Origin of the sequence: Roseateles chitinivorans (assembly GCF_002761755.1) — a bacterium.
GTDB classification, from domain to species: domain Bacteria; phylum Pseudomonadota; class Gammaproteobacteria; order Burkholderiales; family Burkholderiaceae_C; genus Roseateles; species Roseateles chitinivorans.
The window spans coordinates 55,594-110,109 of the sequence record NZ_PEOG01000010.1 but is presented as its reverse complement, the minus strand read 5'-3'; the positions used below and the strand labels follow the sequence as shown (position 1 = coordinate 110,109).

The following is a 54,516-nucleotide window of genomic DNA, read 5'->3' as shown; positions in this document are numbered from 1 at the left end:
GCGATGAAGAACATCGCGCCCGTCCGCAAGGAGCTGGGCGTGCGCACGATCTTCAACATCCTGGGCCCGCTGACCAACCCGGCCAATGCGCCCAACATCCTGATGGGCGTCTTCCATCCGGACCTGGTCGGCATCCAGGTCCGCGTGATGCAGCGCCTGGGCGCGCAGCATGCGGTCGTGGTCTACGGCAAGGACAACATGGACGAGATCTCGCTGGGCGCGGCGACGCTGGTCGGCGAACTGCGCAACGGCGAGATCCGCGAATACGAGATCCATCCCGAGGACTTCGGCATGCCGATGGTCGCCAGCCGCAACCTGCGGGTGAGCGGCCCCGAGGAGAGCCGCCGCATCCTGCTGGGCGTGCTGGGCAATGAACCGGGCGCGGCGCGCGACATCGTGCTGCTGAACGCCGGCGCGACGCTGTATGCGGCCAATGTCGTCGAGTCCATCGCCGACGGCATCGTGAAGGCGCGCGCGGCGATCGAGTCCGGCGCGGCGCGCGCCAAGCTCGACCAGTTCGTCGCCGAGACGCAGCGGCAAGCCGCGGCGCAGTCCTGACCGCGGCGACGCCAGGCCCGAGCGGGCTTCGGCGTCGACCGCCCCCGGCCCTGGCGCCGGACCTGAAGTGAGAAAGCCATGTCCGACATCCTGGATCGCATCAATGCCGTCAAGCGCGACGAGGTCGCTGCCGCGCAGGCCCGCCTGCCGCTGGCCGCGCTGCGTGCCGAGGCGGAATCGCGCGCCGAGCCCACGCGCGGCTTCGCGAAAGCCCTGCGCGCCAAGATCGCCGCCGGCCGCAGCGGCGTGATCGCCGAGGTGAAGAAGGCCAGTCCCAGCAAGGGCGTGCTGCGCGCCGATTTCCGTCCCGCCGACATCGCCCGCAGCTACGAGCAGCATGGCGCGGCCTGCCTGAGCGTGCTCACCGACGCGCCGCACTTCCAGGGCTCGATCGACTACCTGCAGCAGGCGCGCGCCGCCTGCGCACTGCCGGTGCTGCGCAAGGACTTCATGGTCGACCCGTACCAGGTCTACGAGGCGCGCGCGATGGGGGCGGACTGCATCCTGCTGATCGTCGCCAGCCTGGAGGACGGGCTGATGGCGGAACTCGAGGATTGCGCGCTGGGCCTCGGCCTGGACGTGCTGGTCGAGGTCCACGACGGGGCCGAGCTCGAGCGCGCGCTGCGCCTGAAGACCCCGCTGGTGGGCATCAACAATCGCAACCTGAAGACCTTCGAGGTCACGCTGGACACGACATTGGGGCTGCTGCCGCAGGTGCCCGCGGATCGCCTGCTGGTGACCGAATCGGGCATCCTCGGTCTCGACGACGTCAAGCGCATGCGCGATGCGCAGGTGAACGCCTTCCTGGTCGGCGAGGCCTTCATGCGCGCGCCCGACCCGGGCGTGGCGCTGTCGGCGCTGTTCGGTTGAGCCCGGCGATGTCCGCGACGCTGCAAGCCGTCGACTGGCGGGCCGGCGACGGCTGGCAGCCGCTGATCGATGCCTGGCGCGCCGGCGCTGACGGCCAGCGCATCGAGGCGCTGCTGAAGGCGCGTCTGGCCGCCGGCGCGACGATCTATCCGCCCGATCCCTTGCGAGCGCTGCGGCTGACGCCGCTGACGAACACCAAGGCGGTCATCGTCGGTCAGGACCCGTACCACGGGCCCGGGCAGGCCGAGGGACTGGCGTTCTCGGTGCCCGCAGGCCAGAAGCTGCCGCCGTCGCTGCGCAACATCTTCAAGGAACTGCAGCGCGACCTGGGGCAGCAGCCGGCGATGTCGGGCCATCTCGGCGCCTGGGCCCGCCGCGGCGTGCTGCTGCTCAACACCAGCCTGACCGTCGAGGACGGGGCCGCCGCCTCGCACGCGAAGAAGGGTTGGGAGTCGCTGACCGATGCGCTCATCGCGGCGACCGCGCGGGATCCGTCGCCGAAGGTCTATCTGCTGTGGGGCGCCCATGCACAGGCCAAGGCGCCGCTGATCGAGGCGGCTGGACAGGGGCATCTGGTGCTCCAGGCCAACCATCCGTCGCCGCTCTCCGCGACGCGTGGACCGGCGCCGTTCATCGGCTGCGGTCACTTCTCGGCGGCGAGCGAATGGCTGCGCGGGAAGGGCGTCGAGCTGTCCTGGTCGCTGGACTGATCACCGCCCCCACCGCTGGCCCTCACCCCGCCCTCTCCCGCCAGCGGGCGAGTGCGATCGACTGAAGTCCGCATACTCCCTCCCCACGATCCCTCAGTGAAGCCATAACTGGTACTGTGGTGGTCATAACCTGCATTCCCGTCGCGGAGCGGCTCGCACATCAGGGTTAAGTCCAGTGCGCTACCAATTGACGCTCCGCGTTTTTTGGTACTAAACTGGTATTAATCATGAAGAGCCACCCCTTGGCGGACGCCTGGTCCGCGCCCTTGCAGCCGCGCTTCACCGCCGTCCGCTACCTCGTGGGGGTGGATGGCGGTGGTACCGGCACGCGGGTGCGGCTGAGCGATATCCATGGACGGCTGCTCGGACAGGGTTGGGCCGGCCCGTCGGCGCTCGGCCAGGGAATCGCCCAGGCCTGGCGTCACATCCAGACGGCCGTCCAGGAGGCCGCGACCAAGGCCGGCATCGAACGCCTGCCGCTCGCCGAAGCCGGCATCGGCCTCGGTCTGTCCGGCGCCGGCGTCGCCGCGCAGGCGCAGGCCTTCATCGCGCAGCAGCCCGGCTATGCCCACATCGAACTCGTGAACGACGGCACCACGTCCGTCATCGGGGCCCATGCCGGCCGGCCCGGGGGCGTCATCGCCGCCGGCACCGGCACCGTGGGCGAGGCCCTGCGCGCCGATGGCTCGCTGGTGTGCGTCAGCGGCTGGGGCTGGATCGGCGGGGACGAGGGCAGCGGCGCCTGGCTCGGCATCCAGGCGATGCGCCAGGCCCAGAAGGCCATGGACGGCCGCGCCCAACCGGGCCCGCTGGCCCAGGCGGTGTGGGGCGTCGCCGGCTGCCAGCACGAGCAGGATCGCGACGCGATCAACGCCTGGGTCGCCCAGGCCGGGCAGCATGCCTATGCGCAGCTGGCGCCGCTCGTCTTCGAGCATGCGGGATCGGATCCGGCCGCGGCCGCGCTGGTCGCGCAGGCGGTGGCGGAACTGGAGCAGCTCGCGCTCGCGCTGGACCCTTCGCAGCAGCTGCCGCTGTCGCTGGCGGGCAGCGTGGCGCAGCGGCTCGCGGGACTTTTCTCAGGCAACATTCGGGCCCGTTGCGTGTCGCCCCAGGGCGACTCGGCCGACGGTGCGCTGCGGCTGGTCCGCGGCGCTCTCTCCGAACCCCGTTGAGAAGCAGAGAAGCCCGATGAGCACCAAGCTGCCCTTCCAGTTCAAGCCCGATCCCGCCGCCGCCTCGCCGCTGTACATGCAGCTGGCCCACAAGCTGGCGCAAGCGATCCGCGAAGGGCAGTACCAGGCCGACGAGGCGCTGCCGTCCGAGCGCGTGCTGTCGGAATCCCTGGACCTGTCGCGCGTCACTGCGCGCAAGGCGATCGACCGCCTGGTCGAGCAGGGCCTGATCGTGCGCAAGCGCGGCTCCGGCAACTACATCGCGCCCAAGCTCGAGCAGCCGCTCTCGCGCCTGACCAGCTTCTCCGAGGAACTCCACCAGCGTGGCTTCAAGCCCAGCAGCCGCTGGCTGACGCGCGGCTTCGCCATGGCGGCGCCGGACGAGCAGCTGTCGCTGGGCCTGACCACCGGTCAACGGGTCGCGCGCCTGGAACGCCTGCGCCTGGCCGATGCGGTCGTCATGGCCTATGAGCTGTCGGTGCTGCCCGAGGCGGTGCTGCCGGAACCCCAGAAGGTCGAGTCCTCGCTGTACGAGCACCTCGCCCAGCACGGCGGCGCGCCGGTGCGGGCGCTGCAGCACATCCGCGCGATCAATGCGGACTCGCGTCTGGCCGGACTGCTGGAAGTGCCGGTCGGCCAGGCCGTGCTGTTCATCACCCGCGTGGGCTACCTCGACCAGGGTCAGGCCGTCGAGCTCACCCATTCCTACTGCCGCAGCGACTACTACGACTTCGTCGCGGAGATGAGGCGAGACGGATGACGACCCAGCACATCGACGGATTCGTACTGACACCTGGCGGCTTCATCCGCGGTGTGCTGGAACATGACAAGGGACGCATCGTCCGCATCGACGGCAGTGCCGTCGCCGAGCACGAGGTGCGGCACGGCGCGCAGGACCTGCCGCTGATCCTCCCTGGCTTCATCGACACCCATGTCCACGGCGGCGCCGGCCGCGACACGATGGAAGGCGGCGACGCGGCCGCGCGGCTCGCGCAGCTGCATGCGCGGCACGGCACGACCTCGCTGCTGGCCACGACGATGACCGCGCCGCTGGACGAGATCCGTCAGGCGATGCGCGCGCTCGCGCCCACCTGTGCCGAGCGGCCCGCCGGTGGCGCTCGCGTGCTGGGCGTGCACCTGGAAGGGCCCTACATCAATCCCGGCAAGCTCGGCGCGCAGCCGGACTTCGCCAAGGCCGCGTCGATCGACGAGATCCGCGCGCTGCATGCGCTGGCCCCGATCCGCCTGATCACGCTGGCGCCGGAGCTGCCCGGCAATCTCGAACTCGTGGAGCGGCTGAGCGAAGCGGGCTTCCGCATCCAGATCGGCCACACGCTGGGCACCTACGAGGACGGCGTCGCCGCGCTGGCCCGGGGCGCCGGGGGATTCACCCACCTGTTCAACGCGATGACGGGCCTGCATCACCGCGAGCCCGGCATGGTCGGCGCGGCGCTGGCCCACGCGCGCTACGCCGAGATCATTCCCGACCTGCTGCATGTGCATCCGGGCGCGATCCGCGTCGCGCTGCGCAGCATCCCGCACCTGTTCTGCGTCACCGATTCGACGGCGGCGGCCGGCATGCCCGATGGCGAGTACCGACTCGGCCGCCATCGCGTCACCAAGTGCCTGGGCGGCGTGCGCCTGCCCGACGGCACGCTGGCCGGATCGACGCTGACGATGGACCAGGCGCTGCGCAACCTGGTGCTGAAGCTGGGCCTGCCGATCGAGGACGCGTCGCGGCGCGTCTCGACGAACGCGGCCGATTACCTGGGTCTGGACGATCGGGGCCGCCTGGCCCCGGGCGCCTGGGCGGACTTTGTCGTGATGGACCGTGGCTTGCAGTTGCACAGCGTGGTCGTCGAAGGAGAAGCGATTGACCTCGCGCATGCTGGATGAGGCGCTGAGCGCGCCGCAAGTGGTGGCCCGTCAACTGGCCGCCGATCAGAACGCCTATGCGGCCTTGGGCGACGCGCTGCGCGAGCAGCCGCCGAGCGCGCTGCTGACGATCGCCCGCGGCAGTTCGGACCACGCGTCCCACTACCTGGCCTACCTGGTCATGGCGCGACTGGGTCGTCTGGTGACCTCGCTGCCGATGTCGCTGATCACGCTCTATCAAAGCAGGATCGAGAGCAAGGGCCTGGTGTCGCTGGCGTTCTCGCAGTCGGGCCAGAGCCCGGACCTGGTCTCGCCCACGCAGTACTTCCGTGCCAACGGTGCGCGCACCGTGGCCTTCGTGAATGCCGACGGCTCGCCGCTGGAGGCCGCCGCCGAGCATGTGTTCCGCCTGCATGCGGGCGTCGAGCAGAGCGTGGCCGCGACCAAGAGCTACATCGCGCAGCTGGTGGCCGGCGCCCGCGTCGTCGCCGCCTGGCAGGGCGACGAGGACCTCGCCGCCGCGCTGCAGACGCTGCCGCAGGCGATGGAGCAGGCCGCCAGGCAACGCTGGGATGTGGCGGTGGAGGCGCTCAAGGGCGCGGACAAGCTCTTCGTCATCGGCCGAGGCACCTCGCTGCCGATCGCGCTGGAGGCGGCGCTGAAGTTCAAGGAGACCTGCGGCATCCAGGCCGAGGCCTTCTCCGGCGCCGAGGTGAAGCACGGACCGATGGCGCTGGTGGACGAGGGCTATCCGCTGCTGGTGTTCGCGCCGCGCGGACCGGCGCAGGCGGGCCTGCTCGCGCTGGCCGAGGAGATGCGCGGCCGTGGCGCGCGCGTGCTGCTGGCGGCGCCCGAAGGCACGCCGGGCGCGGAACTGCCGCTGACCTGCACCGGCAACGAGGACCTCGATCCGATCGCCGCGGTGCAGAGCTTCTATCCGATGGTCGAGGCGCTGGCGCAGGCGCGGGGGCTGAACCCCGACCAGCCGCGCCATCTGGCCAAGGTCACCAAGACCCATTGATTTCCACCCCAGCCGGCGATCCGCGGGCCAGGCAGAAGAGAACGACATGAGCGAGCAAGCATTCCATCCGGGCCGGCTGGTGATGGTGGACATCCAGGGCAAGACGCTGGATGCGGCGACCGCGGCCTTCCTGCGCGACAACCGGATCCGCGCGGTCTGCCTGTTCCGCAAGAACCTGGGCACCGAGGCCGAGGTCCGCCAGCTGACCCGCGACCTGCGCGAGGCCCTGGGCCCCGACGCGCTGATCGGCCTGGACCAGGAGGGCGGCTCGGTGGTGCGGGCGACCTTCCTGCCGCAACCGCCGTCGGCGATGGCGCTGGGCGCCGCGGGCGCCGAAGCGCTGGCCGAGCAGGTCGGCGCGGCGGTGGCGCGCGGGCTGCGCGGCATCGGCATCAACTGGAACTTCGCGCCGGTCACCGACATCAACAACAACCCGGCCAATCCGGTGATCGCCGAGCGCAGCTTCGGCGAGACCGCCGACACCGTCACCCGCCTGGCCGGCGCCTGGATGAAGGGCTCGATGGACGCGGGCGTGGCCTGCTGCATCAAGCACTTCCCGGGCCATGGCGACACGCATGTCGATTCCCACCTGGACCTGCCGACGGTGGACAAGTCGCGCGCCGAACTGGACGCGCTCGAGCTCAAGCCGTTCCAGGCGCTGCGCGACCTGGCGCCGTCGATCATGACCGCGCACATCGTCTATCCGCAGATCGACCCGCACTACCCGGCGACCTTGTCCCGCACGATCCTGGGCGGCATCCTGCGCGACGAGTACGGCTACGACGGCGTCGTCATCACCGACGCGCTGATGATGAAGGCCATCGCCGAGCGCTATGGCTATGCCAAGGCGGCGGTGCTGGCGATCAACGCGGGCGCCGACATGATCCTGGCGCAGGGCTCCCTGGCCGAGCAGGCGCAGGCGATCCACGCGCTGCAGGACGCGCTGACCCGCGGCGACCTGAGCGTCGAGCGCGGCCGTCAGGCCGAGGCCCGGCTGGACCGGCTGGCGCGGGAGTTCCCGGTCCGCTTCGACGACTACCAGGGCGCGCCGCGCGAGGCCGATGACCGGCTGATGCGTCGAGCCTGGTCCGCCGGCCTGAGCGCGCTGCGCGGCGCGCTGCCGCCGGCGACCGATCGCCCGACCCGCGTGCTGGTGCAGGACGAGGTGCCGACCGATGGTGTGTCCGAGGCAGGGCCGACCGGTGCGCAGGTGCGCGCGCTGTTCGAGGGCTACAGCGACGTCGAGTTCGTCTCGCTCGCCGACATCACCGCCCTCGACTGGGCGACGGTGCCGACGGATGGCCGCTTCACCATCGTCGCCTCGACGCATCGGGCGCGGTATGGCGCGCAGGCCGGCGGCTGGCGGCCCGACCTGCACCTGGTGCTGTGGAATCCGTTCCAGGCGCTGGACGTGGCCGCGCCCACGGTGATCAGCTGGGGCTATGCCGATGGCGCGCTGGACGCGCTGGGTGCGTGGCTGCAGGGGAGGGGGCAGGCCGGCGGCCGGTCGCCGGTCACCCTGGACTGATGTCCTCCTGACGCTCCCTTCGTTCCGAAGTCTTCCGTCCGCGCCGCACGCACCGAGGTCCTCCCCATGAGCTCATCGCCCACCTCTCCCGCCGGCCCCGCCGCGGGCCAGCCCGTCCGCGCGCAGCGCAGCCCGATCCGCTGGGTGTCGAGCCTGTACTTCGTGCAGGGGATGCAGTTCTTCGTCGTCATGCTGATCGCCGGCCTGATGTTCAAGAACATGGGCGTGTCCAACGACCAGATCGCGCGCTGGACCGGCCTGCTCGGCCTGGCCTGGGCCTTCAAGCCCCTGTGGAGTCCGTTCCTGGAGCTGGCCCGCAGCAAGAAGCTGATCGTCGTGGCGGGGCAGTACACCGGCGCGGTCGGCCTGGCCCTGATGGTGATCGCGCTGCAGCTGCCGATGTGGTTCGCGGCCAGCATCGCGGTGCTGTTCCTGCTGGCCTATGCGTCCGCGACGCACGACATCGCCTGTGACGGCCTCTACATGGCCTCGCTCGACGACAAGCAGCAGGCGGCCTACGCCGGCTGGCAGGGCGCGTTCTTCAATGCCTCGAAGTTCCTGACGCTGGGCGGGCTGCTGGTGCTCGCGGGTCACCTGGAGCGCGGCATCGGCGTCATGAACGCGTGGTCGGTGATCTTCGCGCTGCTCTCGGTGCTGCTCTTCGTGCTGGCCAGCTACAACGCCTACGCGCTGCCGGGCGCGCTGAACACGGACCACGGCGACCTCACCGCCACCGGCGTCCTGAGGACGCTGCGGGAGGTCATCGCCGACTTCCTCGGCAAGCCCGGGATCTGGCTGTCGATCCTGTTCATCGTGATGTTCCGTTTTGCCGAGGGCCAGGTGCAGACGATCGGTCCGCTGTTCCTGATCGAGGCGCGCGACAAGGGCGGCCTGGGCCTGACGACCGAGCAGGTGGGCGGCATCTACGGCACGGTCGGCACGGCGGCCTTCCTGGCGGGCAGCATCGTCGGCGGCTACTTCACCAGCTGGCTGAGCCTGCGTCGCGCGATGCCTTTCCTGATCGTGGCGATGGCGGTGCCCAACGCGACCTTCTATTACCTCGCCGTCACGATGCCGGCGGACCTGTGGCATGTGGGCTTCGCGGTGGCGGTGGAGATGCTGGGCTACGGCTTCGGTTTCGTCGGGATGATCCTGTACATCATGCAGGCGGTGGCGCCGGGCCGGTACCAGACGGCGCACTACGCGCTCGGCTCGGGCGTGATGCAGCTGGGCTTCATCCTGTCCAAGACGATCAGCGGCGACATCCAGGTCGCCATGGGCTACGAGCACTTCTTCCTGTGGACGATCGCCTGTGGCGCCCCGGCGCTGATCCTGCTGCTGTTCGTGCGCATGCCCGGCAAGTCGAGCGCGCCGACCGTGGCCGCGTCGGGGGCCGCGGAACCTGTGGAGCGCACCGTATGAAGACCTGGTTCGCGGCGACGCTGGTCGTTGCCGCCATGTCCGCGCATGCCGGCCAGGAGCCGGCCTTCTTCTTCGACGACTTCAGCTACGCCGACACGGCGGCCCTGTTCAAGCAGGGGTGGACGGCGCGCAGCGCGCCCGGCCATCCGGGGCTGCCCGGCGCGCGCTGGGCGCCGGAGGCGTTGAGCCTGGTGGACGGGCAATTGCGTCTGCGCGGCACGACCGACGGCACCGGCCCCGGCACGACGCAGGTGCAGGTGTGCCACCAGCGCAAGTACCTGGCCGGCACCTACGCCGCCCGGCTCCGTTTCAGCGACCAGCCGGTGAGCGGTGCCGACGGCGATCCGGTGATCCAGACCTTCTACGCGGTCAGCCCGCTGAAGCATGACTTCGATCCCGAGTTCAGCGAGCTCGACTGGGAGTACCTGCCCAATGGCGGCTGGGGCAGCGACAAGACCCGCATCTATGGCATCACCTGGCAGACGGTGCGTCTGGAGCCGTGGCTGGCCTTCAACCAGCAGCACGAGGAGTTCGGCCCGCTCGGCGAGCGCGGCCGCGACTGGCACACGCTGGTGATGCAGGTCGCCGACGGCCGCACTTATTGGTTCATCGACGGCCGCAAGGTCGACGAACACGGCGGCCGCAACTATCCGGTGGTGCCGATGTCGATCAACTTCAACCTGTGGTTCTCGCCGGGCGGTCCGCTGCCCACGGGCGACGCAGGCGGCCCGCCGCGGGTCTACGAGCAGGACGTCGACTGGGTCTTCCATGCGAAGGACGCCGTCCTGAGCCCGGCCCAGGTGGAAGCGCAGGTGAAGCGCTGGCGCGCCGGCGGCATCGCGCGGCTCGACCAGGTCCCGCCGGCCACGCCCGCGCTCGAGAGCCGCTGCGACTTCTGAGCGTCTGTTTCCTTCCGATCCTCGTCCCATGAACGCTTCCTCGAAACGCATCGCGTCCGTCGACGCGATGCGCGGCCTGGCCGTCGCCGCGATGCTGCTGGTCAACAACCCCGGCGACTGGAGCCACGTCTACCCACCGCTGGAGCACGCGGCGTGGAACGGCTGGACGCCGACCGACCTGGTGTTCCCGTTCTTCCTGTTCATCGTGGGCGTCTCCTTGTCGCTGGCCATGGGCGCGCGCATCGAGGCCGGCGACGGTACGTCCTTGCGCGTCACCGTGGTCAAGCGTGGCCTGCGCATCGTGGCGCTGGGTCTGGTGCTGCACGCGCTGGCCTGGTGGTTGATGGACAAGCCGGCGCTGCGCATTCCCGGGGTGCTGCAGCGCATCGGCCTGTGCTTCGCGCTCGCCGGACTCATCGCGATCCAGTGGCGGGCCGCCGGTCAACGCGTCTGGCTCGCCGCCCTGCTGGTCGGGTATGGCGCCTTGCTGCTGTGGGGCGGCCCACTCGACAAGGCCGGCAACATCGCCAGCCGTGTCGATGCGTGGCTGCTCGGTCCCCATGGCTATGAGTGGGATCCGGTGACCGGCCTCGGCCATGACCCGGAAGGCCTGGTCGCGACGCTCGGCGCCCTGGCGACGGCGCTGCTGGGCTGGCGCTGCGGCGAGGCGCTGCGCGCCGGCGCCCTCAGGCAGCTCGCGGCCGTCGGCCTCATCGCGGCGGCCACGGGCTTCGCGCTCGACGCCATCGGCCTGATGCCGATCAACAAGAACCTCTGGACGCCTTCCTTCGTGCTGTGGACCGGCGGGCTGGCCGCGCTGGTGCTGCTCGCGGCGCATGCGCTGATCGACCGGCTCGGCGCGCCCGCGCTGTTCCGCAGCTTCGGCGTCAACGCGATCGCGGCCTACGCGGGGGCCTGGATCTGCAGCGTCCTGATCGCGGCCTTCGGCTGGATGCCGACGCTGTACGGCCAGGGCCTGGGCTGGCTGGGCGCCTGGCTCGGGCCGCGTGCGCAGTCGCTGGGCTTCGCGGTGGCCTTCGTGGGCGTGTGGTGGCTCATCGTGCGCGAGCTCGACCGGCGCCGCTGGTACTGGAAGATCTGAGCGGGCCGCGCCCGCACAATACCGGTCCATGAGCCCGGAGACCTTCGCCATTCGCATGCCGCCCGACATCCGCTCGGTGCGGGTCGGGGAGCATCCGGTCGTCGTCATCGACGATTTCCTCGCGCATCCGCAGGCGCTGGTCGAGGCGGCCTGCCAGGCGCGCTTCGAGCGCTGTCCCGGCGCTGACGAGCGCAAGGGCTATCCCGGGCTGCGGGCGCCGGTGCCCGCGGCCTACAGCGAAACCTTGACGGAGCTGCTGGACCCGCTGATCCGGCTGAACTTCGGCGTCCCCGAGGAACTGCCGCTGCGCAAGTCGCCGTGCGCCTTCTCGGTGACGACGGTGGCCCCCGAGGACCTGGGACCGCTGCAGCGGGTGCCGCATTTCGACGCCAGCACGCCGCACTTCATGGCCGTGATGCTCTACCTCTGCGACGAGCGCCATGGCGGCACCGCCTTCTACCGCCACAAGGCCAGCGGCCTGCAGCAGATCACCGCCGATCAGCGCGAGCGCTACGGCGACCTGATCTATGCGGAGATGGAGCGCTGCCCAGCGCCGCCGCGCTATTTCAGCGACTCGGACGACTGCTTCGAGCTGCTGGGCATGCTGCCGGCGCGATTCAACCGACTGGTGGCCTACCGGGGCAGCCTGCTGCACTCGGCCATCGTCAACCCCGCGCTGGGGCTCAGCAGCGACCCGCGCCAGGGCCGGCTGACCATCACCACCTTCTACGACTTCTAGTGCGCGAGCGCTGCTGGCCGGCGGGCAGCGGAGCCGCTGGCTCGCGCGGCTGTTCAGCCGCGCAGCGCAATAAAAAAGCCCGGCGGCTGCCGGGCTTTCGAGGTGACGCGGCGGTGCCGGTCAGAACTTGGCGCTCAGGCCCAGCTTGTAGGTGGTCTCGCCCTTGAAGCTCCAGGCCGGATAGCCGGCGCGCAGCGGATCCTTGATGGCGGTGTTGGAGGCCGCGGCGGCGCCGTACTGGACGTCGTCTTCCTTGGTCAGGTTGATCGCCTCGAACGACAGCCGCAGGTTCTTGGTGATGTTCCAGCCCACGCTGGCGTCCAGCGTGCCGTAGGCATCGTGCATGCGGTTGCCGTACCAGAACGCGCCTTCGCGGATCATGTACTTCGAGCGCCAGTTGTAGGCCAGGCGGGCGAAGTACTGCTCGTTCTCGTAATAGCCGACCAGGTTCACGTTGTGCTTGGACGACTGGGTGAACAGGTTCAGCCCATCCAGGTAGCTGCTGGCCGGCGCTGTGCCTTCGGTGAAGGTGTAGTTGCCCTGCGCGCCGAAGCCGTTGCCGAAGGCGTGGTTGGCCTGCAGTTCCACCCCGCGGATCTTGCCGCCGCCGGCGTTCTGGAAGCTCTGCACCGTCCAGTTGTCGACGCCGGTCTTGGGATCGACCAGGCCGACCTTCTGGTTCGGCGTGGCGTTGGCGACGACGAAGTTGGAGATGTCCTTGATGAAGTAGGTGGCCGACATCATGTTGCCGCGGCCGTAGTAGTACTCCAGGCCGATGTCAGCCTGGCTCGACTTCATCGGCTTGAGGCCGATGTTGCCGATCGTCCAGGTCTCGTTGCCGTTGCGGTCGTCGTTGTAGCCGGACACGGTCACGCCGAACATGTTGGCGAAGTTCGGGCGGGTGATGGCTTGCGAGGCGGTGGCCCGCAGCACCAGGTTGCTCTTCAGGTCGAAGGCCAGGTTGAGGCTGGGCAGCACGTCGTTGTAGGACGACTTGGTCGACGTGGTGGTCTTCGCCCAGTTCTGGTTGCCGGCGTACTGGTCGGCCGGCGTCACGCCGTCGAACAGGTAGCCGGTGCTGGTGGCCTTGGTGGAGATGTAGCGCAGGCCGAAGTTGCCGCGCAGGCCTTGGGTCTCGAACTCGAACATGCCGTAGACCGAACGGTTCTTCTCGTTCAGCTCGCCATAGCCGGAGCGGTCCTCGACCCAGCCGGAGATGTTCCGGTTGGTGTTGTCCAGCATCGCGCCGATGTTGGCGCGCGGCACCGTCCATCCGCCGACGTTCACCGAGCCATCGAACAGGCCGGAGGTGGCCACCGGCGTGATCGTCGCGTTCCAGATCGGGCGGTAGCTGCGCTTCTCGAAGGTGTGGTCGGCAAAGCGCACGCCGGTCTTGAAGGCGTTGATCACGCCCCAGTCCAGTTCGAAGGTGGCGTCGAGCTGGCCGAACTTTTCCTTGTCCTTGTTGGGACCGGCGGAGGTGGCCCAGGTTTCCGGCGACATCTGCGCGGGCAGGGCGCCGATGCCCCAGGACTGGTTGTTGCTCGGGTTGACCTTGATCTGCTTGCCGGTGGCGTCGATCGTGCCCTGCCAGTTCGGCCGCGTGAAGGGGCCGGCGGCGCCGTCGAAGGCGGCGGTCTGGTAGTTGGTGGTGGCCGAGGTGCCGCCATCCGCCTTGGTCGTGCCGACGACGAGGTCGAACTTGGCGCTGCCCAGGGTGTAGTGGGCGTCGGCCACGGCGCTTTCCGAGTCCATGCTGGCGCCGCGCGCCCAGACCTGGAAGAACTTGTGCGGCAGCGGGTTGGCGGCCGTGGTCGTGCTGTGCAGGCACATGCCGTTCGGGTTGAAGTCCGACTTGACCTCGGTATTGCGCTTGTCGCAATTCTGGTCATGCATCAGGTAATCGCTGGAGTTGGAGCTGTCGGCATCCAGCTTCAGCTTCAACAGGTTCAGGCCGACTTCGAAGCCCTCGACCGGGCGCGCCTGCAGGGCGACGTTGAGCGAGGTGCGCTTGCGCTCCTGCACGAAGGCGGTCGGGGCCACGTCGCTGTTCCAGCGGCTGTCGGCTTCCACGCCACGGCGGATGTAGTCGCCCTTGGACAGGCCGGCGGCGACCAGCACGCCCAGGCTGCGGCCCTCGTTGCGCCAGCTGTACAGGCCGGAGACTTCCTTCTCCGAGTCGCTGATGGTGCCGTCGCCGTAGCGCACGCTGCCGAAGACCGTGTTGGCCTTCAGGTCCAGCGGCTTGCGGGTCTTGACGATCACCGTGCCGCCGATGCCGCCTTCGGTCAGGTTGGCCTGCGAGGACTTGTAGACCTCCATGCCGCCGATCATTTCTGCGGGCAGCAGCGAATAGTTGAACGAGCGGTCGATGTCCATCTGGTCATACCAGCCGGTGGACGCGACGGTCTGGCCGTTCAGCGTGGTGTACGTCATCTGCGGGTCGGTGCCGCGGATCGACACCGAGGCGCCTTGGCCGAACGCCCGGCCGACCGAAATGCCGGGGATGCGGCCCAGCGCCTGTCCGACGTCGGAGTCGGGGAGCTTGCCCACGTCCTCGGCGCTCACCGCGTCCACGACGGCGCTGGCGTTCTTCTTGATGTTGGCGGCCGACTGCAGCGACGCGCGGATGCCGGTCACCACGACCTGTTCCAGCTGGGTGCCGTCGTCCTTCTTCTGTTCCTGCGCCTGCACGGCGAACGCCGCGCTCAGCAGCGTCAGCGTCACCGCCGCCGCGATTGGGGTCTTGTTGACCTTCATGATGAACTGCTCCTCGAATGGCCTGGGAGTTGTTGGCCTTTGATGAAGACTCGGCACCTGAAATCACGACACCCTTCGGCGGAGTGGCATGCAGCTGGCGCCCCCGAATACACCTCAATGCAACCAATGCCATGCCACTATAACGAGCGGTAACGCCACTTTGCTACCAGTTTGACGCCGGTGTTTTCCCTGCTGTGGCATCGCCGCGACCCGCATGGACAGCGGTGTCGCGGCGGTCTGTGCCCTGGCGGCCGCCGAGGCGTGGGCAGGCCGGCCGATGAGACCAGTTGGGCTTGAATTGGTATTAAGGGTGGTCCGCGTGGGCGCCGTGATCGTGTCCTGGTGGCGCAAGCCGCGGAGCGCCTATCGCACGTCAGAGGCGCGCGAGCCAAAAAGTGTTTGCGCCAAAAAAGAACGGTGCTATAGTCGTGGGCTCGCCTCGGAGGGGTGGCCGAGTGGTTAAAGGCAGCAGACTGTAAATCTGCCCGCTTACGCGTACGCTGGTTCGAATCCAGCCTCCTCCACCAGGGCGAACAGATGCAAGAGCAACGAAGCGGGTGATCGTCACCCGCTTCGCGGTTCAAGCAGCTGGAATTGGAAAACTCCCGGGCGGGAGTAGTTCAATGGTAGAACCTTAGCCTTCCAAGCTAATGACACGGGTTCGATTCCCGTTTCCCGCTCCATCGGAAGTTGAAGGTGTCGTGTCGAGATATCGACACAGGTTTGCTGATAAGGTCATCAATCCTGTGTCGATGCCCATGTGGCTCAGTGGTAGAGCACTCCCTTGGTAAGGGAGAGGTCACGCGTTCGATCCGCGTCATGGGCACCAACCCTCTTCTCTCGTTTCTTGATCTGATCGCCAGGAGCGCAAGATGGCAAAAGGCAAGTTTGAACGTACCAAGCCGCACGTGAACGTGGGCACGATTGGTCACGTTGACCACGGCAAGACGACGCTGACGGCCGCGATCGCGACCGTGCTGGCGGCCAAGTTCGGCGGCGAAGCCAAGGCCTACGACCAGATCGACGCGGCGCCGGAAGAAAAGGCACGCGGCATCACGATCAACACCGCGCACGTCGAGTACGAGACGGCCAACCGCCACTACGCGCACGTTGACTGCCCGGGCCACGCTGACTATGTGAAGAACATGATCACGGGCGCGGCGCAGATGGACGGCGCGATCCTGGTGTGCTCGGCCGCTGACGGCCCGATGCCCCAGACCCGCGAGCACATCCTGCTGGCGCGCCAGGTCGGTGTGAAGTACATCATCGTCTTCCTGAACAAGTGCGACATGGTGGACGACGCCGAGCTGCTGGAGCTGGTGGAGATGGAAGTCCGCGAGCTGCTGAGCAAGTACGACTTCCCGGGCGACGACACGCCGATCATCAAGGGTTCGGCCAAGCTGGCGCTGGAAGGCGACAAGGGCGACCTGGGCGAGCAGGCGATCATGCGCCTGGCCGACGCGCTGGACAGCTACATCCCGACGCCTGAGCGCGCCGTGGACGGTGCGTTCCTGCTGCCGGTGGAAGACGTGTTCTCGATCTCGGGTCGTGGCACGGTGGTGACCGGTCGCGTCGAGCGCGGCATCATCAAGGTCGGCGAGGAAATCGAGATCGTGGGTATCCGTGATCTGCAGAAGACCACCGTCACCGGCGTGGAAATGTTCCGCAAGCTGCTGGACCAAGGTCAAGCGGGCGACAACGTGGGCATCCTGCTGCGCGGCACCAAGCGTGAAGACGTCGAGCGTGGCCAGGTGCTGGCCAAGCCGGGCACGATCAAGCCGCACACGCACTTCACTGCTGAGATCTACGTGCTGAGCAAGGAAGAGGGCGGCCGTCACACCCCGTTCTTCAACAACTACCGTCCCCAGTTCTACTTCCGCACGACGGACGTGACTGGCGCCGTGGAGCTGCCGAAGGACAAGGAAATGGTCATGCCTGGCGACAACGTCAGCATCACCGTGAAGCTGATCGCGCCGATCGCCATGGAAGAAGGCCTGCGCTTCGCCATCCGTGAAGGCGGTCGTACCGTCGGCTCGGGCGTCGTCGCGACGATCATCGAGTAATTCAAGTTAGAGGCCACAGGGGCATAGCTCAATTGGCAGAGCGTCGGTCTCCAAAACCGAAGGTTGGGGGTTCGAGACCCTCTGCCCCTGCCAACGATCAGCGATAAGCGAACGTTGGTCCTAGTGGTCGCGCCAAGCCCGCGGGAGTCATCTCGGCGGGCTTTGCTGCTGGTGGGTTCGGCTGGAATGTTTCCAGGCGAACAAATGTCGCGGCGCTGAGTCGCGACGGAAGTGAGTTCAATGTCCAATCCTCAAGTCGAAACCGTGACGACGGGCGCCGACAAGGTCAAGCTGGCCGGCGCCGTGCTGCTGCTGCTGGCCGCGATCGTCGCCTTCTACGCGCTGAGCAAGCAGGGCCCGTGGGTGCAGTGGGGCGCCTTGCTGGCGCTGCTGGCTGCCGCCGTGGGCGCGTTCTTCACGTCGGAGTCCGGCAAGTCGCTGATCGCCTACGGTCAGGACTCGATCAAGGAAGTGGGCAAGGTGGTCTGGCCGACTCGCAAGGAAGCCGGCCAGATGACCCTGTATGTGTTCGCCTTCGTCGTGGTGATGGCGCTTTTCCTGTGGTTCACCGACAAGACGCTGGAGTGGGTGCTGTACGACCTGATCCTGGGTTGGAAGCGCTGAGCGGGAACGGATGGGGACCAAGATGAGCGAAGATCAAAACGTCGTTGCGACCGAGTCGACCGCGCCCGCTGGCCCGGCCAAGCGCTGGTATGTCGTGCATGCCTATTCCGGCATGGAGAAGGCCGTCGAGCGCAATCTGCGTGAGCGCATCGACCGCGCCGGCATGCAGGACAAGTTCGGCCGCATCCTGGTGCCGACCGAGGAAGTCGTCGAGCTGAAGAACGGCAAGAAGGCCGTCACCGAACGCCGCTTCTTCCCCGGTTACGTGCTGGTCGAAATGGTGATGGACGACGACAGCTGGCACCTGGTCAAGCACACGTCCAAGGTCACCGGCTTCGTGGGCGGCGCGAAGAACCGCCCGGCGCCGATCTCGGAAGCCGAGGTCATGAAGATCGTCAACCAGATGCAAGAGGGCGTCGACAAGCCCAAGCCGAAGGTGGAATGGATCGTCGGCGAGATCGTCCGCGTCAAGGAAGGCCCGTTCACCGACTTCAACGGCAGCATCGAGGAAGTCAACTACGACAAGTCCAAGCTGCGCGTGTCGGTCACGATCTTCGGACGTGCGACGCCGGTTGAGCTGGACTTCGCGCAGGTCGAGAAGGTCTGACGGCTGATGGACGGCATGGCGGCTCGGGCCGCCATTCGCCGTTCCGGCCAATGAACAAGAGCCCGAAGGTGCTCGACGGCGAAAGCCGGCGCAACCTTCCGTGACCAGTCCGCAACGAGAAGCGGACAAGAGGAGCGAGGGTACGTCCTCCGGACCAGCCCCTCGCGCTAGCACTCAGGCGAAACGGCGTGGCCGTCGTGTCGCCATCAGGAGAAAACATGGCCAAGAAGATTGTCGGCTACATCAAGCTGCAAATCCCGGCTGGCAAGGCGAACCCGTCGCCTCCGGTCGGTCCCGCGCTGGGTCAGCGTGGTCTGAACATCATGGAATTCTGCAAGGCGTTCAACGCCCAGACGCAGAGCTATGAGCCGGGCCTCAAGCTGCCCGTCGTGATCACCGCCTTCGCGGACAAGAGCTTCACCTTCATCATCAAGTCGCCCCCGGCGACCGTGCTGCTGAAGAAGGCTGCCAAGATCGACAAGGGCTCGCAGCGCCCGCATCTGGACAAGGTCGGCAAGCTGACCCGTGCCCAGCTGGAAGAGATCGCCAAGACCAAGCAGAAGGACCTGACGGCCGCCGACATGGATGCCGCTGTCCGTACCATCGCCGGCTCCGCCCGTTCGATGGGCATCATCGTGGAGGGTGTCTGACATGGCCAAGCTGACCAAGCGTCAACAAGCCCTGCAGGGCAAGGTCGAGTCGACCAAGCTGTACGCGCTGACCGAGGCGATCAACCTCGTCAAGGAATGCGCCACCGCGAAGTTCGATGAAGCCATCGACGTGTCGATCCAACTCGGCGTCGACGCCAAGAAGTCGGACCAGGTGGTTCGCGGTGCCGTCGTGATGCCCAACGGCATCGGCAAGACCAAGCGCGTCGCCGTCTTCGCCCAAGGCGCCAAGGCTGAGGAAGCCAAGGCGGCCGGCGCCGACGTCGTCGGCATGGAAGACCTGGCTGAGCGCGTCAAGGCGGGCGACATGCCCTTCGACGTCGTGATCGCCTCGCCGGACACGATGCGCATCGTCGGTACCCTGGGTCAGATCCTGGGCCCGCGCGGCCTGATGCCGAACCCGAAGGTCGGCACCGTGACCCCGGACGTCGCCACCGCTGTCAAGAACGCCAAGGCCGGTCAGGTCCAGTTCCGCGTCGACAAGGCCGGCATCATCCACGGCACGATCGGCCGTCGCTCGTTCGACACCGACAAGCTGGAAGGCAACCTGCGCGCGCTGATCGAAGCCCTGAACAAGGCCAAGCCGGCCTCGAGCAAGGGCATCTACCTGCGCAAGGTCGCTGTCTCGTCGACGATGGGCGTGGGCGCCCGCGTGGACGTCGGCACGATCAACGCCGCCGCTGCTGCCTAAGCAGGGCTCGGGCCGCGTCCGCGGCCCGGCGCTTCAGATGAGGCGTCACGCGAGTCTGGCGTGATGCTGATGAATTTGGTGGGCTGAGGCTCGACCCAAGACAGTCCCTGCGGACTGTCTTGTGCGTGCCGAAGGCCTTGGAGCTCGCAAGCTCCGAGGCCGGGTGCAACGAGTCGAACTCAGGTCATCCAAGACCGCTGGCGAGAGATCCCGCAGTACCGGGGAAATCGCTTAATCGGAGGCTTCGGTCTCCAGCCAGCGCAGATGGCGGTCCCGCTGAAAGGATTCGAATCACGTCTCGGCGTGATGGGTTCCTGACAGAAGGTCGCTGATTCCGGTGCCCGAGATGCGTCGCGCAAGCGGTGCGTCGAAGGCGTAATGTGAGGAGTAGACCTTGAGTCTCAATCGCAACGAGAAAGCGGCCGTCGTGTCCGACGTGGCAGCGCAAGCCGCCAAGTCCCAGACGCTGGCGCTGGCTGAGTACCGTGGCCTCACCGTTGAAGCCCTGAACAAGCTGCGCGTCACCGCGCGTGCCCAAGGCGTGTACCTTCATGTCCTGAAGAACACCCTGGCTCGCCGCGCTGTCGCCGGCACCTCGTTCGAGGCTGCTTCGGATGCCATGGTCGGCCCGCTGATCTACGGCTTTTCGGAAGACGCTGTCGCGGCTGCCAAAGTCATCGCTGACTTTGCCAAGACCAACGACAAGCTCGTCATCAAGGGTGGTGCCTACGGCGGCAAGGCTCTGGACGTCAACGGCGTGAAGGCGCTGGCGGCTGTCCCGACCAAGGAAGTCCTGCTGTCGCAGATCGCCGGCCTGCTCAAGTCGCCGGTGCAACGCACCGCGGCCGTGCTGGCTGCCCTGGCTCAGCAGAAGGGTGGCGGCGAAGTCGCTGCCGAAGCTCCTGCCGCCTGATCGACGCTGCATTCGCGCAATCAAAACACTCTGTATTTAGGAACCTATCATGGCATTCGACAAAGACGCTTTCCTGGCTGCCCTGGACAGCATGACCGTTCTGGAACTGAACGACCTGGTCAAGGCGATTGAAGAGAAGTTCGGCGTGTCCGCCGCTTCGATGGCTGCCGCCGGCCCGGCCGTTGGCGGCCCGGGCGCTCCGGCTGCTGAAGAAAAGACCGAGTTCAACGTCGTCCTGACGGACGCCGGCGCCAACAAGGTCTCGGTCATCAAGGCCGTTCGCGAAATCACCGGCCTGGGCCTGAAGGAAGCCAAGGACCTGGTCGACGGCGCTCCGAAGCCCGTCAAGGAAGGCATTGCCAAGGCCGACGCCGAAGCTGCCAAGAAGAAGCTGGAAGAAGCCGGCGCCAAGGTCGAACTCAAGTAAGACCTTGTGGGGATCCGGTGACTTGTTCACCGGATTCCAATCCGCGAGAGGGGTGGTCCCATGGGGCCTCCCCTTTCCTCGTTTCAGGGTTTGTCCCTGTGCGGTTCCGGTTGACAAAGAGCAATCGAAAGCATCGTGCGGTATCATGCACGGTTCTTTCGAGTGTTCTCTGATCCGACTGCAGAGAACGGTTTGGTCGGGCCGCGGTTTGGCCGTGCGTCACGCGTGGGGTGCAACGCCCTCCGTGCCGTCCGGTGGCCGGGGTTGTCCGCCAGCGGTTGGTAGTGGCCAACCACCAAGCTTCGGGTGCAACGCCCGAACAGCCAGTCGCCGACGCAGCGCGCCTCACGGCCAGGGGCGCGCTCGACACGGAGTCTTTATGGCGCAAGCAACCCCCTACAGCTACACCGAGCGCAAGCGCATCCGCAAGAGCTTCGGCAAGCGCGTGAGCGTGCTCAACGTTCCGTACCTGCTGACGATGCAGAAGGAGTCGTATGTCGACTTCCTGCAGAAGGATGTCGCTCCCCTGAAGCGCAAACCGGAAGGCCTGCAAGCGGCATTCCTCTCCACGTTCCCGATCGTGTCGCACAACGGGTTCGTGGAAATGAAGTTCCTCGAATTCAACATCGCCAAGCCGCCGTTCGACGTTCGCGAATGCCAGCAGCGCGGCCTGACCTTCGCCGCCGCGGTGCGCGCGAAGCTGCAGATGATCATCTACGACCGGGAAAGCCCCCAGCCCAAGACGGTCAAGGAGATCAAGGAGCAAGAGGTCTACATGGGCGAAGTGCCGCTCATGACCGACTACGGCTCGTTCATCATCAACGGCACCGAGCGCGTCATCGTCTCGCAGCTGCACCGCTCGCCCGGCGTGTTCTTCGAGCACGACAAGGGCAAGACCCACTCGTCCGGCAAGCTGCTGTTCTCCGCGCGCATCATTCCTTACCGCGGCTCCTGGCTGGACTTCGAGTTCGACCCGAAGGACATCCTGTACTTCCGCGTCGACCGTCGCCGCAAGATGCCGGTCACGATCCTGCTCAAGGCCATCGGCCTGAATCCCGAGCAGATCCTGGCGCACTTCTTCGTCTTCGACAATTTCCGCCTGATGGACTCGGGCGCCCAGATGGAGTTCGTGGCCGAACGCCTGAAGGGTGAAGTCGCGCGTTTCGACATCACCGACAAGAGCGGCAACGTGCTGGTCGAGAAGGACAAGCGCATCACCGCCCGCCACGTGCGCCAGCTCGAGCAGTCCGGCACGCAGCACGTCACCGTGCCGGAAGACTTCCTGCTCGGCCGCGTGCTGGCCAAGAACATGGTCGATCCGGACACCGGCGAGATCATCGCGAAGGCCAATGACGAGCTGACCGATTCGCTGCTGAAGAAGCTGCGCGGCGCCGGCATCAAGGACATCCAGTGCCTGTTCACCAACGAGCTGGATGAAGGCGCCTACATCAGCCAGACGCTGGCTTCGGACGAGACCGCCGACCAGCTGGCTGCCCGCGTCGCCATCTACCGCATGATGCGCCCCGGCGAGCCGCCGACGGAAGACGCGGTCGAAGCGCTGTTCAACCGCCTGTTCTACAGCGACGACACGTACGACCTGTCGCGCGTCGGCCGGATGAAGTTCAACGCCCGCGTGGGCCGCGACATCCCGACCGGTGCGATGACGCTGTCGAACGAGGACATCCTCGACGTCGTCAAGATCCTGGTCGAGCTGCGCAATGGCCGCGGCGAGGTCGATGACATCGACCACCTGGGCAACCGTCGCGTCCGCTGCGTCGGCGAACTGGCCGAGAACCAGTACCGCTCGGGTCTGGCCCGTATCGAGAAGGCCGTCAAGGAGCGCCTGGGCCAGGCCGAGACCGAAGCGCTGATGCCGCACGACCTGATCAACTCCAAGCCGATTTCCGCGGCCCTCAAGGAGTTCTTCGGCGCGTCGCAGCTGTCGCAGTTCATGGACCAGACCAACCCGCTGTCGGAGATCACGCACAAGCGTCGTGTCTCCGCACTGGGCCCGGGCGGTCTGACTCGCGAGCGCGCCGGCTTCGAAGTCCGCGACGTGCACCCGACCCATTACGGCCGCGTCTGCCCGATCGAAACGCCGGAAGGTCCGAACATCGGTCTGATCAACTCGTTGGCGCTGTATGCCCGCCTGAACGAGTACGGCTTCCTGGAGACGCCGTACCGCCGCGTGGTGGATTCGAAGGTCACCGACCAGATCGACTACCTGTCGGCCATCGAGGAAGGCAAGTACGTGATCGCCCAGGCGAACGCGTCGCTGAACGACGCCGGCCAACTGGTCGACGAGCTGGTCTCGGCGCGTGAGAACGGCGAATCGGTGCTGACCTCGCCCGAGCGCATCCAGTACATGGACGTGGCGCCGACGCAGATCGTGTCGGTGGCGGCGTCGCTGGTGCCGTTCCTGGAGCACGACGACGCGAACCGCGCGTTGATGGGCGCCAACATGCAGCGTCAGGCCGTGCCGACCCTGCGTCCGGAGAAGGCCTTCGTCGGTACGGGCGTCGAGCGCGTGGCCGCGAAGGACTCGGGCACCGTGGTGGCCGCGCGTCGCGGCGGCGTGGTCGACTACGTCGACACGAACCGCATCGTGATCCGCGTGAACGACGACGAGACCGTGGCTGGCGAAGTCGGTGTCGACATCTACAACCTGATCAAGTATCAGCGTAGCAACCAGAACACCAACATCCATCAGCGTCCGATCGTCAAGCGGGGCGACCGTGTCGCCGCGGAAGACATCATCGCGGACGGCGCCTCGACCGACCTGGGCGAACTGGCGCTGGGCCAGAACATGCTGGTCGCGTTCATGCCGTGGAACGGCTACAACTTCGAAGACTCGATCCTGATCTCCGAACGCGTGGTGGCCGAAGACCGCTACACCTCGATCCACATCGAGGAACTGGTGGTCATGGCCCGTGACACGAAGCTGGGCAGCGAGGAAATCACCCGCGACATCCCGAACCTGAGCGAACAGCAACTGGCTCGTCTGGACGAATCCGGCATCGTGTACATCGGTGCGGAAGTGAATCCGGGCGACGTGCTGGTCGGCAAGGTCACGCCGAAGGGCGAGACCACGCTGACGCCGGAAGAGAAGCTGCTGCGCGCGATCTTCGGCGAGAAGGCCTCTGACGTGAAGGACACGTCGCTGCGCGTGGACCAGGGCACCAACGGCACCGTCATCGATGTGCAGGTGTTCACCCGCGAAGGCATCCAGCGTGACAAGCGCGCCCAGCAGATCATCGACGACGAGCTGAAGCGCTTCCGCCTGGACCTGAACGACCAGCTGCGCATCGTGGAAGCCGACGCGTTCGACCGCGTCGAGAAGCTGCTGGTGGGCAAGGTCGCCAACGGTGGTCCGAAGAAGATCGCCAAGGGCACGGTCATCGCCAAGGACTACCTGGCCGAGGTCGAGAAGTTCCACTGGTTCGATATCCGTCCCGCCGAGGACGACATCGCCAACCAGCTGGAGTCGATCAAGAACTCGCTGGAGCAGACCCGTCATAGCTTCGACCTCGCCTACGACGAGAAGCGCAAGAAGCTGACGCAAGGCGACGAGCTGCCCGCTGGCGTGCTGAAGATGGTCAAGGTGTACCTGGCCGTCAAGCGCCGCCTGCAGCCTGGCGACAAGATGGCCGGCCGTCACGGCAACAAGGGTGTCGTGTCCAAGATCACCCCGATCGAGGACATGCCCTACATGGCCGACGGCACGCCTGCCGACATCGTGCTGAATCCGCTGGGCGTCCCGTCGCGGATGAACGTGGGCCAGGTGCTGGAAGTGCACCTGGGCTGGGCCGGCAAGGGCATCGGTCAGCGCATCGGCGACATGCTGCAGCGCGAGGCCCGCGTGGCCGAGCTGCGTGAGTTCATGGACCAGCTGTTCAACCAGAACGGCGGCAAGTCCGAGGACCTCGCCCAGCTGAGCGACGACGAGGTCCTGGGCATGGCCCGGAACCTGCAGCACGGCGCCACCTTCGCGACCCCCGTCTTCGACGGCGCGAAGGAAAGCGAGATCCGCGCGATGCTGAAACTGGCCTATCCGGACGACATCGCCGCGAAGAAGGGCCTCACGCCCAGCCGCACGCAGGCCTTCCTGTATGACGGCCGCACCGGCGAGCAGTTCGAGCGTCCGACGACCATCGGCTACATGCACGTGCTGAAGCTGCACCACCTGGTGGACGACAAGATGCACGCCCGTTCGACCGGCCCTTACTCGCTCGTCACCCAGCAGCCGCTGGGCGGCAAGGCGCAGTTCGGCGGCCAGCGTTTCGGCGAGATGGAAGTGTGGGCGCTGGAAGCCTATGGCGCTTCGTACATCCTGCAGGAAATGCTGACGGTGAAGTCCGACGACGTGAACGGCCGGACCAAGGTGTACGAGTCCATCGTCAAGGGCGAGCACTCGATCGAAGCCGGCATGCCCGAGTCGTTCAATGTGCTGGTGAAGGAAATCCGTTCGCTGGGCATCGACATCGAGCTCGAGCGCAACTAAAGAGAACAGGAGAAACGTATGAAGGGTTTGTTGGACCTGTTCAAGCAATTCACCCCGGACGAACATTTCGACGCGATCAAGATCGGGCTGGCCTCGCCCGAGAAGATCCGTTCGTGGTCGTTCGGCGAAGTGAAGAAGCCCGAGACCATCAACTACCGGACGTTCAAGCCGGAGCGTGATGGCCTGTTCTGCGCCAAGATCTTCGGCCCGATCAAGGACTACGAGTGCCTGTGCGGCAAGTACAAGCGCCTGAAGCACCGCGGCGTGATCTGCGAGAAGTGCGGCGTCGAAGTCACCCAGACCAAGGTGCGCCGTGAGCGCATGGGCCACATCGAGCTGGCCGCTCCCTGCGCGCACATCTGGTTCCTGAAGTCGCTGCCGTCGCGTCTGGGCCTGGTGCTCGACATGACGCTGCGCGACATCGAGCGCGTGCTGTACTTCGAGGCGTATGTCGTCGTCGACCCGGGCATGACCCCGCTGAAGAAGTTCAGCATCATGTCCGAGGACGACTACGACGCGAAGCGCGTCGAGTACGGTGACGAGTTCATCGCGCTGATGGGCGCCGAAGGCATCCAGAAGCTGCTGGCGGAAATGGATCTCGATGTCGAGATCGACCGCCTGCGCAACGACATGACCGGCTCCGAGCTGAAGATCAAGAAGAACTCCAAGCGCCTGAAGGTGATGGAGGCCTTCAAGCGCTCGGGCATCAAGCCGAACTGGATGGTGCTGGAAGTGCTGCCGGTGCTGCCGCCGGACCTGCGTCCGCTGGTGCCGCTGGACGGCGGTCGCTTCGCGACGTCGGACCTGAACGACCTGTACCGCCGCGTCATCAACCGCAACAACCGCTTGGCCCGCCTGCTCGAGCTGAAGGCCCCTGAGATCATCGTGCGCAACGAAAAGCGCATGCTGCAGGAAGCCGTCGACTCGCTGCTGGACAACGGCCGCCGCGGCAAGGCCATGACCGGCGCGAACAAGCGCGCGCTGAAGTCGCTAGCCGACATGATCAAGGGCAAGAGCGGCCGCTTCCGCCAGAACCTGCTGGGCAAGCGCGTCGACTACTCGGGCCGTTCGGTCATCACCGTGGGCCCGACGCTCAAGCTGCACCAGTGCGGCCTGCCGAAGCTGATGGCGCTGGAGCTGTTCAAGCCGTTCATCTTCTCGCGCCTGGAGGCGATGGGCATCGCCACCACGATCAAGGCGGCGAAGAAGGAAGTCGAGAGCGGCACGCCGGTCGTCTGGGACATCCTGGAAGAGGTCATCAAGGAGCACCCGGTCCTGCTGAACCGCGCGCCGACGCTGCACCGCCTGGGCATCCAGGCGTTCGAGCCGGTGCTGATCGAAGGCAAGGCGATCCAGCTGCACCCGCTGGTCTGCGCGGCGTTCAACGCCGACTTCGACGGTGACCAGATGGCCGTCCACGTGCCGCTGTCGATCGAAGCGCAGATGGAAGCCCGCGTGCTGATGCTGGCCTCGAACAATGTGCTCTTCCCGGCCTCGGGCGAGCCGTCGATCGTGCCGTCGCAGGACGTGGTGCTGGGTCTGTACTACGCGACCCGCGAGCGCACCAACGGCAAGGGCGAGGGCATGGTCTTCTCGGACATTCCCGAGATGATCCGCGCGCTGGAGAACGGCGCGGTGGAGATCACCGCCAAGATCAGCGTGCGCCTGACCGAGTACACCAAGAACAAGGACACGGGCGAGTGGATCCCCGAGACCAAGCTGGTGGACACGACCGTCGGTCGCGCGTTGCTGTCGGAAATCCTTCCGAAGGGCCTGCCGTTCAGCAACATCAACAAGGCGCTGAAGAAGAAGGAAATCTCGCGCCTGATCAACACCTCCTTCCGCAAGTGCGGCCTGAAGGAAACCGTGGTGCTGGCAGACAAGCTGCTGCAGTCCGGTTTCAAGCTGGCCACGCGCGCCGGCATCTCGATCGCCATCGACGACATGCTGGTGCCCAAGCAGAAGGCCGAGCTGATCGACCGCGCCGAGAAGGAGGTCAAGGAGATCGAGCAGCAGTACGTCTCGGGTCTCGTGACCGCCGGCGAGCGCTACAACAAGGTCGTCGACATCTGGGGCAAGACCGGTGACGAGGTCGGCAAGGTCATGATGTCGCAGCTGTCGAAGGAGAAGATCCTCGACCGCAACGGCAAGGAAGTCGAGCAGGAGTCGTTCAACTCGATCTACATGATGGCCGACTCGGGCGCGCGGGGTTCCGCGGCGCAGATCCGTCAGCTGGCCGGCATGCGCGGCCTGATGGCGAAGCCGGACGGCTCGATCATCGAGACGCCGATCACGGCGAACTTCCGCGAAGGCCTGAACGTTCTGCAGTACTTCATCTCCACCCACGGTGCTCGTAAGGGCCTGGCGGACACGGCGCTGAAGACCGCGAACTCCGGCTACCTGACGCGTCGCCTGGTCGACGTGACGCAGGACCTGGTCGTGACCGAGTCCGATTGCGGCACCGACAACGGCATCCACATGCGCGCGCTGGTCGAAGGCGGTGAGGTGATCGAGTCGCTGCGTGACCGCATCCTGGGTCGCGTGGCTGCCATCGACGTCGTGCATCCGGAAACGCAAGCCACCCTGCTGGTCGCCGGCAACATGCTGGACGAAGACACGCTGGACGTGCTGGAAGCGGCCGGCGTCGACGAGGTCAAGGTCCGCACGCCGCTGACCTGCGGCACGCGCTTCGGCCTGTGCGCCAAGTGCTACGGCCGTGACCTGGGTCGCGGCGGCATGGTCAACACCGGCGAAGCGGTCGGCGTCATCGCCGCCCAGTCGATCGGTGAGCCGGGCACGCAGCTGACGATGCGGACCTTCCACATCGGCGGCGCGGCCTCGCGTGCGGCGGTGGCCTCCAGCGTCGAAGCCAAGTCGGACGGCATCATCGGCTTCAACGCCACGATGCGCTACGTCACCAACGGCAAGGGCGAACTGGTGGTGATCTCGCGTTCCGGCGAAATCATCATCACCGACCCGCACGGCCGTGAGCGTGAGCGTCACAAGGTGCCGTACGGCGCGCTGCTGAACATCAAGGTCGACCAGACCATCAAGGCCGGCACGATCCTGGCGACCTGGGACCCGCTGACCCGCCCGATCATCACGGAATTCGCCGGTCAGGCGAAGTTCGAGAACGTCGAGGAAGGTGTCACCGTGGCCAAGCAGGTCGACGAGGTGACGGGCCTGTCCACGCTGGTCGTGATCGACCCGAAGCGTCGCGGTGCCGCCAAGGTGGTCCGCCCGCAGGTCAAGCTGCTGGACGCCAACGGCCAGGAAGTGAAGATCCCCGGCACCGATCACTCGGTGACGATCGGCTTCCAGGTCGGCGCGCTGATCCAGGTCCGCGATGGCCAGGAACTCGCTCCGGGCGAAGTGCTGGCGCGTATCCCGGTGGAAGGTCAGAAGACCCGCGACATTACCGGCGGTCTGCCGCGGGTGGCGGAACTCTTCGAAGCCCGTTCGCCCAAGGATGCCGGCTTCCTGGCCGAGCAGACCGGCACGGTTTCGTTCGGCAAGGAGACGAAGGGCAAGGTTCGCCTCGAGATCACCGATCCGGAAGGCCGCAAGCACGAGCTGCTGGTGCCCAAGGAAAAGAACATCCTGGTGCACGAAGGCCAGGTGGTGAACCGCGGCGAACTCGTGGTCGACGGCCCGGCCGATCCGCAGGACATCCTGCGCCTGCTGGGTATCGAGGAACTGGCGCGCTACATCGTCGATGAAGTGCAGGACGTCTATCGTCTGCAGGGCGTGAAGATCAACGACAAGCACATCGAGGTGATCGTTCGCCAGATGCTGCGTCGCGTGCAGATCGTCAACCCGGGCGACTCGTCCTACATCGCCGGCGAGCAGGTCGAGCGTTCGGAACTGCTGGACACCAACGATCGCCTGCGCGGCGAGGGCAAGATGATCGCCACGCACGCCGATGTGCTGCTGGGCATCACGAAGGCCTCGCTGTCGACGGACTCGTTCATCTCCGCGGCGTCGTTCCAGGAAACGACCCGCGTGCTGACCGAAGCCGCGATCATGGGCAAGCGCGACGAGCTCCGCGGTCTGAAGGAGAACGTGATCGTCGGTCGTCTGATCCCGGCCGGTACCGGCATGGCCTTCCACCAGGCGCGCCGCGCCAAGGAGGAGATGGACGACGCCGAGCGCCGTTCCATCGCCATGCAGGAAGCCGAGGAAATGGCGGCGGTGCAGCTGTCCGCGCTCGACGCGGCCAGCGACGCCGGCACCGGCGAGTAATCGAAGCGACCCGAGTCGAGCCGTCCGCGGCTCGGCCCCGGAAGGCTGCCGTCCCGCAAGGGCGGCAGCCTTTTTCATTGGCGTCTCGTCAAGGCGAACGCCGCGATCGAACCGCCGCCGCGCGCGCGATCAGCCGGCGTTCAGCTTCAGCCAGGCGGCTGGCGAAAGGATGGGCAGCCCCAGGCGGGCGGCGCGCTTGGCGACCTTGAGCACGGCGCGATCACGCGAGATCAGCCAAATCGGTGTCGTCGGGGCGAGCGCCAGGCCAAGATCGATGAACTTCTGATCGTCGGTGTCGCTGCACCGGGGGCGCGCGATGCTCAAGGACGGTTCGTCGACGAACCGGCAATGCTGCGCAAAGGCGGTCTCGATGCGGGTGAGGTCCGGCGAATAGCGGGCCGCGACGCCCCGCCCGATGACGTGCAGCAGCTCGGCCTTCATCGCCGTCGTCGCGATCCAATGTAAGCGCCGGCTCTCAATATGGGCAATGAGCGGCAACAGTGTTGGCTCATCGAACACAAGCCAGTCCATGACGACCTGCGTGTCCAGGATCACCAGCCTGTCGGGGTTGGCAGCGTTGCCCGGAAGCAGCGGAAGGGCGGGGGAGACAGCGTCGGTCATAGGGCTCGGCAGCATAGCGCCTTGTGCGATCTCACTGAACTCGCCTACAATCGCCGGCTCTCCAGCATGTCTTGATGCGTCCGGGGTCCAGGTTTCGAACCGGATCCTGGGTTGATCCGAGCGTGGTGCCGCAAGGTGCTGCGCTTTTGTCGCTTGTGGAACGCCTCGATCTCACGCGGTTCCGCAGGGCCAAGGCTCGCTGGGGTTGTGACTTCAAACGGGAACAAGTTACTTATGCCAACCATCAATCAGCTCGTTCGCCACGGTCGTGAGACCGAGGTGACGAAATCCAAGTCGCCTGCCATGCAGTCGTGCCCGCAACGTCGTGGCGTCTGCACCCGCGTGTACACCACCACCCCGAAGAAGCCGAACTCGGCGCTTCGTAAGGTCGCCAAGGTGCGCCTGACCAACGGTTTCGAGGTCATCTCGTACATCGGCGGTGAAGGTCACAACCTGCAGGAACACAGCGTCGTGCTCGTGCGCGGCGGCCGTGTCAAGGACTTGCCGGGTGTGCGTTACCACATCGTCCGCGGTTCGCTGGACCTGCAAGGCGTGAAGGACCGCAAGCAAGCGCGTTCGAAGTACGGCGCCAAGCGTCCGAAGAAGGCTTAATCAGCCCAGGTCTTGGTGGCCGAGAGGTCATCGAATTTTTGCGGCCCGAGTGCAGGTGCACCGGCAGCCGAGTAAGTGGATCCCCCCAGATGTCGGTGGAGATCCGCGGCGGGGCGAGAGCCCTGACCAACTGAAGCATTGAAGGAAGAATCCCATGCCACGTCGTCGCGAAGTACCCAAGCGCGAGATCCTGCCGGACCCGAAGTTCGGTAGCGTTGATCTGTCCAAGTTCATGAACGTCATCATGGAATCGGGCAAGAAGGCCGTCGCAGAGCGCATCATTTACGGTGCCCTGGAGCAAGTCGAGCAGAAGTCCGGCAAGGATCCGCTCGAGGTCTTCATGATCGCGATCAACAACGTGAAGCCCATGGTCGAAGTGAAGTCCCGTCGCGTTGGCGGTGCGAACTACCAAGTTCCCGTGGAAGTTCGCCCCGTCCGCCGTCTGGCTCTCGCCATGCGCTGGCTGAAGGAATCCGCGCGCAAGCGCGGTGAGAAGTCGATGGCCCAACGTCTGGCCAACGAACTGCTGGAGGCCTCCGAAGGCCGCGGTGGCGCGATGAAGAAGCGCGACGAAGTCCACCGCATGGCAGACGCCAACAAGGCGTTCTCGCACTTCCGTTTCTAATCAAGACCTCTCTGGCCGCCTCGGGTTTTCACCGACCCGATGGCGGCTCCATGCATTTGGAGTGACACCATGTCCCGCAAGACCCCCATCGAGCGCTACCGCAATATCGGTATCTCGGCGCACATCGATGCTGGCAAGACCACCACGACGGAACGCATCCTGTACTACACCGGTGTGAACCACAAGATCGGTGAAGTGCACGACGGCGCCGCCACGATGGACTGGATGGAGCAGGAACAAGAGCGCGGCATCACGATCACGTCGGCCGCGACGACCTGCTTCTGGAAGGGCATGGACATGTCCTACCCCGAGCACCGTTTCAACATCATCGACACCCCCGGGCACGTCGACTTCACCATTGAAGTCGAGCGCTCGATGCGTGTCCTGGACGGCGCGTGCATGGTCTATTGCGCCGTCGGCGGCGTGCAGCCCCAGTCGGAAACCGTCTGGCGCCAGGCCAACAAGTACAAGGTGCCCCGCCTCGCGTTCGTCAACAAGATGGACCGCACCGGCGCGAACTTCTTCAAGGTCGTCGACCAGATGAAGACCCGCCTGAAGGCCAACCCCGTGCCCGTGGTGATCCCCATCGGCGCGGAAGAAAACTTCAAGGGCGTGGTCGACCTCTTCAAGATGAAGGCCATCATCTGGGACGAGGCTTCCCAGGGCATGAAGTTCACCTTCGAAGACATCCCGGCCGACCTGGTCGAGGTGGCCCAGGAGTGGCGCGAGAAGATGGTCGAGGCCGCGGCCGAAGCCACTGAAGAGCTGATGAACAAGTACCTCGAGACGGGCGACCTGACCGAGGAAGAGATCAAGGTGGCGATCCGCAAGCGCACGATCGCGACCGAGATCCAGCCGATGCTGTGCGGCACCGCCTTCAAGAACAAGGGTGTGCAGCGCATGCTGGACGCCGTCATCGACTTCCTGCCGTCGCCGCTGGATATTCCGCCGGTCGCCGGTACCGACGAGGACGACCAGCCGGTCACGCGCCAGCGTACCGACGAAGAGAAGTTCTCGGCGCTGGCCTTCAAGCTGATGACCGACCCGTATGTCGGTCAGCTGACCTTCGTGCGGGTGTACTCGGGCGTGCTGCAGTCGGGCGCGACCGTCTACAACCCGGTCCGCGGCAAGAAGGAGCGTATCGGCCGGATCCTGCAGATGCACGCCAACCAGCGTGAGGAAATCAAGGAAATTCTGGCGGGCGACATCGCGGCCTGCGTGGGCCTGAAGGACGTCACCACGGGTGAAACCCTGTGCGACCCGGACAGCATCATCACGCTGGAGCGCATGGTGTTCCCGGAGCCGGTGATCTCGCAGGCTGTCGAGCCGAAGACCAAGGCCGACCAGGAAAAGATGGGTATCGCGCTGGGCCGTCTGGCTGCCGAAGACCCGTCCTTCCGCCTGCGCACCGACGAAGAGTCCGGCCAGACCATCATTTCCGGCATGGGCGAGCTGCACCTGGAAATCATCGTCGACCGCATGAAGCGTGAATTCGGCGTGGAAGCGAACGTCGGCAAGCCGCAAGTGGCCTACCGCGAAACGATCCGCAAGTCGGTCACCGACGTCGAAGGCAAGTTCGTGCGTCAGTCGGGCGGCAAGGGCCAGTACGGTCACGTCGTGTTCTCGGTCGAGCCGCAGGAAGCCGGCAAGGGCTTCGAGTTCGTCGACGCCATCAAGGGCGGCGTGGTTCCTCGCGAGTTCATCCCGGCGGTGGAAAAGGGTGTCATCGACAGCCTGCCGAACGGCGTGCTGGCCGGCTACCCGGTCGTCGACGTGAAGGTCACGCTGACCTTCGGTTCGTACCACGATGTGGACTCGAACGAAAACGCGTTCAAGATGGCCGCGTCGATGGGCTTCAAGGAAGCCTGCCGTCGTGCCAGCCCGGTCATCCTCGAGCCGATGATGGCCGTGGAAGTCGAAACGCCGGAAGACTATGCTGGTACGGTGATGGGCGACCTGTCCAGCCGTCGCGGCATGGTGCAGGGCATGGACGACATGGTCGGCGGCGGCAAGATCATCAAGGCGGAAGTCCCGCTGTCCGAGATGTTCGGCTACTCGACCTCGCTGCGTTCGGCCACGCAAGGCCGCGCGACGTACACGATGGAGTTCAAGCACTACAGCGAAGCTCCGAAGAACGTCGCCGACGCGATCATCACCGCCCGCGCGAAGTGATGTCTCGAGCTGATGCCCCTGGGGCATCGGCTCCTTTCGTTTTCGATCATCGAATCGTCTTCGCAGTGATTCCTCCCGGTTGCCGGTCGCCGGGGCATCAGGACGCTGCGGAAACGCTAAACCAACAGACCGGAGAGATGCTCTTTTTGGAGAATTGAAATGGCAAAGGGTAAGTTTGAGCGTACCAAGCCGCACGTGAACGTGGGCACGATTGGTCACGTTGACCACGGCAAGACGACGCTGACGGCCGCGATCGCGACCGTGCTGGCGGCCAAGTTCGGCGGCGAAGCCAAGGCCTACGACCAGATCGACGCGGCGCCGGAAGAAAAGGCACGCGGCATCACGATCAACACCGCGCACGTCGAGTACGAGACGGCCAACCGCCACTACGCGCACGTTGACTGCCCGGGCCACGCTGACTATGTGAAGAACATGATCACGGGCGCGGCGCAGATGGACGGCGCGATCCTGGTGTGCTCGGCCGCTGACGGCCCGATGCCCCAGACCCGCGAGCACATCCTGCTGGCGCGCCAGGTCGGTGTGAAGTACATCATCGTCTTCCTGAACAAGTGCGACATGGTGGACGACGCCGAGCTGCTGGAGCTGGTGGAGATGGAAGTCCGCGAGCTGCTGAGCAAGTACGACTTCCCGGGCGACGACACGCCGATCATCAAGGGTTCGGCCAAGCTGGCGCTGGAAGGCGACAAGGGCGACCTGGGCGAGCAGGCGATCATGCGCCTGGCCGACGCGCTGGACAGCTACATCCCGACGCCTGAGCGCGCCGTGGACGGTGCGTTCCTGCTGCCGGTGGAAGACGTGTTCTCGATCTCGGGTCGTGGCACGGTGGTGACCGGTCGCGTCGAGCGCGGCATCATCAAGGTCGGCGAGGAAATCGAGATCGTGGGTATCCGTGATCTGCAGAAGACCACCGTCACCGGCGTGGAAATGTTCCGCAAGCTGCTGGACCAAGGTCAAGCGGGCGACAACGTGGGCATCCTGCTGCGCGGCACCAAGCGTGAAGACGTCGAGCGTGGCCAGGTGCTGGCCAAGCCGGGCACGATCAAGCCGCACACGCACTTCACTGCTGAGATCTACGTGCTGAGCAAGGAAGAGGGCGGCCGTCACACCCCGTTCTTCAACAACTACCGTCCCCAGTTCTACTTCCGCACGACGGACGTGACTGGCGCCGTGGAGCTGCCGAAGGACAAGGAAATGGTCATGCCTGGCGACAACGTCAGCATCACCGTGAAGCTGATCGCGCCGATCGCCATGGAAGAAGGCCTGCGCTTCGCCATCCGTGAAGGCGGTCGTACCGTCGGCTCGGGCGTCGTGGCCACCATCATCGAGTAAATCTTTTGCTGGTACCCGCAGGGTGCCGGTAAAGGGTGCTGCCCGTCTCGGCGGGTGGCGCGCTCGGTACTCGGCGGCGCCATTGCTGCCTCCGCGATGCCACTGGCATTGCGTCGCTCTTTGAAGGAAAAGTCATGTCTACCAAGCAAAAGATCCGCATCCGGCTGAAGGCCTTCGATTACAAGCTGATCGACCAATCGGCGCTGGAAATCGTGGACACCGCCAAGCGCACCGGCGCGATCGTCAAGGGCCCGGTGCCCCTGCCGACCCGCAAGGAGCGTTTCGACATCCTGCGTTCGCCGCACGTCAACAAGACCTCGCGCGACCAGTTTGAAATCCGCACCCACCAGCGTCTGATGGACATCGTCGATCCGACCGACAAGACGGTCGACGCGCTGATGAAGCTGGACCTGCCGGCTGGCGTGGACGTCGAGATCAAGCTGCAGTAATGCGGCCAGGCCGCCGGAGCGATCCGGCAGGTCTCAGGAAGGCGGCCCTTGGGCCGCCTTTTTCGTTGGGCTGCAGGGTACCGCGCTTGCGGTGCGGTCAGGGTTGACGCTATACTCCGCAGCTTTTCCGCGCCGGGGTTTCCTGGTGCGGCTTCGTCGCATCGCCGTCGGAGGGGTGTCGGGGCCTTTACCCCTGTCCTCAACGAAGGAGCGGTGCTTGTCGGCCCGGCCAATCGATGTCGGGTGTGTGAAATGACTTCAGGCGCGGGGCGGTGTCTCCGTCGGCGCGTTCGGGGTCAGGAGAAAACCATGAGTCTTAGCAATCGTCTCGGATTGCTGGGCCGCAAGGTGGGCATGATGCGTGTGTTCACGGTCGACGGTGATACCGTCCCCGTGACCGTGCTGGACGTGTCCAACAACCGCGTGACCCAGATCAAGACCGAAGAGTCCGACGGCTACAGCGCCATTCAAGTGACCTACGGCGCGCGCAAGGCGTCCCGTGTCACGAAGCCGGAAGCGGGTCACCTCGCGAAGGCTGGCGTCGAAGCCGGTGAAATCATCAAGGAATTCCGCGTGGATGCCGCGGTCGCCGCCGAATACAAGGCCGGCGCTCAAGTCCCCGTGACGCTGTTCGCCGCCGGCCAACTGGTCGACGTGCAGGGCACCTCGATCGGTAAGGGCTTCGCAGGCACCATCAAGCGCCACAACTTCGGTTCGCAGCGCGCTTCGCACGGTAATAGCCGCTCGCACAACGTTCCTGGCTCCATCTCGATGGCGCAGGATCCGGGCCGCGTGTTCCCGGGCAAGAAGATGTCGGGCCACCTCGGCGACGTCACCGTGACCGTCCAGAACCTGGATGTCGTCCGCATCGACGAAGCCCGCCAGCTGGTGCTGGTCCGTGGTGCCGTTCCTGGCGCGAAGGAAGGATTCGTCGTGATCCGTCCGGCCGTCAAGGTCAAGGTCAAGAAGGGAGCCAACTGATGCAACTCGAGCTCCTGAATGAGCAGGGTCAGGCGACGTCGAAGGTCGACGCTCCCGACACCCTTTTCGCTCGTGATTACAACGAAGCCCTGGTGCACCAGGTGGTCGTGGCCTATCAGGCCAATGCCCGCCAAGGTACCCGTGCCCAGCTGACCCGCGCTGAAGTCCGTCACTCGACGAAGAAGCCGTTCCGTCAGAAGGGCACCGGCAACGCCCGTGCTGGTATGACCTCCTCGCCGCTGTGGCGTGGGGGCGGTCGCATCTTCCCGAACAAGCCTGACGAGAACTTCTCGCACAAGCTGAACAAGAAGATGTACCGCGCCGGCATGGCCGCGATCCTGTCGCAGCTGGCCCGCGAAGGCCGCCTGGCTGTCGTGGACTCGATCTCGATCGAAGCCCCGAAGACCAAGCTGCTGGCCGCCAAGCTCAAGGGCATGGGTCTGGATCACGTCATGGTCATCTCCGACCAAGTCGATGACAACCTGCTGCTGGCCTCGCGCAACCTGGCCAATGTGCTGGTCGTCGAGCCGCGCTACGTCGATCCGCTGTCGCTGGTCTTCTACAAGAAGGTCCTGGTGACGAAGGCCGCGATCGAGCAACTGAAGGAGATGCTGGCATGAGCGCGCCCAAGTTTGCTGATGGCCGTCTGGCCAAGGTGCTGCTCGCTCCGATCGTGTCCGAGAAGGCCACGATGGCTGGCGAAAAGCACAACCAAGTCCTGTTCAAGGTCCTGCGCGACGCGACGAAGCCTGAAGTCAAGGCCGCCGTTGAACTGATGTTCAAGGTCGAAGTCGAGGCGGTGAACATCGTCAACGTCAAGGGCAAGACCAAGCGCTTCGGTGGCCGTCTGGGCCGTCGCGACCACGTCAAGAAGGCGTACGTGTCGCTGAAGGCTGGCCAGGAGCTCAACTTCTCCGGGGAGGCTGCGTAATGGCCGTCGTTAAAGTCAAGCCGACTTCGCCAGGCCGTCGTGGCGTGGTGAAGGTGGTGCACAAGCACCTGCACAAGGGCGCTCCGGAGGCCTCGCTGCTCGAGCCCCAGAAGCAGAAGTCTGGCCGCAACAACAACGGCCACATCACGATGCGCCACAAGGGCGGTGGTCACAAGCACCACTACCGCGTGGTGGACTTCCGTCGCAACAAGGACGGCATCCCGGCGAAGGTCGAGCGTATCGAGTACGACCCCAACCGCACGGCCCACATCGCTCTGGTGTGCTACGCCGACGGCGAACGTCGCTACATCATCGCTCCGCGCAACTTGGAAGTCGGTTCCTCGATCCTGAGCGGCGCTGAAGCTCCGATCAAGGTCGGCAACACGCTGCCCATCCGCAACATTCCCGTGGGTTCGACGATCCACTGCGTGGAACTGCTGCCGAGCAAGGGTGCCCAGATCGCTCGCTCCGCCGGCACGTCGGTCGTGCTGATGGCCCGCGATGGCATGTACGCCCAGATCCGTCTGCGCTCCGGCGAAGTCCGCCGCGTGCACATCGACTGCCGCGCCACCATCGGTGAAGTGAGCAACGAAGAGCACAGCCTGCGCCAGTACGGCAAGGCCGGCGCCATCCGATGGAAGGGCATCCGCCCGACCGTGCGTGGTACCGCCATGAACCCGGTCGACCACCCGCACGGTGGTGGTGAGGGTCGTACGGGTGAAGGTCAGGCCCCTGTGTCGCCGTGGAACACCCTGACGAAGGGCTACCGCACTCGCAACAACAAGCGCACGCAGACCTTCATCGTCTCGCGTCGCAAGAAGTAAGGGGTTGACCACATGACTCGTTCCCTCAAGAAGGGTCCCTTCGTGGATCACCACCTGATGGCCAAGGTCGACAAGGCCGTTGCCGTCAAGGACAAGAAGCCCATCAAGACCTGGTCGCGTCGCTCGACGATCCTGCCCGAGTTCATCGGTCTGACGATCGCCGTGCACAACGGCAAGCAGCACGTGCCGGTCTATGTGTCTGACCAGATGGTCGGCCACAAGCTGGGTGAATTCGCTCTGACCCGTACCTTCAAGGGCCACCCGGCCGACAAGAAGGCCGGCAAGAAGTAAGGATGGCGACGATGGAAACCAAAGCAATCGTTCGTGGCGTCCGCCTGTCGTTCGATAAGGGCCGCCTGGTGGCAGACCTGATCCGCGGCAAGAAGGTGGATCAAGCGCTGAACATCCTCGAGTTCACCCAGAAGAAGGCCGCGCTGATCATCAAGAAGGCGCTGGAATCGGCCATCGCCAATGCCGAGCACAACGACGGTGCCGACATTGACGAGCTGAAGGTCACTTCGATCTACGTGGAGCAGGGCACCACGCTGAAGCGGTTCTCCGCGCGCGCCAAGGGCCGCGGCAATCGCATCAGCAAGCCGACCTGCCATATCTACGTGACCGTCGGCAACTGAGCCTGAAGGAAGACTATGGGACAGAAAATTCATCCGACTGGCTTCCGCCTGCCCGTCACCCGTAACTGGGCGTCGCGCTGGTACGCGAACAACCAGAACTTCGCCAGCATGCTGGCCGAAGATCTGCAGGTGCGCGACTTCCTGAAGGCCAAGCTGAAGAACGCCGCCGTTTCGCGCATCCTGATCGAGCGTCCTGCGAAGAACGCCCGCATCACGATCTTCTCCGCCCGTCCGGGCGTGGTGATCGGCAAGAAGGGCGAGGACATCGAGAACCTGAAGGCCGAGCTGGCCAAGCGTCTGGGCGTGCCCGTCGCGGTCAACATCGAAGAAGTGCGCAAGCCGGAAATCGATGCCCAGCTGATCGCCGACTCGATCACCCAGCAGCTCGAGAAGCGCATCATGTTCCGCCGTGCGATGAAGCGCGCGATGCAGAACGCGATGCGTCTGGGCGCTCAGGGCATCAAGATCATGTCCGCCGGCCGTCTGAACGGCATCGAAATCGCTCGTACCGAGTGGTATCGCGAAGGTCGTGTGCCGCTGCACACCCTGAAGGCTGACATCGATTACGGCTTCTCCGAAGCCAAGACCACCTACGGCGTGATCGGCGTCAAGGTGTGGGTGTACCGCGGTGACCGCCTGGCCAATGGCGAGGCCCCCGTGATCAACACCCCCCCGGGTGCCGAAGATGATCGTCGTCCCCGTCGCAATGCCCGTCCGGGCGCGCCGAGTGGCCGTGGTCGTGGCGACAAGCCTGCCGAAGGCGGCGACAAGCCTGCTGCGAAGCGTGTGGTGCGCAAGCCCGCCGCTGACGGCGGCCAGGCGTAAGGAGAACTCAACATGCTGCAACCCGCTCGTCGCAAATATCGCAAGGAGCAAAAGGGCCGCAACACTGGTGTTGCGACCCGCGGCGCGACCGTCGCTTTCGGTGACTTCGGCCTGAAGGCCACCGAGCGCGGCCGCATCACGGCCCGCCAGATCGAAGCGGCTCGCCGTGCCATCTCGCGCCACATCAAGCGCGGTGGCCGGATCTTCATCCGCATCTTCCCGGACAAGCCGATCTCGCAAAAGCCTGCCGAAGTCCGTATGGGTAACGGCAAGGGCAACCCGGAGTACTACGTGGCTGAGATCCAGCCCGGCAAGGTGCTCTACGAGGTCAATGGCGTGCCCGAGGCTCTGGCGCGCGAAGCGTTCACGCTGGCCGCTGCCAAGCTGCCCCTGCGCTGCACCTTCGTGACCCGCCAGCTCGGCGCCTGATTGGAGAACACCCCATGAAAGCATCTGAACTGCGCGCTAAGGACGTGGCTGCCCTGAAGAAGGAAGTCACCGATCTGCTGAAGGCCCACTTTGGTCTGCGCATGCAAAAGGCGACGCAACAACTGACCAACACCTCGGTGCTGGGCAAGACGCGTCGTGACATCGCCCGCGCCAAGACCATCCTGGCCGAGAAGAAGGGAGCCGCGAAATGACGCAAGCTCAAGAGAAGAACACCCGCACCCTGATCGGTCGCGTCGTCAGCGACAAGCGCGCCAAGACCGTCACCGTGCTGGTCGAGCGCCGTGCCAAGCACGAGCTCTACGGCAAGATCGTGGCTCGTTCCCGCAAGTACCACGCCCATGACGAAAAGGGCGAGTACAAGATGGGTGACGTGGTCGAGATCGCCGAAGGCCGTCCGCTGTCCAAGACCAAGAGCTGGGTGGTGACCCGCCTGGTCGAGAAGGCTCAGCTGGTCTGATCGCCCGCGCCGCCCTCGAGGCGGTGCATGCCTGGGGTGGGCAACCTCCCTGAGGCCTGAATGGCTGGTACGCCGGTAATCCCGGTGTCCAGCCATTTTTCATTTTTCGCGGCACACTCTGCCGTTTCCTCTCATCGACAACAGCAATCAGGAGCACGTCATGCTGAAAGTGGGCGATCGTCTGCCGGCCGGCAATCTGCAGGAATTCATCGAAGTCGAGGGCGATGGCTGCTCGCTCGGACCAAACACCTTTGACATCGAGAAGCTGACCGCCGGCAAGACCGTCGCGATCTTCGCGCTGCCGGGCGCCTTCACGCCGACCTGCTCCGCGCAGCACGTGCCGGGTTACGTCGCTCAAGCCGACGCATTGAAGGCAGCGGGTGTGGACGAGATCTGGTGCGTGTCCGTGAATGACGCGTTCGTGATGGGCGCGTGGGGTCGGGATCAGAAGACGGCCGGCAAGGTCCGCATGATGGCCGACGGCAGCGCCGCGTTCACGCAGGCCACCGGCCTGACGCTGGACCTGGTCCCCCGCGGCATGGGGCTGCGCTCGCAGCGCTACTCGATGCTGGTCAAGGACGGCGTCGTCAAGACGCTGAACATCGAAGCGCCCGGAAAGTTCGAGGTGAGCGACGCCGGCACGCTGCTGAAGCAGGCCCAGGCGCTCTGACGCCTAAAACCTCTTGTTGACAGGCGGATTGTGCTTCGCGCATAATCCGCAGCTTCGCCGAATGGTGGCTCCGTCGCTCGACGGGGTTTCGGGGCCCGCTCCCGAAACGCGCCGCTTTCGGTTCTAGGTTTCTTGCCCATTTAGGCCAGACGCGGGTCGCCGCAAGGTGACAGGTGATTGGCTTACGGGCCCAAGACTGACCGCTCTCTGGATGGCTGCGATGGTCGCAGTTGCCTGAGCGGGAAAAGTTGGGGACAGACATGATCCAAATGCAATCGCGACTCGACGTCGCGGACAACACTGGCGCCAAGTCCGTCATGTGCATCAAGGTGCTTGGTGGTTCCAAGCGTCGCTATGCGCATATTGGCGACATCATCAAGGTCAGCATCAAGGAAGCTGCGCCGCGCGGCCGCGTCAAGAAGGGCGAGGTCTACAACGCGGTGGTCGTGCGCACTGCCAAGGGTGTGCGCCGCCAGGACGGCTCCCTGGTCAAGTTCGACGGCAATGCCGCCGTGCTGCTGAACGCCAAGCTGGAGCCCATCGGCACCCGCATCTTCGGCCCGGTCACGCGTGAACTGCGTACCGAGCGCTTCATGAAGATCGTGTCGCTGGCGCCTGAGGTGCTCTAAGCCCCGCTCAGACAAAGGTATTGCCATGAACAAGATTCGCACAGGCGACGAGGTCATCGTCCTGACCGGCCGCGACAAGGGTAAGCGCGGCACCGTGACGCTGCGCGTCGATGCCGACCACGTGGTCGTCGAAGGCATCAACGTCGTCAAGAAGCACGTCAAGCCGAACCCGCTGAAGGGCACGACCGGCGGCATCGTCGACAAGTCCATGCCCATCCATCAATCCAACGTGGCGATCTTCAACGCCGCTGCCGGCAAGGCCGATCGCGTGGGCATCAAGCTCGGCGCCGATGGCAAGCGGGTGCGCGTGTTCAAGTCGACCGGCGAAGAGATCAAGGCCTAAGGGGTAAGACATGGCTCGTTTGCAAGAGTTCTATCGCGAGAAGGTCGTCCCCGGTCTGACCGAGAAGTTCGGCTACAAGTCCGTGATGGAAGTGCCGCGCATCACCAAGATCACGCTGAACATGGGCGTGAGCGAAGCGGTCGCCGACAAGAAGGTCATGGACCACGCTGTGGGCGACCTGACCAAGATCGCTGGCCAGAAGCCTGTGGTCACGAAGTCGAAGAAGGCGATCGCCGGCTTCAAGATCCGTGACGGCGTGCCCATCGGCTGCATGGTGACCCTTCGTGGCGCCACGATGTACGAATTCCTGGACCGTTTCGTGACCGTGGCCCTGCCGCGTGTCCGTGACTTCCGCGGTATCTCCGGTCGCTCGTTCGACGGTCGCGGCAACTACAACATCGGCGTCAAGGAACAGATCATCTTCCCCGAAATCGAGTACGACAAGGTGGATGCTCTGCGTGGTCTGAACATCAGCATCACGACGACGGCAAAGACGGACGACGAAGCCAAGGCTCTGCTGGCTGCGTTCAAGTTCCCGTTCAAGAACTGAGGTGACCCGTGGCAAAACTCTCGATCAAGCAACGTGAGCTGAAGCGCGCCCAACTGGTCGCCAAGTACGCCAAGAAGTACGCGGAACTGAAGGCCATCATCGACGACAGCAAGAAGTCGGACGAAGAGCGCTATCTGGCCCGCCTGGAGCTGCAGAAGCTGCCCCGGAACGCCAACCCGACCCGCCAGCGCAACCGCTGCGAACTGACCGGCCGCCCCCGTGGCACGTTCCGCAAGTTCGGCCTGGCTCGTAACAAGATTCGTGAGCTGGCCTTCAAGGGCGACATCCCCGGTGTCGTCAAGGCCAGCTGGTAATCGGCAGGTTTAGGAGATTTCGTATGAGCATGAGTGATCCTATCGCCGATATGCTGACCCGCATTCGCAACGCCCAGAGCGTTGAGAAGGCCAGCGTCGTGATGCCTTCGTCGAAGCTGAAGGTCGCGATCGCCAAGGTCCTGAAGGATGAAGGCTATATCGACGATTTCGCGGTGCGTGGCGATGCAGCCCGCCCCGAGCTCGAGATCGCGCTGAAGTATTACGCCGGTCGTCCGGTGATCGAGCGCATCGAGCGCGTGAGCCGTCCCGGCCTGCGCATCTACAAGGGCCGCCACGACATTCCTCAGGTCATGAATGGCCTGGGCGTGGCGATCGTCACGACCCCGAAGGGCGTGATGACCGACCGCAAGGCACGTCAAGCCGGTGTCGGCGGCGAAGTGCTTTGCTACGTCGCCTAAGCCAAGGAGAGACAGACAATGTCCCGCGTTGGAAAAATGCCGGTCGTCCTCCCGCAAGGCGTGGAAGTGACGATCGCCGCTGAGAAGATCAGCGTCAAGGGCGCCCAGGGCACCCTGTTCGTGGCCGCGAACCCGCTGGTCACGGTCAAGCTGGAAGGCGGCAAGCTGACCTTCGTCCCGGTCAACGAATCGGCTGAAGCCGATGCGATGAGCGGCACGATGCGCGCGCTGCTGAACAACATGGTCAACGGCGTCAGCAAGGGCTTCGAAAAGAAGCTGAACCTGGTCGGCGTGGGTTTCCGTGCCCAGGCCCAAGGTCAGAAGCTGAACCTGCAGATCGGTTTCTCGCATCCGGTCGTCAAGGACATGCCGGCTGGCATCAAGGTCGAATGCCCGACCCAGACGGAAATCCTGATCAAGGGTGCGGATCGCCAGGTCGTCGGCCAGATCGCTGCCGAAGTGCGCGCGATCCGTCCGCCGGAGCCCTATAAGGGCAAGGGCATCCGTTACGCCGACGAGAAGGTCTCCCTCAAAGAGACCAAGAAGAAGTAAGGAGCCGCGCCATGCTGAACAAGAAGGAACAACGCCTGCGTCGTTCGCGTCAAACGCGTGCCCGCATCGCCCTGCAGCGCGTGGCCCGTCTGACGGTCTTCCGCTCGAACCTGCACATCTACGCCTCGGTCATTTCCGAAGACGGTCAGCGCGTGCTGGCTTCCGCTTCGACTGCCGAGAAGGAAGTGCGCACGCAGCTGTCCGGCAAGGGTGGCAACGTGGCCGCCGCGAGCCTGATCGGCAAGCGCATCGCCGAGAAGGCGAAGGCCGCTGGCGTCGAGAAGGTGGCTTTCGACCGTTCGGGCTTCGCCTACCACGGCCGTGTCAAGGCCCTGGCTGAAGCCGCTCGCGAAGCCGGCCTGCAGTTCTGACGCTCAAAGGATTAGGAAATGGCAAAGTTTCAACCCCGCGCTCAGACCGAAGGCAACGACGACGGCCTGAAGGAAAAGATGATCGCGGTCAACCGCGTCACGAAGGTTGTGAAGGGCGGCCGCACGCTGTCCTTCGCTGCGCTGACCGTGGTCGGTGACGGCGATGGCCGCATCGGCATGGGCAAGGGCAAGGCCAAGGAAGTGCCCGTCGCCGTGCAGAAGGCGATGGAATCGGCCCGCCGCAACATGATCAAGGTCGCCCTGAAGAACGGCACCATCCAGCACAACGTGGTGGGTGAGCACGGCGCGGCGCACGTGATCATGGCTCCGGCTCCTGCCGGTACCGGCGTGATCGCCGGCGGCCCGATGCGCGCTGTCTTCGAAGTGATGGGCGTGACGGACATCGTGACCAAGAGCCACGGTTCGACCAACCCCTACAACATGGTTCGTGCCACGCTGGACGCGCTGAAGCGCTGCTCCACGCCCGCCCAAGTGGCGGCCAAGCGCGGCAAGACGGTTGAAGAAATCTTCAACTGAGCGCCAGGAGATCGAGATGTCTGACAAGAAAACGCTCACGGTCAAGCTGGTCCGCAGCCCGATCGGCTGCCGCGCGGATCATCGCGCGACGGTCGTCGGCCTGGGTCTTCGCAAGCTGAACAGCACGAAGACGCTGGAAGACACGCCCGCAGTGCGCGGCATGATCAACAAGATCGCCTACCTGGTGCAGGTGCTGTAAGCACAGCATCGACGAGGAACAGAAGATGCAACTCAATACCATCAAGCCCGCCGCTGGTGCCAAGCACGCCAAGCGTCGCGTGGGCCGTGGCATCGGCTCGGGTCTGGGTAAGACCGCCGGCCGTGGCCACAAGGGTCAGAAGTCGCGCGCCGGTGGCTTCCACAAGGTCGGCTTCGAAGGCGGTCAGATGCCGCTGCAGCGTCGCCTGCCCAAGCGTGGCTTCAAGTCGCTGGCTCGTCCGTTCAATGCGGAAGTGACGCTGTCGGAACTGAACCAGCTGACCGGCGATGAAATCGACCTGCTGACGCTGAAGGCTGTCGGCCTGGTGTCCGAGCTGGCGAAGTCGGTGAAGGTCATCAAGTCCGGCGAGATCACCCGCAAGGTGTCGATCAAGGGCCTGGGCGTGACGGCCGGCGCGAAGGCGGCGATCGAAGCCGCCGGCGGCTCCGTCGCTTAATCAGCCAAGCACAGGACTAGGCGGCAGTGGCAAGCAACGCATCCCAGTTGGCCAAGAGCGGCAAGTTCGGCGACCTGCGTCGCCGGCTGGTGTTCCTGGTCCTCGCGCTGGTGGTCTACCGCATCGGGGCGCACATCCCCGTGCCCGGTATCGATCCGGCGCAGCTTCAGCAGCTGTTCAAGGGCCAGCAGGGCGGGATCCTGAGCCTGTTCAACATGTTCTCGGGCGGTGCGCTGTCGCGCTTCACCGTCTTCGCGCTGGGCATCATGCCCTACATCTCGGCCTCGATCGTCATGCAGCTCATGACGTACGTGGTGCCGAGCCTGGAAGCGCTGAAGAAGGAAGGCGAGGCGGGGCGTCGCAAGATCACGCAGTACACGCGCTATGGCACGCTGGGCCTGGCGATCTTCCAGAGCTTGAGCATCGCTTTCGCGCTGGAGAGCTCGCCCGGTCTGGTGCTGAGCCCGGGCTTCGGTTTCCGCATCACTGCGGTGACCAGTCTGGTGGCCGGCACGATGTTCCTGATGTGGCTGGGTGAGCAGATCACCGAGCGCGGTCTGGGCAACGGCATCTCGATCCTGATCTTCGGCGGTATCGCCGCAGGTCTGCCGGGTGCGATCGGTGGCCTGCTGGAGCTGGTTCGTACCGGGGCGATGAGCGTGTTCTCGTGCCTGATCGTGATCGTGATCGTGGCCGCGGTGACTTACCTGGTCGTGTTCGTCGAACGTGGTCAGCGCAAGATCCTGGTGAACTACGCGAAGCGTCAGGTCGGGAACAAGGTCTACGGTGGTCAGAGTTCGCATCTGCCGCTGAAGCTGAACATGTCGGGCGTCATTCCGCCGATCTTCGCGTCGTCGATCATCCTGTTGCCCACCACGCTCGTGAGCTGGTTTGCAACTGGCGACAGCATGCGTTGGTTGAAGGACATCGCGGATGCGCTGCGTCCGGGACAACCGATCTATGTGCTGCTGTATTCGGCCGCGATCGTGTTCTTCTGCTTCTTCTACACGGCGCTGGTGTTCAACAGCCGTGAGACCGCAGACAACCTGAAGAAGAGCGGTGCCTTCATCCCCGGGATCCGTCCCGGTGATCAGACGGCTCGGCACATCGACAAGATCCTGTCTCGGCTGACGCTGGCGGGTGCGGTGTACATCACCGGCGTGTGCCTGCTGCCTGAGTTCCTGACGCTGAAGTACAACGTCCCGTTCTATTTCGGTGGCACGTCGCTGTTGATCATCGTGGTCGTCACGATGGACTTCTGGGCTCAGGTCCAGTCCTATGTGATGAGCCAGCAGTACGAGTCCCTGCTGAAGAAGGCCAGCTTCAAGGCCAACTGATGCACCAGGCTAGGTAAAAAATTCAGACCTAATTCGGCAAGTATCGAAGGTATGGCGAAAGACGACGTCATTCAGATGCAAGGCGAGATTCTTGAGAACCTCCCGAATGCAACCTTCCGAGTCAAGCTGGAGAACGGTCACGTCGTTCTCGGTCACATTTCCGGGAAGATGCGGATGCACTACATCCGAATCCTCCCCGGCGACAAAGTGACTGTTGAATTGACGCCGTACGATTTGAGTCGTGCTCGCATCGTGTTCCGGGCGAAGTGAGCTTTTTAGCAACCCCCGGATTAACGCTGATTGAGCGAACAGAGTAGGTCAAGGAGCAGACCATGAAAGTTTCGGCATCCGTCAAGAAGATGTGCCGCAATTGCAAGATCATCCGTCGTAATGGCGTGGTGCGTGTGATCTGTACCGATCCCCGCCACAAGCAGCGCCAAGGCTGATTGGCCTCACGACTGCAAGCGAATTAGAGGACGCACATGGCACGTATTGCTGGTATCAACATTCCGCCGCACAAGCACACCGAGATCGGTCTGACCTCGATCTACGGCATTGGCCGTACGACCGCGCAGAAGATCTGCAACAGCTGCGGCATTCCGCTGGACAAGAAGGTCAAGGACCTGACCGACTCCGATCTGGAAAAGATCCGTGAGGAAGTGGGCCGCCTGACCATCGAAGGCGACCTGCGTCGCGAGATGTCCATCAACATCAAGCGCCTGATGGACCTGGGTTGCTATCGTGGCTTCCGCCATCGCCGTGGCCTGCCGGTGCGCGGCCAGCGTACCCGCACGAATGCCCGTACCCGCAAGGGTCCGCGCAAGTCGGCCGCGACTGGCAAGAAGTAATCCGCGGCATCTGAAGAAAGCAAACCATGGCAAAAGCACCCAATAACTCGGCTGCCCAGCGCGTTCGCAAGAAGGTTCGCAAGAACGTTGCCGACGGCATCGCCCACGTGCACGCGTCGTTCAACAACACCATCATCACGATCACTGATCGTCAAGGTGGTGCGCTGTCCTGGGCCTCTTCGGGCGGCCAAGGCTTCAAGGGCTCGCGCAAGTCCACTCCTTTCGCGGCCCAGGTGGCTGCCGAAGTGGCCGGACGTGCCGCCCAGGAGCAGGGCATCAAGAACCTGGACGTGAAGATCAAGGGCCCGGGCCCGGGTCGCGAATCGTCGGTGCGTGCCCTGGCCGCACTGGGCATCCGCATCAACTCGATCTCTGACGTGACGCCGGTGCCGCACAACGGCTGCCGTCCGCAGAAGCGTCGCCGCATCTAAGCGGTTGCGCAAAGCGATCGCAATCAGTGCGATAATTGCGGATTCGATCCGATCCAGCCGGCTGGCGCGTCAGTGCCAGCCGGCCGTTTTGCTGAGGATGGTGGAAACGCCCCTCAGTCGAAGTCTCTGACTTCTTGAAGCCCACCGTCCGAGCCGACAAAAACACTGGCCGGACTCGCGCGCTGCCTGGAATGTCTCCGGGCGCGCGTCAGATTGATGAAGGACACGCAAAGTGGCACGTTACCTCGGCCCGAAGGCCAAACTTTCTCGCCGTGAAGGCACCGACCTGTTCCTGAAGAGCGCCCGTCGCGCCATCAGCGACAAGGCCAAGTTCGACACCAAGCCCGGCCAGCACGGCCGCACTTCGGGCCAGCGCACCTCCGACTTCGGCCTGCAGCTGCGCGAGAAGCAGAAGGTCAAGCGCATGTACGGTGTGCTGGAGCGCCAGTTCCGCCGCTACTTCGCCGAAGCCGAGCGCCGCAAGGGCTCGACCGGCGTGAACCTGCTGGTCCTGCTGGAATCGCGCCTGGACAACGTCGTCTATCGCATGGGCTTCGGCTCGACCCGCGCGGAAGCCCGCCAGCTGGTCTCGCACAAGAGCATCACCGTGAACGGCGAAGTCGTGAACATCGCCTCCTACCTGGTGAAGGCCGGCGACGTTGTCGCCGTGCGCGAGAAGGCCAAGAAGCAGCTGCGCATCGTCGACAGCCTGAAGCTGGCTGAGTCGATCGGCCTGCCGGCCTGGGTGGCCGTCGACGCCACCAAGATGGAAGGTGTCTTCAAGAAGACGCCGGATCGCGACGAGTTCGGCGCCGAGATCAACGAATCGCTGATCGTTGAGTTGTACTCGCGTTAATTCTTTCGTGCCTGCCGAGCGGCCCCGCAGGGGCCTGCTCGGCTTTTCCTCGTCCGGGCGTCGTCAGCTGTATTGGGCGCGCCTGGTTGGTCCCTCAGCCTTATCGGTGTAACGAACCGAGGGTATTGAAAGAAAGACCTCATGCAAACGAATCTGCTCAAACCCAAATCCATCACTGTGGAGCCCCTGGGCGGTCATCGCGCCAAGGTGATCCTGGAGCCGTTCGAACGCGGCTATGGCCACACCCTGGGCAACGCCCTGCGCCGTGTGCTGCTGTCCTCGATGGTGGGTTATGCGCCGACGGAAGTGACGATCGCGGGCGTGCTGCACGAGTACTCCGCCATCGACGGCGTTCAGGAAGATGTGGTCCACATCATGCTGAACCTGAAGGGCGTGGTGTTCCGCCTGCACAACCGTGAGGAAGTGACGCTGGTCCTGCGCAAGGAAGGCGAAGGCCCCGTCACCGCCGCCGACATCCAGACCCCGCACGACGTCGAGATCATCAACCCCGATCACGTCATCGCCCACCTGTCGCAAGGCGGCAAGCTGGACATGCAGATCAAGGTCGAGAAGGGCCGTGGCTACGTCCCCGGCAACATGCGCCGCTACGGCGACGAGCCGACCAAGGCCATCGGCCGCATCGTGCTGGACGCTTCGTTCAGCCCGGTCAAGCGCGTCAGCTATGCCGTCGAGAACGCCCGCGTCGAGCAGCGTACCGACCTGGACAAGCTGGTCATGGAGATCGAGACCAACGGCGCGATCAGCCCCGAGGAAGCGATCCGTGCCTCGGCCAAGATCCTGGTCGAGCAGATGGCCGTGTTCGCGCAGCTGCAAGGCACCGATCTGGTCGACGTGTTCGACCAGGCGCCGGCTGCCCGCTCCAGCAGCTTCGATCCGATCCTGCTGCGTCCGGTCGACGAGCTCGAGCTGACCGTGCGCTCGGCCAACTGCCTGAAGGCCGAGAACATCTATTACATCGGTGACCTGATCCAGCGCACCGAGACCGAGCTGCTGAAGACCCCGAACCTGGGTCGCAAGTCGCTCAACGAGATCAAGGAAGTCCTCGCTTCGCGCGGCCTGACCCTGGGCTCGCGTCTCGAGAACTGGCCGCCCCAAGGTCTCGACAAGCGTTGATTTTTGAAATGGACGGGTCCTTGACCTGTCCGGTGCCCCCGGCAGTACCTGATCCGGCTGCCGGCAATAACTGAAGGAAGGAAAGCACCATGCGCCACCGTAACGGCCTCCGCAAACTGAACCGCACCAGCGAACACCGCGCCGCGATGTTCCGCAACATGGCGGTTTCGCTGCTCCAGCACGAAGCGATCAAGACCACGCTGCCCAAGGCGAAGGAACTGCGTCGCATCGTCGAGCCGCTGATCACCCTGGCCAAGGAGCCGACCGTCGCCAACCGTCGTCTGGCGTTCAACCGCCTGCGCGACCGCGACATCGTCGTCAAGCTGTTCAATGAACTGGGCCCCCGTTTCGCCACCCGTCCGGGCGGCTACACCCGCATCCTGAAGATGGGCTTCCGTGTCGGCGACAACGCCCCGATGGCGTACGTCGAGCTGGTCGACCGTCCGGAAGCGGCTGAAGGCGAAGCCGCTGAATAATCGGCGACTCGCTCATGCGCATGAAGGCCAGCAGCAATGCTGGCCTTTTTTCTTGTGTATCCGCGATACGCGCAACGCAGGCGGGGCATGGCGCTTCTCCAACGTCATGACGTCTCGCTTGGCGCTAAGCTTCGCGCCTTTGCGATCTCTCGACGACGCGGTCCACGAAGCCGCATGCGTCCCGCGTTCATGACTTCTTCTGCCTTGATGCGACGGTTGGTGCCGGCGCTGTTCCTGTTGATGACGCTGGTGTCGGTCTTGATGGCCCTGCCGGCCCGTGCCGACGACTTCCTCGACCCGGAACAGGCTTTCAAGGTCGATGTGCAGCTGACCGGCGATCGCGAGTTCCAATTGAACTTCACGATCGCGCCCGGCTATTACATGTACCGCGACCAGTTCAAGCTGGAGCCCGCCGGAGCGACCTTGGGCGACATCGCCTGGCCGACGCCCAAGCGCAAGTTCGACGAGACCTTCCAGAAGGAAGTCGAGACCTACCGCGATCGGCTGAGCATCAAGGTGCCGGTGGCGGCCTTGCAGGCAGCGCCATTGAAGCTGGTGCTGACGGGCCAAGGCTGTGCGGACAAGGGCTTGTGCTATCCGCCGATGAAGAGCGAACTGACGCTCGGCCTCAAGGGCTTCGGTGGTGACGGGGGAGTGAAGATCGGCGCGGCGCCGGACGCGCTGAGCGGCTTCGGCGTATCGAACGCGGTCGCATCGACGCCCACAGACGCGACCCCTGCCAAGTCCGAGTCCTCAGGCTCAGGCGCCGCCGCACCTCTTTCGGGTGGCTCACCGCTGGACGACGTCCTGGCCTCGGGCCGCCTGTGGCTCGTCATCGGTGCGTTCTTCGCGGCTGGCGTGCTGCTGTCGCTGACCCCTTGCGTGCTGCCGATGCTGCCGATCCTGTCTTCGATCATCGTCGGCCAAGGCGGTACGCCGTCGCGGGCGCGCGGCTTCTTCCTGGCCTTCAGCTACTCGCTGGGTATGGCGCTGCTGTACACGGCGCTGGGAGTCGCGGCAGGCCTTGCGGGCGGAGGCTTGGCGGCCTACCTCCAGAAGCCTTGGGTTCTGACGCTGTTCGCGCTGCTCCTGATCGGCTTCTCGCTGTCGATGTTCGGCGTCTACGAGATCCAGTTGCCGAGCCGCTTCACCGGCGGCGTATCCGACGCGACCCAGCGCCTGCCCGCCGGCAAGTTCTTCAGCGTCTTCGTGATGGGCGGCCTGTCGGCGCTGATCGTCAGCCCTTGTGTCGCGGCGCCGCTGGCAGGCGCGCTGCTTTACATCAGCCAGACCGGCAATGTCGCGATCGGGGGCCTGGCGCTGTTCGCGCTGGCCTGGGGCATGAGCGTCCCGCTGCTGCTGCTCGGCCTGTCGGCGGGCACCTTGCTGCCGCGCGCGGGCCCCTGGATGGAGACGGTCAAGTACTTCTTCGGGCTGCTGCTCCTGTCGGTCGCGCTGTGGATCGTGCAGCCGGTGCTGCCGGCGGTCGTTGCACAACTGCTCTGGGGGGCGCTGTTGATCGCGCTGGCTGCTTTGCTGGGGCTCTTCCAGCGCGTCGAGACCAACACGCCTCGCGTGTGGCTCCGCAAGAGCGCGGCCGTGGCGGCGATGGTCTTCGGCGTGGCGCAGTTCATCGGCGTCGCCGCCGGCGGCACCGACACGCTGAAGCCGTTGGCAGGCGTCGTCGGCGTGGGCAAGGGCGCCTCGGCAGTTGCGGCTACGGGCGAGCCCGCCGCCGTGAATTTCCGAAAGGTCAAGAGCGTCGCCGAACTCGACGAGGCGCTGCGCACCGCCGGCAAGCCGGTGATGCTGGACTTCTACGCCGACTGGTGCGTCTCCTGCAAGGAGATGGAGCGCTTCACCTTCACCGATGCGCGAGTGCAGGCGAAGCTTGCCGGCGCGCTCCTGCTCAAGGCCGATGTCACGGCGAACAACGCTGAAGACCGAGAACTGCTCAAGCGCTTCAAGCTGTTCGGTCCTCCCGGCACGATCTTCTTCGACCCGAAGGGCGAGGAATTGACTGGCGTTCGGGTGATCGGCTTCCAGGATGCCCAGCGCTTCCTGCAGTCGCTGCAGGCGGCCGGCCTTTGAATATCGCGAAGACCGTCGCCACAAGTTGAGACAGCGGTCGATTCCGTGCTACACTCTCTTTCTTCGATCGCGGGGTGGAGCAGTCTGGTAGCTCGTTGGGCTCATAACCCAAAGGTCGTAGGTTCAAATCCTGCCCCCGCAACCAGAACATCGAACGTTGTCCACGGACAGCGTTGTTGTCGGATCGACACGAAGGCCAACAGGCTCCGTGCGATGCGATCAACCAACCGGTGATTCGGCGCCTGCCGATCGCCACACACCACAGCCGCGGGGTGGAGCAGTCTGGTAGCTCGTTGGGCTCATAACCCAAAGGTCGTAGGTTCAAATCCTGCCCCCGCAACCAATCGAACAAGGGCCCTCACGCGAGGGCCCTTTGTTTTTTCCAGCGCTTGCTCAGGTCACGCGCAGCTTCGGACCTTCTCCGGCCGCCGTGACGCGCCCGATGGCGGCAGCCGCGTCGAACCCGTGACGGGCAAAGATTTCGAGCACTGCGCCGACCGCTGCTGGAGAGCAGGACACGAGCAAGCCACCACTCGTCTGCGGATCGCTCAAGAGCGCCTGTGCCTGCGAAGGCAGCGAGCCGGCCAGCGACACCTCCGCGCCGTACGCGGCCCAGTTGCGGCCTGATGCGCCGGTCACGAAGCCATCGCCCGCAAGTGTCTGCACGCCATCGAGCAGTGGTACCGCAGCCCAATCGATCTCCACGCTGCAGCCCGACCCGCGCGCGATCTCCAGGGCATGTCCCGCCAAGCCAAAGCCGGTGACATCGGTGAGGGCATGCACGCCGTCCAGCGCAGCCAGCTCCGGCCCCGGGGTGTTCAGTTTGGTGGTGGTCGCGAGCATCCGCTGATAGGCCGCGTCATCGAGCTTCCCCTTCTTGAGCGCTGCTGACATCACGCCAACGCCCAGCGCCTTGCCCAGCATCAACGCGTCGCCGGCGCGGGCATCCGCGTTGCGCTTCACCCGCGATGGATGCACCAGCCCCAGCGCCACGAGGCCATAGATCGGCTCGACCGAATCGATCGTGTGGCCGCCCGCGATCGGAATGCCGGCCTCACGACAGACGGACGCACCGCCTTCGAGGATCCTGCCGATGGTCGCGGTGCTCAAGACCGCGATCGGCATGCCGACGAGGGCCAGCGCCATGATGGGTTTGCCGCCCATCGCATAGACATCGCTGATCGCGTTGGTCGCGGCGATGCGACCGAAGTCATGCGGATCGTCGACGATCGGCATGAAGAAGTCGGTGGTGGCGATCAGCGCCTGTTCGTCATTGAGCCGGTAGACGGCAGCGTCATCTGCCGTCTCGATCCCGACAAGCAATTCGCGGGGCACCGGCAGGGCGCTCGTCCCCTTGAGGATTTCCGAGAGCACACCCGGCGCGATCTTGCAGCCGCAGCCGCCGCCGTGCGACAGCGAGGTCAGTCGGGGTTCGGATGGGGGAGGGGTGGGGGAGGGATTCATGGCCGGGCAGCTTACCGCGCGCCGGCTCCACCGATTGGGTGAGTTCGCTCAGCCAGACCCTGCTGAAGGGCGATGAATGCGTCCATCGCGGCCCAAAGCGGCGCGTAGCGCGACTCGTCGCCATCGATTTGCGCCAACGCGAGGGCGCTGGCCTCGAGCGTGCTGCGTTGCGACTCTGCTTGCGCACGTCGGATGGCGTAGCGGGAAGGCGGGGGCGCATCGAGCGCCAGCCGCGGGAGGGCTTGCAGCCAGCGGTTCTCATGGAGCAGCCGCCGACTGCGGCGCCAGGTGCCGTCCAGGACAACGAGGGTGGTGGGCGATGGCGGACCGGGGTGGACGGCTCCGCGCTGCAGCCCGAGGTCGTGCGCCGGCGCGGGTCTCGCAAGCGCGGCATTGCCATGCGTTGCCGGGTACAGCAGCACGAGGCCGGCGGTCGAGGCCGGTGGATCGAATCGTTCGCCGACACGCAGCTCGACGCGCGACAGGCAGCGCGTCAGCAGGCCTGCCGTGCCCTTGG

Annotated in this window: 60 protein-coding genes and 6 tRNA genes (2 of these 66 cut by a window edge); 62 read left to right on the top strand and 4 right to left on the bottom strand. The window is 65.2% G+C overall.

Translation table 11 applies throughout. From position 1 onward, the window contains the following. The 12 genes from trpD to CS062_RS04750 all read left to right on the top strand — a co-directional run. Positions 1-558, top strand: partial view of an anthranilate phosphoribosyltransferase gene (trpD, locus tag CS062_RS04805; protein ID WP_099860309.1) — the 3' portion only. It extends 483 nt beyond the left edge of the window; the window shows 558 of its 1,041 coding nt (coding positions 484-1,041); its start codon lies beyond the left edge, outside the window; its stop codon occupies positions 556-558. Between the two features lie 78 nt (positions 559-636). Continuing rightward, positions 637-1,428, top strand: a complete 792-nt coding sequence (gene trpC, locus CS062_RS04800; RefSeq protein WP_099860308.1) for an indole-3-glycerol phosphate synthase TrpC — start codon at positions 637-639, stop codon at positions 1,426-1,428. Between the two features lie 8 nt (positions 1,429-1,436). Beyond that, complete coding sequence (locus CS062_RS04795) at positions 1,437-2,138, top strand: uracil-DNA glycosylase (protein WP_099860307.1); 702 nt, start codon at positions 1,437-1,439, stop codon at positions 2,136-2,138. Positions 2,139-2,365: 227 nt separating this feature from the next. After that, positions 2,366-3,310, top strand: a complete 945-nt coding sequence (locus CS062_RS04790; RefSeq protein ID WP_099860306.1) for a glucosamine kinase nucleotide-binding domain-containing protein — start codon at positions 2,366-2,368, stop codon at positions 3,308-3,310. A 16-nt stretch (positions 3,311-3,326) separates the two neighbouring features. After that, positions 3,327-4,070 carry a GntR family transcriptional regulator gene (locus CS062_RS04785; RefSeq protein ID WP_099860305.1) on the top strand — a complete coding sequence of 248 codons (744 nt, stop codon included), beginning with the start codon at positions 3,327-3,329 and terminating at the stop codon, positions 4,068-4,070. Beyond that, positions 4,067-5,206, top strand: coding sequence for an N-acetylglucosamine-6-phosphate deacetylase (nagA, locus tag CS062_RS04780; RefSeq protein WP_099860304.1), 1,140 nt, complete (start codon positions 4,067-4,069; stop codon positions 5,204-5,206). Before CS062_RS04785 ends, nagA begins: the two co-directional genes overlap by 4 nt. Then, positions 5,196-6,206: an SIS domain-containing protein gene (locus CS062_RS04775; RefSeq protein WP_099860331.1), complete on the top strand. Its 1,011-nt coding sequence runs from the start codon at positions 5,196-5,198 to the stop codon at positions 6,204-6,206. Before nagA ends, CS062_RS04775 begins: the two co-directional genes overlap by 11 nt. 46 nt (positions 6,207-6,252) lie before the next feature. Then, positions 6,253-7,734 (top strand): beta-N-acetylhexosaminidase, encoded by a 1,482-nt coding sequence (gene nagZ, locus CS062_RS04770; protein WP_099860303.1) that lies wholly within the window; start codon positions 6,253-6,255, stop codon positions 7,732-7,734. Between the two features lie 66 nt (positions 7,735-7,800). Further along, positions 7,801-9,156: an MFS transporter gene (locus tag CS062_RS04765; protein WP_099860302.1), complete on the top strand. Its 1,356-nt coding sequence runs from the start codon at positions 7,801-7,803 to the stop codon at positions 9,154-9,156. Beyond that, positions 9,153-10,055 carry a glycoside hydrolase family 16 protein gene (locus CS062_RS04760; protein WP_099860301.1) on the top strand — a complete coding sequence of 301 codons (903 nt, stop codon included), beginning with the start codon at positions 9,153-9,155 and terminating at the stop codon, positions 10,053-10,055. Before CS062_RS04765 ends, CS062_RS04760 begins: the two co-directional genes overlap by 4 nt. 28 nt (positions 10,056-10,083) lie before the next feature. Further along, the gene (locus CS062_RS04755) at positions 10,084-11,157 is read left to right on the top strand and encodes an acyltransferase family protein (RefSeq protein ID WP_099860300.1); all 1,074 of its coding nucleotides are present in this window, start codon (positions 10,084-10,086) and stop codon (positions 11,155-11,157) included. Positions 11,158-11,185: 28 nt separating this feature from the next. Beyond that, on the top strand, positions 11,186-11,896 hold the full coding sequence (locus CS062_RS04750) for a DUF6445 family protein (RefSeq protein ID WP_199174168.1): 711 nt from the start codon (positions 11,186-11,188) through the stop codon (positions 11,894-11,896). 120 nt (positions 11,897-12,016) lie between these two features. Here the strand turns inward: CS062_RS04750 and CS062_RS04745 are convergent, their stop codons facing one another. After that, positions 12,017-14,656: a TonB-dependent receptor gene (locus tag CS062_RS04745; RefSeq protein ID WP_099860299.1), complete on the bottom strand. Its 2,640-nt coding sequence runs from the start codon at positions 14,654-14,656 to the stop codon at positions 12,017-12,019. A 441-nt stretch (positions 14,657-15,097) separates the two neighbouring features. On the opposite strand from CS062_RS04745, the gene CS062_RS04740 reads away from it, so the two are divergent. From CS062_RS04740 to rpoC, 13 genes are all read left to right on the top strand, one after another. After that, positions 15,098-15,183: transfer RNA gene (locus tag CS062_RS04740), tRNA-Tyr, on the top strand. An 82-nt stretch (positions 15,184-15,265) separates the two neighbouring features. Beyond that, positions 15,266-15,339 (top strand) — tRNA-Gly (locus tag CS062_RS04735). Between the two features lie 71 nt (positions 15,340-15,410). Beyond that, positions 15,411-15,485 (top strand) — tRNA-Thr (locus CS062_RS04730). A gap of 43 nt (positions 15,486-15,528) precedes the next feature. Then, the gene (gene tuf, locus CS062_RS04725) at positions 15,529-16,719 is read left to right on the top strand and encodes an elongation factor Tu (RefSeq protein WP_091728089.1); all 1,191 of its coding nucleotides are present in this window, start codon (positions 15,529-15,531) and stop codon (positions 16,717-16,719) included. Positions 16,720-16,736: 17 nt separating this feature from the next. Next, positions 16,737-16,812, top strand: a tRNA-Trp gene (locus tag CS062_RS04720). A gap of 147 nt (positions 16,813-16,959) precedes the next feature. Next, positions 16,960-17,343, top strand: a complete 384-nt coding sequence (gene secE, locus CS062_RS04715; protein WP_099860298.1) for a preprotein translocase subunit SecE — start codon at positions 16,960-16,962, stop codon at positions 17,341-17,343. Between the two features lie 22 nt (positions 17,344-17,365). Next, positions 17,366-17,950, top strand: coding sequence for a transcription termination/antitermination protein NusG (nusG, locus tag CS062_RS04710; protein WP_091731642.1), 585 nt, complete (start codon positions 17,366-17,368; stop codon positions 17,948-17,950). A gap of 218 nt (positions 17,951-18,168) precedes the next feature. Then, complete coding sequence (gene rplK / locus CS062_RS04705) at positions 18,169-18,600, top strand: 50S ribosomal protein L11 (RefSeq protein ID WP_091728125.1); 432 nt, start codon at positions 18,169-18,171, stop codon at positions 18,598-18,600. Between the two features lies 1 nt (position 18,601). Further along, entirely contained in the window at positions 18,602-19,309 is a 708-nt protein-coding gene (rplA, locus tag CS062_RS04700; protein WP_099860297.1) for a 50S ribosomal protein L1, read from the top strand. 394 nt (positions 19,310-19,703) lie between these two features. After that, positions 19,704-20,222 carry a 50S ribosomal protein L10 gene (gene rplJ / locus CS062_RS04695; protein ID WP_099860296.1) on the top strand — a complete coding sequence of 173 codons (519 nt, stop codon included), beginning with the start codon at positions 19,704-19,706 and terminating at the stop codon, positions 20,220-20,222. A gap of 49 nt (positions 20,223-20,271) precedes the next feature. Then, positions 20,272-20,649, top strand: a complete 378-nt coding sequence (gene rplL / locus CS062_RS04690; RefSeq protein ID WP_099860295.1) for a 50S ribosomal protein L7/L12 — start codon at positions 20,272-20,274, stop codon at positions 20,647-20,649. A 379-nt stretch (positions 20,650-21,028) separates the two neighbouring features. After that, positions 21,029-25,150, top strand: a complete 4,122-nt coding sequence (gene rpoB / locus CS062_RS04685) for a DNA-directed RNA polymerase subunit beta (protein ID WP_099860294.1) — start codon at positions 21,029-21,031, stop codon at positions 25,148-25,150. A gap of 18 nt (positions 25,151-25,168) precedes the next feature. Then, positions 25,169-29,392, top strand: coding sequence for a DNA-directed RNA polymerase subunit beta' (gene rpoC, locus CS062_RS04680; protein ID WP_091728111.1), 4,224 nt, complete (start codon positions 25,169-25,171; stop codon positions 29,390-29,392). Positions 29,393-29,521: 129 nt separating this feature from the next. Here the strand turns inward: rpoC and CS062_RS04675 are convergent, their stop codons facing one another. Next, the gene (locus tag CS062_RS04675; protein ID WP_099860329.1) at positions 29,522-30,013 is read right to left on the bottom strand and encodes a PIN domain-containing protein; all 492 of its coding nucleotides are present in this window, start codon (positions 30,011-30,013) and stop codon (positions 29,522-29,524) included. Positions 30,014-30,247: 234 nt separating this feature from the next. Between CS062_RS04675 and rpsL the strand changes: the two genes are divergently transcribed. The 37 genes from rpsL (at position 30,248) to CS062_RS04490 (ending at position 52,878) form a co-directional block, all read left to right on the top strand. Continuing rightward, complete coding sequence (rpsL, locus tag CS062_RS04670; RefSeq protein WP_091728101.1) at positions 30,248-30,625, top strand: 30S ribosomal protein S12; 378 nt, start codon at positions 30,248-30,250, stop codon at positions 30,623-30,625. Positions 30,626-30,779: 154 nt separating this feature from the next. Next, on the top strand, positions 30,780-31,250 hold the full coding sequence (rpsG, locus tag CS062_RS04665) for a 30S ribosomal protein S7 (protein WP_091728098.1): 471 nt from the start codon (positions 30,780-30,782) through the stop codon (positions 31,248-31,250). 69 nt (positions 31,251-31,319) lie between these two features. After that, positions 31,320-33,422 carry an elongation factor G gene (fusA, locus tag CS062_RS04660; protein WP_091728094.1) on the top strand — a complete coding sequence of 701 codons (2,103 nt, stop codon included), beginning with the start codon at positions 31,320-31,322 and terminating at the stop codon, positions 33,420-33,422. 159 nt (positions 33,423-33,581) lie between these two features. Further along, complete coding sequence (gene tuf / locus CS062_RS04655; RefSeq protein WP_091728089.1) at positions 33,582-34,772, top strand: elongation factor Tu; 1,191 nt, start codon at positions 33,582-33,584, stop codon at positions 34,770-34,772. 134 nt (positions 34,773-34,906) lie between these two features. After that, complete coding sequence (gene rpsJ, locus CS062_RS04650) at positions 34,907-35,221, top strand: 30S ribosomal protein S10 (protein ID WP_067065169.1); 315 nt, start codon at positions 34,907-34,909, stop codon at positions 35,219-35,221. Positions 35,222-35,530: 309 nt separating this feature from the next. Then, entirely contained in the window at positions 35,531-36,202 is a 672-nt protein-coding gene (gene rplC, locus CS062_RS04645) for a 50S ribosomal protein L3 (RefSeq protein ID WP_091728085.1), read from the top strand. After that, positions 36,202-36,822, top strand: coding sequence for a 50S ribosomal protein L4 (rplD, locus tag CS062_RS04640; RefSeq protein ID WP_091728080.1), 621 nt, complete (start codon positions 36,202-36,204; stop codon positions 36,820-36,822). Before rplC ends, rplD begins: the two co-directional genes overlap by 1 nt. Further along, positions 36,819-37,133 (top strand): 50S ribosomal protein L23, encoded by a 315-nt coding sequence (rplW, locus tag CS062_RS04635; protein WP_091728076.1) that lies wholly within the window; start codon positions 36,819-36,821, stop codon positions 37,131-37,133. The genes rplD and rplW overlap by 4 nt, the downstream gene beginning before the upstream one ends. Then, positions 37,133-37,957 (top strand): 50S ribosomal protein L2, encoded by an 825-nt coding sequence (gene rplB, locus CS062_RS04630; protein WP_091728072.1) that lies wholly within the window; start codon positions 37,133-37,135, stop codon positions 37,955-37,957. The genes rplW and rplB overlap by 1 nt, the downstream gene beginning before the upstream one ends. Before the next feature lie 12 nt (positions 37,958-37,969). Next, positions 37,970-38,248 (top strand): 30S ribosomal protein S19, encoded by a 279-nt coding sequence (rpsS, locus tag CS062_RS04625; RefSeq protein ID WP_099860293.1) that lies wholly within the window; start codon positions 37,970-37,972, stop codon positions 38,246-38,248. 11 nt (positions 38,249-38,259) lie between these two features. Continuing rightward, positions 38,260-38,589: a 50S ribosomal protein L22 gene (gene rplV, locus CS062_RS04620; protein ID WP_058937144.1), complete on the top strand. Its 330-nt coding sequence runs from the start codon at positions 38,260-38,262 to the stop codon at positions 38,587-38,589. Positions 38,590-38,604: 15 nt separating this feature from the next. After that, positions 38,605-39,414: a 30S ribosomal protein S3 gene (gene rpsC, locus CS062_RS04615; protein ID WP_099860292.1), complete on the top strand. Its 810-nt coding sequence runs from the start codon at positions 38,605-38,607 to the stop codon at positions 39,412-39,414. Positions 39,415-39,426: 12 nt separating this feature from the next. Then, on the top strand, positions 39,427-39,843 hold the full coding sequence (gene rplP, locus CS062_RS04610) for a 50S ribosomal protein L16 (RefSeq protein WP_067065182.1): 417 nt from the start codon (positions 39,427-39,429) through the stop codon (positions 39,841-39,843). 14 nt (positions 39,844-39,857) lie between these two features. Beyond that, on the top strand, positions 39,858-40,055 hold the full coding sequence (gene rpmC, locus CS062_RS04605) for a 50S ribosomal protein L29 (RefSeq protein ID WP_091728069.1): 198 nt from the start codon (positions 39,858-39,860) through the stop codon (positions 40,053-40,055). Continuing rightward, on the top strand, positions 40,052-40,321 hold the full coding sequence (gene rpsQ / locus CS062_RS04600) for a 30S ribosomal protein S17 (RefSeq protein ID WP_091728066.1): 270 nt from the start codon (positions 40,052-40,054) through the stop codon (positions 40,319-40,321). Before rpmC ends, rpsQ begins: the two co-directional genes overlap by 4 nt. Before the next feature lie 160 nt (positions 40,322-40,481). After that, complete coding sequence (locus tag CS062_RS04595) at positions 40,482-40,991, top strand: peroxiredoxin (RefSeq protein ID WP_099860291.1); 510 nt, start codon at positions 40,482-40,484, stop codon at positions 40,989-40,991. A gap of 260 nt (positions 40,992-41,251) precedes the next feature. After that, a complete protein-coding gene (gene rplN, locus CS062_RS04590; protein WP_058933605.1) occupies positions 41,252-41,620 on the top strand; it encodes a 50S ribosomal protein L14 in 369 nt (122 codons plus the stop codon). A 25-nt stretch (positions 41,621-41,645) separates the two neighbouring features. Then, the gene (gene rplX / locus CS062_RS04585; protein ID WP_091728061.1) at positions 41,646-41,963 is read left to right on the top strand and encodes a 50S ribosomal protein L24; all 318 of its coding nucleotides are present in this window, start codon (positions 41,646-41,648) and stop codon (positions 41,961-41,963) included. Positions 41,964-41,973: 10 nt separating this feature from the next. Further along, entirely contained in the window at positions 41,974-42,513 is a 540-nt protein-coding gene (rplE, locus tag CS062_RS04580; RefSeq protein WP_067278833.1) for a 50S ribosomal protein L5, read from the top strand. An 8-nt stretch (positions 42,514-42,521) separates the two neighbouring features. Then, positions 42,522-42,827 carry a 30S ribosomal protein S14 gene (rpsN, locus tag CS062_RS04575; protein WP_067065192.1) on the top strand — a complete coding sequence of 102 codons (306 nt, stop codon included), beginning with the start codon at positions 42,522-42,524 and terminating at the stop codon, positions 42,825-42,827. Positions 42,828-42,850: 23 nt separating this feature from the next. Continuing rightward, complete coding sequence (rpsH, locus tag CS062_RS04570) at positions 42,851-43,246, top strand: 30S ribosomal protein S8 (RefSeq protein WP_058933609.1); 396 nt, start codon at positions 42,851-42,853, stop codon at positions 43,244-43,246. Between the two features lie 18 nt (positions 43,247-43,264). Beyond that, on the top strand, positions 43,265-43,798 hold the full coding sequence (gene rplF, locus CS062_RS04565) for a 50S ribosomal protein L6 (RefSeq protein ID WP_099860290.1): 534 nt from the start codon (positions 43,265-43,267) through the stop codon (positions 43,796-43,798). Between the two features lie 11 nt (positions 43,799-43,809). Beyond that, positions 43,810-44,169 carry a 50S ribosomal protein L18 gene (gene rplR, locus CS062_RS04560; protein WP_067278827.1) on the top strand — a complete coding sequence of 120 codons (360 nt, stop codon included), beginning with the start codon at positions 43,810-43,812 and terminating at the stop codon, positions 44,167-44,169. Between the two features lie 18 nt (positions 44,170-44,187). After that, positions 44,188-44,706, top strand: a complete 519-nt coding sequence (rpsE, locus tag CS062_RS04555) for a 30S ribosomal protein S5 (RefSeq protein ID WP_091728057.1) — start codon at positions 44,188-44,190, stop codon at positions 44,704-44,706. A 16-nt stretch (positions 44,707-44,722) separates the two neighbouring features. Further along, complete coding sequence (gene rpmD, locus CS062_RS04550) at positions 44,723-44,905, top strand: 50S ribosomal protein L30 (RefSeq protein ID WP_067065198.1); 183 nt, start codon at positions 44,723-44,725, stop codon at positions 44,903-44,905. Between the two features lie 25 nt (positions 44,906-44,930). After that, positions 44,931-45,362 carry a 50S ribosomal protein L15 gene (rplO, locus tag CS062_RS04545; protein ID WP_091728055.1) on the top strand — a complete coding sequence of 144 codons (432 nt, stop codon included), beginning with the start codon at positions 44,931-44,933 and terminating at the stop codon, positions 45,360-45,362. A gap of 26 nt (positions 45,363-45,388) precedes the next feature. Beyond that, the gene (gene secY / locus CS062_RS04540) at positions 45,389-46,699 is read left to right on the top strand and encodes a preprotein translocase subunit SecY (protein WP_091728053.1); all 1,311 of its coding nucleotides are present in this window, start codon (positions 45,389-45,391) and stop codon (positions 46,697-46,699) included. Between the two features lie 51 nt (positions 46,700-46,750). Further along, positions 46,751-46,969, top strand: coding sequence for a translation initiation factor IF-1 (gene infA, locus CS062_RS04535; protein ID WP_009855680.1), 219 nt, complete (start codon positions 46,751-46,753; stop codon positions 46,967-46,969). Between the two features lie 62 nt (positions 46,970-47,031). Then, on the top strand, positions 47,032-47,145 hold the full coding sequence (gene rpmJ / locus CS062_RS04530) for a 50S ribosomal protein L36 (RefSeq protein ID WP_058933616.1): 114 nt from the start codon (positions 47,032-47,034) through the stop codon (positions 47,143-47,145). 36 nt (positions 47,146-47,181) lie between these two features. After that, on the top strand, positions 47,182-47,547 hold the full coding sequence (gene rpsM, locus CS062_RS04525; RefSeq protein WP_091728051.1) for a 30S ribosomal protein S13: 366 nt from the start codon (positions 47,182-47,184) through the stop codon (positions 47,545-47,547). A gap of 26 nt (positions 47,548-47,573) precedes the next feature. Beyond that, the gene (gene rpsK / locus CS062_RS04520) at positions 47,574-47,978 is read left to right on the top strand and encodes a 30S ribosomal protein S11 (protein WP_056194196.1); all 405 of its coding nucleotides are present in this window, start codon (positions 47,574-47,576) and stop codon (positions 47,976-47,978) included. Between the two features lie 232 nt (positions 47,979-48,210). Next, positions 48,211-48,834 (top strand): 30S ribosomal protein S4, encoded by a 624-nt coding sequence (gene rpsD / locus CS062_RS04515; RefSeq protein ID WP_091728049.1) that lies wholly within the window; start codon positions 48,211-48,213, stop codon positions 48,832-48,834. Between the two features lie 141 nt (positions 48,835-48,975). Further along, positions 48,976-49,968 carry a DNA-directed RNA polymerase subunit alpha gene (locus CS062_RS04510; RefSeq protein WP_067278809.1) on the top strand — a complete coding sequence of 331 codons (993 nt, stop codon included), beginning with the start codon at positions 48,976-48,978 and terminating at the stop codon, positions 49,966-49,968. 89 nt (positions 49,969-50,057) lie between these two features. After that, a complete protein-coding gene (gene rplQ / locus CS062_RS04505) occupies positions 50,058-50,444 on the top strand; it encodes a 50S ribosomal protein L17 (protein WP_099860289.1) in 387 nt (128 codons plus the stop codon). Positions 50,445-50,633: 189 nt separating this feature from the next. After that, the gene (gene dsbD / locus CS062_RS04500; protein ID WP_099860328.1) at positions 50,634-52,535 is read left to right on the top strand and encodes a protein-disulfide reductase DsbD; all 1,902 of its coding nucleotides are present in this window, start codon (positions 50,634-50,636) and stop codon (positions 52,533-52,535) included. Positions 52,536-52,603: 68 nt separating this feature from the next. Continuing rightward, positions 52,604-52,680: transfer RNA gene (locus CS062_RS04495), tRNA-Met, on the top strand. A gap of 121 nt (positions 52,681-52,801) precedes the next feature. Continuing rightward, positions 52,802-52,878, top strand: a tRNA-Met gene (locus tag CS062_RS04490). A 50-nt stretch (positions 52,879-52,928) separates the two neighbouring features. Here the strand turns inward: CS062_RS04490 and selD are convergent. Further along, positions 52,929-53,999 carry a selenide, water dikinase SelD gene (gene selD / locus CS062_RS04485; RefSeq protein ID WP_099860288.1) on the bottom strand — a complete coding sequence of 357 codons (1,071 nt, stop codon included), beginning with the start codon at positions 53,997-53,999 and terminating at the stop codon, positions 52,929-52,931. An 11-nt stretch (positions 54,000-54,010) separates the two neighbouring features. Continuing rightward, positions 54,011-54,516, bottom strand: the 3' portion of a protein-coding gene (locus tag CS062_RS04480; protein ID WP_099860287.1) for a tRNA-uridine aminocarboxypropyltransferase. It continues 163 nt past the right edge of the window; the window shows 506 of its 669 coding nt (coding positions 164-669); its start codon lies off the right edge, out of view; the stop codon is at positions 54,011-54,013.

What these genes read in the sequence shown, in the direction of transcription:
- trpC (WP_099860308.1), top strand. Translation starts at nt 637, where the DNA reads ATGTCCGACATCCTGGATCGCATCAATGCCGTCAAGCGCGACGAGGTC.
- CS062_RS04795 (WP_099860307.1), top strand. Translation starts at nt 1,437, where the DNA reads ATGTCCGCGACGCTGCAAGCCGTCGACTGGCGGGCCGGCGACGGCTGG.
- CS062_RS04790 (WP_099860306.1), top strand. Translation starts at nt 2,366, where the DNA reads ATGAAGAGCCACCCCTTGGCGGACGCCTGGTCCGCGCCCTTGCAGCCG.
- CS062_RS04785 (WP_099860305.1), top strand. Translation starts at nt 3,327, where the DNA reads ATGAGCACCAAGCTGCCCTTCCAGTTCAAGCCCGATCCCGCCGCCGCC.
- nagA (WP_099860304.1), top strand. Translation starts at nt 4,067, where the DNA reads ATGACGACCCAGCACATCGACGGATTCGTACTGACACCTGGCGGCTTC.
- CS062_RS04775 (WP_099860331.1), top strand. Translation starts at nt 5,196, where the DNA reads ATGCTGGATGAGGCGCTGAGCGCGCCGCAAGTGGTGGCCCGTCAACTG.
- nagZ (WP_099860303.1), top strand. Translation starts at nt 6,253, where the DNA reads ATGAGCGAGCAAGCATTCCATCCGGGCCGGCTGGTGATGGTGGACATC.
- CS062_RS04765 (WP_099860302.1), top strand. Translation starts at nt 7,801, where the DNA reads ATGAGCTCATCGCCCACCTCTCCCGCCGGCCCCGCCGCGGGCCAGCCC.
- CS062_RS04760 (WP_099860301.1), top strand. Translation starts at nt 9,153, where the DNA reads ATGAAGACCTGGTTCGCGGCGACGCTGGTCGTTGCCGCCATGTCCGCG.
- CS062_RS04755 (WP_099860300.1), top strand. Translation starts at nt 10,084, where the DNA reads ATGAACGCTTCCTCGAAACGCATCGCGTCCGTCGACGCGATGCGCGGC.
- CS062_RS04750 (WP_199174168.1), top strand. Translation starts at nt 11,186, where the DNA reads ATGAGCCCGGAGACCTTCGCCATTCGCATGCCGCCCGACATCCGCTCG.
- CS062_RS04745 (WP_099860299.1), bottom strand. Translation starts at nt 14,656, where the DNA reads ATGAAGGTCAACAAGACCCCAATCGCGGCGGCGGTGACGCTGACGCTG.
- tuf (WP_091728089.1), top strand. Translation starts at nt 15,529, where the DNA reads ATGGCAAAAGGCAAGTTTGAACGTACCAAGCCGCACGTGAACGTGGGC.
- secE (WP_099860298.1), top strand. Translation starts at nt 16,960, where the DNA reads ATGTCCAATCCTCAAGTCGAAACCGTGACGACGGGCGCCGACAAGGTC.
- nusG (WP_091731642.1), top strand. Translation starts at nt 17,366, where the DNA reads ATGAGCGAAGATCAAAACGTCGTTGCGACCGAGTCGACCGCGCCCGCT.
- rplK (WP_091728125.1), top strand. Translation starts at nt 18,169, where the DNA reads ATGGCCAAGAAGATTGTCGGCTACATCAAGCTGCAAATCCCGGCTGGC.
- rplA (WP_099860297.1), top strand. Translation starts at nt 18,602, where the DNA reads ATGGCCAAGCTGACCAAGCGTCAACAAGCCCTGCAGGGCAAGGTCGAG.
- rplL (WP_099860295.1), top strand. Translation starts at nt 20,272, where the DNA reads ATGGCATTCGACAAAGACGCTTTCCTGGCTGCCCTGGACAGCATGACC.
- rpoB (WP_099860294.1), top strand. Translation starts at nt 21,029, where the DNA reads ATGGCGCAAGCAACCCCCTACAGCTACACCGAGCGCAAGCGCATCCGC.
- rpoC (WP_091728111.1), top strand. Translation starts at nt 25,169, where the DNA reads ATGAAGGGTTTGTTGGACCTGTTCAAGCAATTCACCCCGGACGAACAT.
- CS062_RS04675 (WP_099860329.1), bottom strand. Translation starts at nt 30,013, where the DNA reads ATGACCGACGCTGTCTCCCCCGCCCTTCCGCTGCTTCCGGGCAACGCT.
- rpsL (WP_091728101.1), top strand. Translation starts at nt 30,248, where the DNA reads ATGCCAACCATCAATCAGCTCGTTCGCCACGGTCGTGAGACCGAGGTG.
- rpsG (WP_091728098.1), top strand. Translation starts at nt 30,780, where the DNA reads ATGCCACGTCGTCGCGAAGTACCCAAGCGCGAGATCCTGCCGGACCCG.
- fusA (WP_091728094.1), top strand. Translation starts at nt 31,320, where the DNA reads ATGTCCCGCAAGACCCCCATCGAGCGCTACCGCAATATCGGTATCTCG.
- tuf (WP_091728089.1), top strand. Translation starts at nt 33,582, where the DNA reads ATGGCAAAGGGTAAGTTTGAGCGTACCAAGCCGCACGTGAACGTGGGC.
- rpsJ (WP_067065169.1), top strand. Translation starts at nt 34,907, where the DNA reads ATGTCTACCAAGCAAAAGATCCGCATCCGGCTGAAGGCCTTCGATTAC.
- rplC (WP_091728085.1), top strand. Translation starts at nt 35,531, where the DNA reads ATGAGTCTTAGCAATCGTCTCGGATTGCTGGGCCGCAAGGTGGGCATG.
- rplD (WP_091728080.1), top strand. Translation starts at nt 36,202, where the DNA reads ATGCAACTCGAGCTCCTGAATGAGCAGGGTCAGGCGACGTCGAAGGTC.
- rplW (WP_091728076.1), top strand. Translation starts at nt 36,819, where the DNA reads ATGAGCGCGCCCAAGTTTGCTGATGGCCGTCTGGCCAAGGTGCTGCTC.
- rplB (WP_091728072.1), top strand. Translation starts at nt 37,133, where the DNA reads ATGGCCGTCGTTAAAGTCAAGCCGACTTCGCCAGGCCGTCGTGGCGTG.
- rpsS (WP_099860293.1), top strand. Translation starts at nt 37,970, where the DNA reads ATGACTCGTTCCCTCAAGAAGGGTCCCTTCGTGGATCACCACCTGATG.
- rplV (WP_058937144.1), top strand. Translation starts at nt 38,260, where the DNA reads ATGGAAACCAAAGCAATCGTTCGTGGCGTCCGCCTGTCGTTCGATAAG.
- rpsC (WP_099860292.1), top strand. Translation starts at nt 38,605, where the DNA reads ATGGGACAGAAAATTCATCCGACTGGCTTCCGCCTGCCCGTCACCCGT.
- rplP (WP_067065182.1), top strand. Translation starts at nt 39,427, where the DNA reads ATGCTGCAACCCGCTCGTCGCAAATATCGCAAGGAGCAAAAGGGCCGC.
- rpmC (WP_091728069.1), top strand. Translation starts at nt 39,858, where the DNA reads ATGAAAGCATCTGAACTGCGCGCTAAGGACGTGGCTGCCCTGAAGAAG.
- rpsQ (WP_091728066.1), top strand. Translation starts at nt 40,052, where the DNA reads ATGACGCAAGCTCAAGAGAAGAACACCCGCACCCTGATCGGTCGCGTC.
- CS062_RS04595 (WP_099860291.1), top strand. Translation starts at nt 40,482, where the DNA reads ATGCTGAAAGTGGGCGATCGTCTGCCGGCCGGCAATCTGCAGGAATTC.
- rplN (WP_058933605.1), top strand. Translation starts at nt 41,252, where the DNA reads ATGATCCAAATGCAATCGCGACTCGACGTCGCGGACAACACTGGCGCC.
- rplX (WP_091728061.1), top strand. Translation starts at nt 41,646, where the DNA reads ATGAACAAGATTCGCACAGGCGACGAGGTCATCGTCCTGACCGGCCGC.
- rplE (WP_067278833.1), top strand. Translation starts at nt 41,974, where the DNA reads ATGGCTCGTTTGCAAGAGTTCTATCGCGAGAAGGTCGTCCCCGGTCTG.
- rpsH (WP_058933609.1), top strand. Translation starts at nt 42,851, where the DNA reads ATGAGCATGAGTGATCCTATCGCCGATATGCTGACCCGCATTCGCAAC.
- rplF (WP_099860290.1), top strand. Translation starts at nt 43,265, where the DNA reads ATGTCCCGCGTTGGAAAAATGCCGGTCGTCCTCCCGCAAGGCGTGGAA.
- rplR (WP_067278827.1), top strand. Translation starts at nt 43,810, where the DNA reads ATGCTGAACAAGAAGGAACAACGCCTGCGTCGTTCGCGTCAAACGCGT.
- rpsE (WP_091728057.1), top strand. Translation starts at nt 44,188, where the DNA reads ATGGCAAAGTTTCAACCCCGCGCTCAGACCGAAGGCAACGACGACGGC.
- rpmD (WP_067065198.1), top strand. Translation starts at nt 44,723, where the DNA reads ATGTCTGACAAGAAAACGCTCACGGTCAAGCTGGTCCGCAGCCCGATC.
- rplO (WP_091728055.1), top strand. Translation starts at nt 44,931, where the DNA reads ATGCAACTCAATACCATCAAGCCCGCCGCTGGTGCCAAGCACGCCAAG.
- infA (WP_009855680.1), top strand. Translation starts at nt 46,751, where the DNA reads ATGGCGAAAGACGACGTCATTCAGATGCAAGGCGAGATTCTTGAGAAC.
- rpmJ (WP_058933616.1), top strand. Translation starts at nt 47,032, where the DNA reads ATGAAAGTTTCGGCATCCGTCAAGAAGATGTGCCGCAATTGCAAGATC.
- rpsM (WP_091728051.1), top strand. Translation starts at nt 47,182, where the DNA reads ATGGCACGTATTGCTGGTATCAACATTCCGCCGCACAAGCACACCGAG.
- rpsK (WP_056194196.1), top strand. Translation starts at nt 47,574, where the DNA reads ATGGCAAAAGCACCCAATAACTCGGCTGCCCAGCGCGTTCGCAAGAAG.
- CS062_RS04510 (WP_067278809.1), top strand. Translation starts at nt 48,976, where the DNA reads ATGCAAACGAATCTGCTCAAACCCAAATCCATCACTGTGGAGCCCCTG.
- rplQ (WP_099860289.1), top strand. Translation starts at nt 50,058, where the DNA reads ATGCGCCACCGTAACGGCCTCCGCAAACTGAACCGCACCAGCGAACAC.
- dsbD (WP_099860328.1), top strand. Translation starts at nt 50,634, where the DNA reads ATGACTTCTTCTGCCTTGATGCGACGGTTGGTGCCGGCGCTGTTCCTG.
- selD (WP_099860288.1), bottom strand. Translation starts at nt 53,999, where the DNA reads ATGAATCCCTCCCCCACCCCTCCCCCATCCGAACCCCGACTGACCTCG.